This is a genomic window from Vibrio sp. 10N.286.52.C3 (genome assembly GCF_041468865.1).
Classification (GTDB): domain Bacteria; phylum Pseudomonadota; class Gammaproteobacteria; order Enterobacterales; family Vibrionaceae; genus Vibrio; species Vibrio crassostreae_C.
On record NZ_JBFRJM010000047.1, the window covers coordinates 1 to 57671 of the forward strand.

The following is a 57671-nucleotide window of genomic DNA, read 5'->3' on the forward strand; positions in this document are numbered from 1 at the left end:
AAAGTGCGATCCCGCCCTGCAGTGGCATTAGTCAAGGTTTATGCTCCGATATTTATCTTAAAGCAAGGAATAAAGAACATCTAAATTTGTTTGAAGACGTTTTCTTTTCACCTCTGTCAATTAAAAAGCTTTGTGATGTGATAAAAGTTTGTATCATAAAACAGATCAAAGGAACATTTAATGTTGGCTCTCATGGTGTAATGTCTAAGAAGGAATTTCTAATATGCTTTCTGCAAAATACGGGTATTGAAGGTTTTGAATACTCCTCCGTTTTATTATCAGATCTTAACTTAAAAGTATCACGACCATATAACATGTCAATGAAACTGGACAAGTTTGAAAAGGCGTACAAATTTAATTTACCAAACTTAAAAGAAGAAATAGAGGATGTAGCGAATGAGTTCAAATGATTGTTTTTCTCATGAATTTAAAATTGGAAATGTATCAATCGAGAAAGAAGGAAAACCATATTTCATTGCGGATGTTGGGGCAAACCATGATGGATCCTTAAGTAAAGCTTTAGAGTTAATTCAACTTGCAGCTGATGCTGGAGCTGATGCTGTTAAGTTTCAGCACTTCAACGCGAAAACAATCGTTAGTAAAACCGGCTTTGACAGTCTTGGAGATAAACAATCCCACCAATCAAATTGGAAGAAGTCGGTATTCGAAGTTTATCAAGATGCATCTATATCACTTGAGTGGACTGAAGCAATTGTTGAAAAGTGTAAAGAGGTAAATGTAGCGTTCTTTACTAGCCCGTATTCATTTGACTTGGTCGACTATGTTGATGAGTTTGTTCCTGCTTTTAAAGTAGGCTCAGGAGATATTACATGGCCACAGATTATAGATAAAATGGCATCTAAGAATAAGCCGTTACTTCTGGCATGTGGTGCGTCGACTCTAGATGAGGTAGAAAAAGCCGTTACCGTTGCACAAAAACATACAGATCAACTAGTGATTATGCAATGCAATACTAACTATACTGCTTCTTTAGATAATTTTAAGTACATAAACTTAAATGTTATTAAGACATTAAGAAGTATGTACCCTAATGCTATTCTAGGGTTGAGTGACCATACACCAGGACATGCTACTGTCTTAGGTGCAATAGCTCTTGGTGCAAATGTAATCGAAAAACATTTTACTGATGATAACCATAGAGATGGACCTGACCACAAATTTGCTATGAATCCTAAATCTTGGAGAGAAATGGTAGATCGTGCTAACGAGCTATATCTCTCTTTAGGAAGTGGTGTAAAAAAGGTCGAAAAGAATGAAGAAGAGACAGTTGTTGTACAAAGAAGATCAATTCGCACTACTAGAGAGATTAAGGTTGGTGAAGTTCTTACCGAAGAAATGCTAGAGTGTCTGCGTCCGTGTCCAATCGACGCCATTGAACCTTATCATTTAGAGGGGTTGCTAGGAAAACAGATCGTTGAAAATATAGATTCAGGTGAGTGTGTTAGATGGCATCAAGTAAAGTAGCCATCGTAATTCCAGCATTTAACGAAGAATTGACAATTGGAAAGGTTATTAGTGAGATTAATTTTACAATTCCAGAAGTCACTATTGTTGTTGTAAATGATTGTTCTAATGATAAAACAGCAATAAAAGCTAGAAATGCAGGAGCGATAGTGGTTGACCTTATGGTCAACCATGGTTATTCCCGAGCTATAGAACAGGGTTTTCACTTTTGTGTTAATAATATGAAAGTTGATTATGTAATCACCATGGATGCTGATGGACAACATCATCCAGAGTCTGTTCGAGATATCTTTACAACCATAAATGAACCAGGTATCGAACTAGTCATTGGGAAAAGGCAAGAATTCGCAAGAATATCAGAGAAATTATTTGGGACTTACTTTAATTACAAGTTCGGAATTACTGATCCTCTTTGTGGTTTAAAAGCCTACAATATAAGTCTCTTTAAAAAGTATGATAGGTTTGAAAGCTATGATTCAATTGGAACAGAGCTTATGTCATTGGGTCTCGCTAATCATGTACCATTCAGAGAGATTCCTGTAATCATACGCCAGCGAGGTGATGAGCCTCGATTTGGTGGTAAACTTTCAGCTAACAAAAGAATTTTTAAAAGCTTGATTAAATCGATATACCACAATTCTAACTGGTGACTATGAAATATAAATCTATAATATATGGAGTTGTTATAAAGCTGCTTGGAGTGAGAAATCACTTCAAGTTAGTAAAAAAAATAGACGACTTATTGCCTAAATCTGTTAAGAGCTACCAACTTAGTAAAGCACTTTCTAAATATGATTCATGGGATTGTGCTTTTTCTAGATTAAAACACAATAATCTTTCAGAACTTAATTCAGTTAAAATAAACATACTGTATATGAGTAATAATAAAGATTTATATTACAAGGAGAAATTTCTTGAGGAGAATATTCTAACATGTATTAAGAGTATAAATAAACTAGAAAAACAAATAGTTATTGATATGCTTAATTACATTCGAGAATGTTATGAAACTTCTGAGAGGCTAGAGCTTTACTCAAAAATTTTCAAAAAGGCCAACAAGAGAATAAAAAGAATAGTCAAAATATTTATTATGAAAAATGATTTTTATATTTTTGTGAAAATCAAGGGCTCTTTAGATATTATATCTATAAGTAACATTAAAGAATTTAAAATATACAAGTCCTTACCTAGTATTTCACCTGTAAATGATGTGAAATACTTTAAAAATGATTATATAAAATTATTAGGCAGGCCTGGTTCAGATTCTCATCGATATTTTAGACTAAAAAATAAAATATCTTATGATGATTATCTATTCCTATTATCACATGCTGAATCCATGAGTGAATTTCCCAAGATAGCTGAAGAAGGTTTACTCAGTAGCGGGTTGGAATACAATCAAAAACTGAATGTATTATGGGCTTTCTCGAAATTTAGTGACTTCAAATTGCTTTGTAATCGATCAAGCGAAACTTTAGATACAGTAAACAAAGTAAGATATTTAACGTTAGATGGCAATCATAAAGGTGTTATTAGAGAAATTGACAAACTGATAGTGGGAAATAATCGTTCGCTATTAAAAAGTGTAAGGTTGTTTTATTTCTGGAGTTATTGTTATGAGTCACCTGATAAAATACCTGAACTCATTTCGAGGCTTAAATATTTAAATGTCTGTCCTGCTGCGTTTGAAGTTTATTGGAGTATGTTTTCTGGAGAAAATTGTAATGTTGAAGAAGTGAGAAGCAATTTAAAGAACTCGTTAAGCTCATTCTTAAGGCTAAATGTCAGCAGTAAACTACCAACTCGAGACGAATTGAGATATAAGAAGGTATTAATCTTAGCTAAGTCTGGTGTTGCAGATGAGGTCCGGTGGTCAAGGCTTTATAGGCACGTAAATAGCAATAACATATCCATATCATGCGAACCTAGGTTGCAAGAAATATTTAGCTTGAGCTTCGATTCTATTCAGTTCATACCGCATAAACGACAATTCCGTGCGATAGGTATGAACATGTCTTCGTTTCATTTGTCGAATTTACCCGATACAGTAGAACGATTAAGAGCCGAGTATGACTATGTTATCAGTATCAGTGATCTTTGTACCATCTTAGAGCCGTGGGAGACAAAAACTCAAGTTAGCGACTGCTATATAATGCCCTCTGTCCCTAGAAAAAATCATAAAGATTTGTGTATTGGGATTTTATGGTCTTCTAGTTATAATCAAGTTCAAAGAAATTTAAAGTATTCATATACGCTAGAAGAAATATTGGAGTTACAAAAATTAATACCGGATGCTACATTTTACTCTTTACAAGCTCCTATTAGTGATGAAGAGAGAAAAATGTGCATACAGAAAGGTATTATCATTGTTGATAGCATCGATTTGTATAATGATTTCACTAACAGTGCGTTATTTTACAAAAGTTTAGATGCGGTTGTTGGTGTCTCAACATTAAATAATGAACTTGCGGCAGCTACGGGGACTAAGTTTTATCACTTGGCGAACTCTCCTGAAATATCCTATATGAGAACTGGAACTTTAGATTATAAGGCAACAAATGACAGATTTGGAAGTAATACAATAACTGTTGGCCCGCTGATCGGTTATAAAGGGCATAGTAAAAAAGAAATAACAAAAAGTTGTATTTTCAATATATCAAGAATGATAAATAAAACATATTAATGCTATGGCAGTGCCTATTTATGGTGAGAAACAACAAGAAGTTACTATTGTTACAGTTAAACTAAATTAGGTGTTCAACCAGTAAGGTAATCGGAGATACATGTGCAAATAGAGTTAAATAACCGGGGGTATATATATCAAATATTGATATTATTGATTGTAAGTGTTGCATTATCACCGATAATATTTAGAGGTGATTATTATATCGAGATATTTGATAACCTCGACTCTTCGATAGCTTGGTTAGCGTCCATGAATTATAATGGCGCATTTTTTGAACCTTCATCGTCATTGCCATTTTTGAATGGTATATCGAGAAACTATTTACCATCAGAATTTCAGATAAATAATTTGTTATTTGCCTTCTTTGAACCACTGTTAGCATATCAGATAGCGTGGATATTAAAGGTTATTGTTGGTTTTTATTCTTTTTTATACTTAATGAAGGTTATTGATATAAAAAAGAGCACTCCTATGATCGTTGTTGCGCTATTATTTTCAATATTGCCTGGTTATCCTAATTTATATTTAGCTCAAGCCAGTCTACCATTAATCTCTGGCCTATTCATAAGATATATTATTCGTGGTGATATTAAATACCTTATTTTTGTCGCAATTTATCCCATTCTTTCAGAACTGGCTAGATATGGGATCTTTATAGTCGCATATATACTAGTTTTTATATTGATTTGTTGTTTCTTAAAAAGAGAGTTTATATTAAGAGGTTTATGTGCTTGTATAGTTTTAATCTTCTCATTCTGTATCACAGAATACCATTATGTATATTCTTATATTCTTAGTGATGCAGAAAGTATACGCAGTACTATGGTTATTCCATCTGGGAGTGTTTTACAATCTTTTTATGAAGCTTTCTTTTTTGGGCAAATACATGCCCAGTCAATACATTTCGTAACGCTAACTACCATACCTGTCTACATCTATTTTCTGGCAACTAAAAAGTTAGAAATAAATAGCATTGTTCTTACAGTATTTGCTTTAATTATACTCAATTGTGTTATATATGCACTGTTTGATTATTTGGTTTTACGTGATTTTATTTACAGCAAAATATCTTTTCTGAAAGGTTGGAATTATAGCCGGTTTGTTTGGTTTAATCCTTTGCTTTGGAGTATCCTATTTTTGTTAATTTTTAATGAAATAAGGAATAAACTACCTAAACACGTAGCACCTTTTATAGTTATCATGAATGTTGCTGTGGTAATAATATATCCAACATACAATAATGATTTTTCTAGAACTATGAAGTGTAGTATTTTTGGCTGTAATGAATTAACTTATAACGAATTCATATCGGAAGATACTTTTAACAAAGTAAAGGAAAAGATTAGCTATAATCAAGAGAATAGTGTTGCCTTTGGCTTCCATCCAGCAGTTTTGGTATTTAATAAATTTAAGACTCTGGATATGTATCACAGCGCTTATGGCTTAGAAGAGAAATTGAACTTCAGAAAGTTAATAGCCCCTACGTTAGAATCTAATCAAAAATGGAAAAATTATTATGATAACTGGGGGGGCAGAGCATATATATTCCCTCTTAGTAATGTAAAATGTTATACACCTTTAGTAAAAGAGGTTAAAAAAAATTGGCCTTGTGAATTAAATATAGATATCAACCATGCTAGAGAAATGAAATTAAGATACATAATATCATCTTACTCACTTAATAATACCAATCTAAGTCTTTCAGGTAGTGTACAAGGAGATATTTATGATATATATGTATACACTATTAAATAGTAGTGTATTTAGGTTTTTGTGTGTCGGCCTATGTAACTTTGGTATAACGATGTTTCTATATTATCTTTTTTCTATGTTTCTAGACTACGTACTAGCATCTTGTATCGCCTTTATTATTTCAGTTGTAAATAGTTACTTTTTGAATAAAAATTTTGTTTTTCGTTCCAATGAAGATAGTTTTATACTATTTTTTCTATTTAATATGCCCGCCTTAATTTTGAACAATGCCACTATTTACTATTTAATTGATAGTGGTGTTAACTATATGATAGCTCAAGCTATCTCAGTGATTTTAATTGCAATTGTTAATTTTAATCTTTTTTCGTTTGTTTTTTGTGATAAAGATAATGGTAAATAGAGCTCTTATGATTGGCTTAATTAAGTTGATGAGACCTAAACAGTGGGTGAAAAATGCATTTGTTTTTGCCCCATTGTTGTTTTCTGGTGAGTTTGATACATTAAGCTCGATATACTTATCTACGATAGCATGCTTCATTTTTTGTCTTGCCTCTTCATCTGTATATGTACTCAATGACTACAAAGATATAGACGCAGATAGAAAACACCATGTTAAGCGTTACACTAGGCCGTTAGCATCGGGTGAAGTTAGTAAAACTCAGGCTATTGTACTATTGTTATCTATCTATGTGATGATTTCTTTAGTTTTTTGCTACTTCCCCAAGCTAATACTCGGCATTGTTGGTTATATTATACTTAACGTCGCATATACGTTTTATTTAAAAGAAAAGCCGGTAGTTGATATCTTTACTATTGCCACTGGTTTTGTATTACGAGTATATTCAGGAACGGTGATAATCGATGTGCCACTTTCATCTTGGATGTTTATCACTACACTTTCCCTTGCCTTATACTTAGCAGCAATAAAACGAAGACAAGAGTTGTTGAGTTCAGGAGCAAGTTCAAGAGGCGTTTTAAAATATTACACAGTAACTCTCGTGGATAAATATGCAGAAATGTCTGCTACATGCGCTATTTTATTCTATAGTCTTTTTGTTATTACAGTAAAAAGTGAGATGGTAATAACAATTCCATTTGTTTTATTTGGTTTATATCGTTATTGGTACATTGTAGAGGTTAGAGATTCGGGAGAATCTCCAACGGACGCATTATTTTCTGATAAGCCCCTTCAAGTCTGTATACTATTTTGGGTATTATCTTGTGGTTATTTTTTATAGGTAATTAATAATGGATATTAGCTATGTTATCACACCATTCTTTGCTTGGTTAATAGCCGGTTCAGCTAAATTTATAGTCAATAGTATATCGCTTCGACGCTTCGCTTTTGACTTGATCGGATATGGTGGTATGCCAAGTAACCATAGTTGCATTGTCAGTAGCGTAGTTGCAATTATTTTCATAAAGGAAGGTGTTGATGAGCCAGTTTTGGTCGTTGCAATAGCACTTGCCTTTATTGTTATGTTAGATGCTAATAGTCTTCGTCAACACATCGGACGCCAATCGAAAGCAATCAATATACTGAGTCGGACAAATTATGACATCCCTAAGTTAAAGGAACGAATGGGGCATACCCGTAAGGAAATATTTATTGGTGCTATACTTGGCATTTTAAGCGCGAGCATAATTAATCTGGTTTTTACTTTATTTTAATATTACGTGGTTTCTTCGAACGACATGGTGACAAATGATGAATGCTCTTAAAAGGATTCTACTTAACCATGATCTTTATAAATATAATCTTATAGATTGCATTAGAGGATCTAAGTTATCTTTTTCTTGTTTCAAAGCAAAGAGGATGTACTATTCAATTTTTCCAGATAATTTACTCAGGGACATAGATGCTTGCCTGTTGAAACTCGATTTTGAAGGCTTTAATCAACTAGTAGATAACAACATATTACTACTAGCATGGCTGGGGAAAGGGAATATAATTCTAAAGCGAACGTTATATCTCGATGTTAGTGATTTTGATTATCGATACTTTATATTAGCGGTATATAGTGATCCAAAAATTCTAAGTGTTGGCTTATTTACTCATGTTAGATCAAAGTTTCGAGATTTAGATATTGATAGACATCTTTTTTTCTTGATTGAAAATAAGATTCTTAGCCGTACAGGAGAATTATACATTAGACACTATTTAGGGATTGATACTGATTGTATTGTACTAAGTAAAGTTCGTGCAAGTAACCGTGTTCGTGTGTTATTTCTATCTGAAAAATACAAAGAAATATGTTATATTTACAACAATGAGAACAATAAATATAACAAATTTGCATTAAACGCTATTTTTACTTCGCTAATCATAACAGGCGATATGGAAAGTGCGAAAGATATAATTGAAGATCATAAGGAAATAATAAGTAATTCTAATTTGGTTAACTACTTCTATTCTCAAGCTTTGCCAGATGAAGGATTCTCGGCAATGAAAGAACGAGATATCGCTAATCTATTTTATAGAGAGTTCCCCGGGAAATATATTCAAAATCTGGATGATGTAAAGAGTGGAGAACGCTTGTTGGTATGTGCTTCATGGGGTGTTGGGGATGATATTAGGTTTTCAGTATTGATACCTCAAATCCTAAAAAAACATAAAAATGTTACGTTTTCATGCGAACCTCGTTTGTATGACCTTTTAGCAATTATATACCCTGATGCTGATTTTGTTCCTAGTTCGAGAACGAAAGTTATCTCACCTCAAAACTACCAAGCTTACAATAACCTACCAAATAATAAATTACATCACGCGATGGATAATAACCTTTATGAGTATTCGAAAAGGTTTGAAAAAATTTCTCTTATGACAGATCTGATTTCAATAAAAAGATTTCAGGACCGAGAAGCTTTGCCTTTAATTTCTGAAATTATAGTGGAATGTGTTAAAAATAAATCTATTATCGATGATTTTTTAAATTCCTGTAGAAGGCAGGGGTATCTTCTGGTGGGAATTTGTTGGAGAAGTATGTTAATCGGCCCTTCAAGAAACGACCACTATTTTGACCTGAAATCAATATTTAGTCTAGCTAAGGGTAGGAGAATTAAGTTTATATCTTTGCAATATGATTTATCAGATTCCGAACGAGAACTTGCCAAAATATATTCTGATACTATTGATTTTCTTGAGCCCCCAATAAATCAAATGGATGACTTTATCGAGGTTGTTTATTTGATGAATCAATTAGACTCTATTGTTAGTGCCGGAACTGTTTCTTTAGAGCTTGCTGGATTGTCCGGAACCCCAACATATCTTTTGTCTAACTCTATCAGTCAAAGGTACCGCTTTAAATCAAGTGAAGATATTTGGTTTGATAATATAACTATAATCGATGAGTTTTACCTCCATTCGAAATCTGATATTATAAAAGAAACCCTCAATTCTGTCGAACGCGCCATTTGAAGTGCCGTTTCCAAATGAAATTTGATATTATGTTAAGTAAACTATTTTACAAGTGTTTAAGAATTCTTAAGAAAGTATATTTGTATACACACAAAAAGCAGGCTGTACATCTGCTTTTAAATACCCAACATTCCAATTATGATATAGTTTTCTATATGTCAGGAGGATGTGATTCAAAATACCAGTATGACATGTGGGGGCCTATTATCCAGGAAATGAAGGCTCGCGGTTTAAAGGTGGTGACGGTATTTCGAAGTGAAGCTGCCTATCGTAGCTTTGCCGGGTATGGTGAATGTCGTATTTTTGTTCGGGGTATCGCTCAGTTGATTGATATTTATAATAAATTTAAAGTTGGCGCCATACTTTACCCGAATAATCGTGTCAAAAACTTCCAGTCGCTCTCATACAATGGTGCATGCCATATCTTTATCAATCATGGTGAATCAGAGAAGTCGTCAATGTATTCAAATCAAGCGAAAGCTTACGACTTGGTTTTCGTTGCCGGTAATGTTGCACTCGAGCGTTATAGAAATAACCTGTCTAGATTTGATGAGGAGAAGTTTATCAAGGTTGGGCGTCCTCAACTTGACTTTATAAAATATAGAGATCTGTCATTGCCTAAAGATAAGAGAGTTATCTTATATGCTCCTACATGGGAAGGAACCCATAGTGAGATGAATTACTCATCTATTGGAATTGAAGCCTTGGAAATGGTCAAAAAGATATTGCGGAGTGGTAAGTATTCTTTACTGTACAAGCCTCATCCTAGCTTAGGTTCTCAATCATCAACGCACAAAAAATATCATGATGAGATCGTTAGAGCTTTGAGTTCTCATTCTGATGGATTTTATATTGAAGAGGGTGATATAAATTCTTTTTATCAAAATGTGGAGTTTTCAATTTTTGATAACTCATCTGTGATCGTAGATTATCTAGTGCATGAGAAGCCATATTGCGTTGTAGACATGTTTTCTGTAGATAGGAGTGAGGGTATCCCCGAACTAGCAAAAAATGATGGAATTTTAGTGTCGGTTACTAATATGCCTGATTTGTATCAAGATTTAGATGCTAGAATTAATAATTATAATCGTGAAATATTGAAGAGTGTCAAAGTGAACTATTTAGGTGATTTACAAAAAGGCGATTCAACAAATATTTTCATCCATAATATAAAAAATGTATTATAAGATAATATGGGGCGAGAGATGAATAAAATTAACTTTAAAAAGAATCTAAACAAATCTTATCAAAAGGTACAGAAAAGCATTAGTAACCCTATTGTTGTGCACTTAAGTAAGGAAAAGTACTTAAGTACCTCCTTATATCATCCAAGGTGTATAAATTTTACGTACTTTATACGTCAAGAGGCTGATGTACTCATGTCTCATGGGGTTGCAGATAAAAACTACTTATCGATGAAAGACGTTGATGGGAGAATGATAAACAAGTTTGAGCATATATTTGTTCCTGGCCCTTGGTTGAAGAGAAAATTACTTACTCAAGATGGAGTGAAATTAACACCCGAACAAATCCATGTAGTTGGGTGGCCTCGTCTAGATGTCTTGTTAGCTCAAAGAAATTTATATTTAGAAACCCCAAAGGAGGCGGGTAAGAAAATCAATGTTCTATGGGCCCCTACGCATGATTATAGAAAGCGTGGTGAAGAAAATGAGTCAACCTCAACATATCCGAAGTTCGCAGAATATACTGATGGTATGTCTAATAAATATAACTATACGGTAGCCTTACATCCTCGTAACCGTAAGTCTAAAGAGGCGACCGAGAACCCATTAGCTGAAGCAGATTTTGTCATTTCTGATTTTGGCACTATGGTTTATGAAGCTTGGGCATTAGGTATTCCTGTTATATTTCCACGTTGGATACTTAAAGATCGAGTCATAAAGTATGTAAAAGGCTCAGCAGAGGCATATATTTTTGAGAATAATATAGGGCTACATGCGGATAGCATTGATGAGGTTCATAGATTTATCTCCGAAGGGAAACCAGTCGGCAGCGATGTCAAAGAATTCATGCAAGATTACTTACCCTCAGAAAACCTTGGTCAATCAGGTAAGTTAATTTCAGAAAAATTAGCTAGTATTAAAGTTAAACACTCAAAAATTAAAGTTGTTAATTTTTATCTTAAGCTAATTAAATCAAAATTAGGTATGTAATGTGGAGGGAATTAAGTCTAGTCTATGCGGGTGGTTAGAGGGTAAGTTTAAATCTCTAGATATTATTTGGCATTTTCTTACATTAAAACTGTTGAGATTGATTTTTGTTACAAAGTATTTAGGTGTAAATGTCAAGCCTAGAACTGTTATTTTCGAGAGTTTTAATGGTCGTTCTGTTTCTGACTCGCCACTAGCAATTTATAACACTCTGTGTGATAAATTTGATTGTTTAAACTTGTCATATGTTTGGGTGGTAGACTCCAATAATTATGGTAAATACGAACATCTAATAGCAAGAAAACGAACTAAAGTTGTTAAATTTAATACTAATGAATATTTTAAAGCTTATAGAGAGAGTCTAATATGGGTTAGTAATTGCCGTTTACCTAAGTCGATACACAAATCTAAATACCAAATTTTCGTTCAATGTTGGCATGGAACTCCGATTAAGAAGCTTGGCTGCGATATAAGTATAAGCGCAGATACATCGATAACCCCGCTGGCTAGAAGTTATATTTATCAACAGCAATCTAAAAGCATTAATTTGTTCTTATCTCCCTCTCATTATGCAACTAATAAATTTAAAAGTGCATTCTTTTTAGAACCAAATCAAGTGCTCGAGTACGGTTATCCTAGAAGCGATCGGCTTATTAATGGATTTGATTTGATGAAAGTGGGGAGTATAAAGCGATTACTAGGGATTCCAGAAGGGAAAAAAGTAATTCTATATGCACCAACATATCGAGACTCGATTTTTTCTGATAAGTACAATGAGAAGAGTAATATATGTCATTTGAATCAAAAACTAAATGAGATCTGTCGGTCTTCAGGTGATGCTGTTGTACTTTATCGAGGGCATTACTTCACCAACACCTCTGTTTTTAATGAGAATGTTATAGATGTATCTAACTATAACGATGTTAATGAAATACTAGGCATCTCAGATATACTAATCACCGACTACTCAAGCTTAATATTTGACTTCGCGTTATTAAAGCGACCTATAATTTGTTACCTTTACGATTTTGATAATTATATGGAAAAATCAAGAGGTGCTTACCTTGAAATTGATGAGACATTTCCTTGTTTCCGGATATACTCAGATATCGAACTTCATGACCTGCTTCAAGCTGTATTGTCTGGTTTTTCTATTGAAGAAGATGTTTATTTACAATTTAATCGAAAATATAACCCTCATGAGGATGGAAAATCATCTGAACGTGTGGTGTCTGAAATAATTAGATTGGTTAATTTATCATGATAAAGAAAGTAACTTACTTACTAGATCGCTTGCATTCAAAGTTTAAATCATTTTTGTTTTTTTTCCTTGAGTATACGAGATTATTTTCAGTGAAAATCATGACATTGTCGCTACTGCAATTTTCAAGTAAGTACTTGAAGTTGGCTATAATGTTTATTCCTATAAAGATATTTTTATTATTGGCTAGTGATTTTAATGTTCCCACTTTACTGGATGGAAGTGTAACAAAAAATCAATATATTACATTGTTAATAACTGCAACAGCCATTTTGTACGTATTTAACACGTCTATTCAAGTCTACTTTTCAAGACTTCAAAATGAACAGATTAAAAAACTTGAATCAGAAGAATTAGAGATAAATAATACGGATAGAAGAATCATTCAGAAAAACTTGAAGCCTACATATAGATACTTAGCTGATATCATGACTATATTAGTATCTCTGTTTGTTTTTACTCTTATTTCACCTTATTACGCTATAGTTTTCGTTTCAACAGTTTTACTATATGCGATTTTTGTTGAATATGTTGCTTTTACCGATAACAAATTTGATTTATTGGAGTCAATAAAGATTGATTCAACCCAAGTCATTGATGTTTCATCTTCATTGCTTTATTTGTTTTTATTGGTATCTCTTTTCTTAGTTTACTCTATTAACCCTATACCTACGCACAGTGCTATTTTACTTCTTTTTGGCTCTCGATTGGTAAATGCCTCTATTAGAAATTGGCTGTTAAATAGTCAAAAATTATTCGAAAGTCATAAGAAATATAAAGGTTGGGAATCGTAAAGTGAATATTAGTTTCTCTGATTTTGAGAATTTTAAAGCTCCAGTATCTATGTGGTGTGTTAAACATATCTATCAAAATATGTCATACCCTGTTTTTCTTCTAGCCTATAAATTTAAGCTATCACCAAATACAGTAACTGTATTGTCTTTGCTATTTTTTATTATTGGAGGTTTCTTTTTTGTAGATGGTGGGTATCTCTATACTTTGTTTTTCTGGGTTATGAGTTATGTTCTAGATTGCACGGACGGCTCTCTGGCTAGGGCTACAAAGAAAACTAGTGTGTTTGGAGCTTTTTTGGATGTTTCGGTAGATAGGCTGTGTTCGATCGTGTATTTGTTGCTCATATACAGTAAGCTTAGCCTTGGTTATAGCTTTAGTGATATTCAACATTGGGTTGTAATTTTCGGCGCCGTTGGTATTGTCTACAACTCATTTATCTCAATGTTAAGGGTTCATTACTTTCCTTGGCTTAAAGGATATGCGAAAAGGGCGGGGCTAGGATTAAAATTCAAAATACTAAAAATAATCTACGAAACTCTGGATACAGGAAACGTTTATGTCCTAACATGTTTAGCTTTTTACTTTGGTGTATGGTTCGAGATTTTTTTGTTCTATTTTGTTTTGACAGGTTTGATTATCGCATACAATTTTTGGATCTTGTTTCATGATAAGCGACTAATAGATAGTGAATGTAAATATGAATGATAATCGAGGACAGTTCAGTGTGCTACTTTCTTTATACGATGGTGAAGATCCTCATTATTTAGATTTATGTCTTCGCAGTATATTCGAACAGACGTTAGCCCCAGAAGAAGTCATTATTGTTATTGATGGTCCTATACGTCAAGAGTTGAAATCCATTTTATCCTATTGGATCGATTTTATTCCAATATTTGAAGTTGCTATCGATAAGAATGTGGGCTTAGCGAAAGCGTTGAACATCGGGTTACGCGAATGTAAGTATGAGCTTGTCGTTAGAATGGATACTGATGATATTTGTAAGACAAATAGATTTGAAAAGCAAGTTCATTTCTTACAAAATAATACTGATATAGATATTTGTGGATCAGATTGTGATGTTATTTCACAGGCTGGCGATGTTTATGATGAACTGATAGTCCCCAAAGAGCATTCAAGTATTAAACGTCTTATTTGGTGTTGCCCAATAGTCCACCCTACAGTGATATTTCGAAAGAGTTCTATTATACGAGTTGGTGGTTATTCTGAAAGTATCCCAAGAAGACAAGACGACTACGAACTTTGGATTAGGGCTGCTTCAAGAGGCCTTACTTTCGCTAATTTGCCTGAAAAGTTAATTTATTATCGTCTTGATAAAAATTTAAAGACAAAAAATACGTTTAGCGTAGCATGGAATCGAGCAAAGATAGGTTTTGCTGCCGTCAGACAAAATGATCCTAGATTATTTTCTTATATTGCCCTATGTTTCCCTATGTTGCGAGCAATTATCCCCAATAGCCTGTTTTCTGCTTTGCTGCCTTGGATACACAAAGTCGATCCAAGGCGCAGGTCTTAATCAATTGGTCAGGTTGCAATACCGTGCTAGAACGATACGAATAGAGTCTGTATCAAAGTCGTGGCAATAGTTGTCAATTTCACTTAGTAAGGCTGTCATATCAGCCCAGTTAAGTTTGTCTTCTATTGCTGTCATTATTTTGGGGTGGCTTGTTCCTTCGACATTGTCACCAATCAGAAGTTCTTCATATAGCTTCTCTCCGGGTCTTAAACCTGTAAATTTGATTTCAATATCGCCTTCATCCGCGTTTGATCCAAGGCTTTCCTTCATACCCATAAGGTGCACCATGCGTTTTGCAAGATCTAAGATTTTAACTGGTTCACCCATGTCTAGTACGAAAACTTGACCGTTATTGCTCATAGCTCCGGCTTGGATGACAAGTTGTGCGGCTTCTGGGATTAACATGAAGTAGCGGATGATATCAGGGTGCGTCACAGTAACAGGGCCGCCAGCTTTGATTTGCTTCTTAAAAAGTGGCACTACCGACCCGGAAGAGCCTAACACATTGCCAAACCTGACCATGGTAAAGACAGTATCTGTCCCTTTATCTGCAAGCGCTTGAAGAACGAGTTCAGCCATCCGTTTACTTGCACCCATTACATTCGTTGGTCTTACGGCTTTGTCAGTTGAAATTAGCGTGAAGTTTTTCACACCGCACTTTATAGCGGCTTGTGCGCAGGATAGTGTCCCAAAAACATTATTACGAATCCCTTCAACAACATTATCCTCGACTAGGGGGACATGCTTGTATGCGGCAGCATGATACAGGGTCTCAATTTCATATGTATTAATGAGTTTTTCAAGACGGTTCTGTCTTTGGACTGAACCTAGAGCGGCAATGATCTGAGTTTGGCTCTTTAAGTTTTTCTTTGTAGAAAGTAGTTCTTGTTCAATTTTGTATAGGTTGTACTCATTGAGTTCGAATAGAACTAATGTTTTAGGTTGCTGCGCCAAGATTTGACGACATAACTCTGAACCAATGGAACCACCGGCACCGGTTACCATGACACACTTGTTATGAATATTCTTTGCCAGCAATTCACTGTCAGGTGTGATAGGCGCTCTACCCAATAGATCAGCTACGTCGAGATCTTTGATCTCTGTCGCAGTCGCTTTACCTGCAGCTATGTCCTCTACCGATGGGACAGACTGAATCGCAATAGGCCAATCAGATAATTTTTCTACGAGTCTTAATCGTTTACCTTTATTAATATTATTAATTGCTAGTAATAGCTTTACTGGCTGATAAAGAGATTGAAGATGCTCAAATTCGCTTGGGTGATGGACTTTTAGCCCAAATAAGATATTGCCCCTTTTGCTCGGATCGTCGTCTAATAATATAACCGGGTTATATTCATCGCCGTGTATTAGAGCATATGCAAGTTCGCGACCTGTAGCCCCGGCACCGTAGATAAATACATTGGGTTTTTTGCGTTTGATCATCTGATCATAGGCAGAGCGGATCATTATCCTTGGTCCACCTAAGGTCAGTATTGCTAGCCCTGCATAGATAAACGGGACACTTCTAGGGATAAAGGTATGAAAAAAGAATCCGCTCATAACTAAGGTTAGAGATGAGATAAATACCGCAAGGAAGATGTTACCGACGGCAGGGAACATCATGTAGCGTAGTACAGCTCGGTACATGCCAAGTTTGGCAAAGGTGAATACCGTAACTGAAATGGTCAGGAGTAAAGTTACCCACTCGTCTAACCCTAGCTCAAATGTATATGTACCTAGCCTTAAAGCAATAGCAAGATAAATAGACATTGCTATTGCAAAGATGTCGTAACCAATACTAATTAAGCGTTTATTTTTCCGCTTGGTGTTGAGAATTGCTCGTATTGGCTTGATCATTGTTGTCCCTGAGATATTGATATTTGTTTAGCAATCGCTGCACAATGTTTTTATTCAAGATATTTTAATGCTGTTGAGTGCGGTAAGCTAGATGTTATTGATGGTTCTGTGGTGCTCAGGAGCATTGCTATTAATTTCGCTCATTATTTGTTCTATTGAGGCCGTTTTGTTATGAATATTTTAGTCACAGGTAGTACTGGTTTTGTCGGCTCTAGAGTTGTTGAGTTGGCCAAAAAGCGAGACTGGGCAGTCATTCCGGTTGTGCGTAAGCAAATAGAGCCACTCACTAATAGCTTGGTTATCCCTTCCATTGATGCTTCTACCGATTGGTCTGGTGCATTCGAAGGTGTGGATTGTGTTGTTCATTGTGCTGCTCGAGTGCATCAAATGAATGAGAGTGAGCAAGGTGCTTTAACTGCCTATCGAGATATCAACACCCTTGGCACTTTGAACCTAGCGAAGCAAGCCGCTGAAGCGGGCGTTAAAAGGTTTGTATTTGTCAGCTCTATTAAAGTTAACGGTGAATTCAGTGAGCCAAATTTACCCTTTGAACCGAATTTAAAGAATACTCCGCAAGACCCTTATGGTTTGAGCAAGTATGAAGCTGAAGTTGAGTTGGCTAAGCTTTCAAAAGAGACAGGGCTAGAAGTGGTTATCATTAGGCCTCCATTAGTTTATGGGCCTGGCGTCAAAGCAAATTTCTTATCTATGATGCGTTTGATTGATAAAGGCATTCCGTTACCGTTTGGTGCTATAAAGAACCAGAGAAGCTTGGTTTATTTGGATAATTTGTCCGATTTGATACTAACTTGTTGCGAGCACCCTTCAGCTCCGGGCTATACCTTCTTAGCTTCTGATGATCAGGATGTATCGACAACTCAATTGATGCAAACCATCGCTCATGCTATGGGGAAATCACCGCGATTAATTCCAATCCCAATGTCTTGGATACAAGCTGGATCGTCAGTTTTAAATAGACAGCACATAGCGCAAAGAATATGCGGCAACCTCCAAGTGGAGATAGGTTTGACGAAAGAGATATTGGGATGGAACCCCCCTGTAAGTTTTGAACAAGGGATCAAAAGAACCGTAGAAGCTTACTTGAAGTCGCATTGATGCGTTTTAGGTAGTTTATGGCTTTCTTGTCCATAAATTTTTCAGGTATCCTTTATTGATTAGTGGTGCTTATAGTGCCCCCACGTTTTCAATCCGAATTTGATAGGACACATATTTTGATTCGTTTGTTCGATTTTATTTTTGCTTTCTTTGGCTTGTTGTTCCTTTGGCCTGTATTTGTTGTTATTTGTCTCCTCGGCTATTTTGATACGGGTTCTCCTGTCTTTTTTCAGACCCGAGTTGGTCGCAACAAAAAGCCATTCACTTTAGTTAAATTCCGCACTATGCCAGTGGAAACAAAATCTGTTGCGACTCACTTAGTTGGGGCGAGCTCTGTAACTAAACTAGGTGGGTTCCTGCGTAAAACGAAACTGGATGAACTACCACAGTTATACAACGTCCTGAAAGGTGAAATGAGTTTGGTTGGTCCGCGACCATGCTTATTCAATCAGCAAGAGCTCATCAATGAAAGAGAGTCGAGAGGAGTGTTGTCGGTTAGGCCTGGCGTAACCGGACTAGCTCAAATCAATGATATCGACATGTCGACACCGGAAAAACTCGCGGAGTGGGATCAACGCATGATTCAGACGTTGAGTACTAAATTGTACTTTCAATACATTATTCAAACCGTACTAGGTAAAGGCTCGGGCGACAGGGTTTAGTTAGATATGGTTTACGCTCTCTTATGATCATAGGTACTGGCTTCTGCGTTATACAAACATAGCTTTGTTGACCTCCACAGTCTCTAAGGCCATTTTTATGTGACGCTATTTTCTAAATAACACTTTATAAGGTATTGCTTATGATTTATCCATTTACTTGATTGTGGTTATTATCTATCATGATCAATCAGTTGTTTAAGCTGAGCAACTGTTTGAGGGTGTGAAAATCATCTTCTACATATAAACGTTTATATTAATGGAAATCATTATGAAAAAGATGGCTCTAGCAGCTGCATTAGCAGTTAGCTTCTCAGGTGCTGCATTTGCAGCTGAAACTACAGCAGCAGCGGGTACTGGTTCAGGTACTGGTACAGCAGCTGGCGCTGGTGCATCTGCAGCTGCAGCTGGCACAGCAACAACAGTTGCAGTAGCGACAGCAGCAGTAGCGGCAGCAGCAGCTGTAGCGGTTGCTTCTAACGAAAGCGGTGCAACAACGACAACAACGACTCGATAATTTTTGAGTAGGCGTTTAAAACCATTTTATGTGAAAGCATAAAGTGGTTTTTTTATATCTAATTGATTAATTTTCCATATTGGACATCAGCAACCAGATTGCTAGGAAGCAGAACTCGTCATGCTTAAACCTCTAATCATATCTCTTGGTCTTTTTCTTGCTGGTTGTTCTCAGCAGTTTCAAGACGTTAACTCTACTTTTGATGAAGCCTTTTTTGGAAGCTCCGATGTTGAGCTATCCAAGGAATACATTCAAACGTTACCTTATTCCAGCATTTATGCAGAAGTGAATGACCAAGGTAAGATCTTCATGGTCTTAGCGTACGTCGGTGAAAACCCGCAAACGGGCGCAGAGCAGTTAAAGTGGATGTCTTCTGACAAAGCGATGATCGTCACTGAAAATGGACGTGTCGTACAAACGCTATTGCTTCCTTACGAAAACCTATCTGGTTTGGCATTCCAACCGTTGAATGCATTCTCTTCTGCAAACAGCTCGTCGCCAGACTCTGCTTATGCGTTTGATGTGTCAGCTAACCCCGGTGCCCAAAAGTGGCAAGCGGTTTACGACTGGCAACCCAACTATCGATTTGGCTACAAAGCAAACATCACCCGAACGTATGTGGGAAATGACACGGTTGAAACTCCGTTAGCGTCTATCGATACCAAGAAATTCCAAGAAAAAATTCAATTCCCAATATTAGAACAAGACATCACCAACGAATATTGGGTCGACAGCGAAGGCAAAGTGGTAAAAACCATACAGTATTTAGGCCCTGATATGACAAGGCTTGAGTTAACCGTCCTTAAGCATTATCAAAGCAATTAACGAACAGGGTAATGAACTAAAATGATGAATTATATGAGTCATACATCAAAAATGACGGGACGTCGGTTGCCATTGGTGAGAACTTTATTAACGATGAGAGCTCTGTTAATGATCAGCGCTTTGTTTGCTTTGAGCTCCGCTTCTTCGGCTTCTGATCTTGTTACGCCTGAACGCTCTTCGTCGATTAAAACAACAATCGAGCTTCCTCTTCAAGGTGTGACGCTTGAGTATCAAACTAACGTTCGACTGCTTCGTGTATTAGACGACGCAAACGCGAATGCGAGCTCTAACGCTAACGGTACTATTGGTTACTTCCCCCTTTCGGCTCAACTGTTTGATATAACCAATACTGAAGCGACTGCAGTTACTGGATTTAAAGAAGCTAACCAAGCTATCGAAGCCAAAAAGCGCAATGTACTGAACCAGCTTGAAGCTTTCGCAGTAGAAGAGCCAGAAGCAAACTTAGTGCGCCAACAGTTAGCCTCTTTCCAATATCTCAATCGAGTTTTTATTGAGCTAGACCGTAATGCCGTTATCTCTCAATCAGATAAGAACCCACTGCTTGTTTCAAGTTCTCATACTAACAAGCCGTCAGACAGTCAAACTCAAGCCTTTTCTCTGTACTTACCACAACGACCAACGTCAATTCAGTTGATGGGTGCAATGAAAGAGTCGGTAACAATGAATCTGATTGAGCATGGTACGTTGAATGATTACCTCGATGCATTGCCGAATGGCTTTATTAGTGAATCTGCAGATAAAAGCGTGGCGTATGTTGTCCAGCCAGATGGCGAGGTACAAACCATTCAATACGCATACTGGAACGAACAGCCGGTTTACTTAGCACCAGGTGCCATCGTATTTATGGCGTTCTACTCTTTGCCATCGGAATACTCAACGTTGAACCAAGATATTGTCGATTTGCTACGTCATAAGGTTGGCCTGTAATGCTGAAACAGAAATCATTCCCTCTATCGGCAGTGTGCACATCGGTTGCTTGTGCTTTATTAATGACCAATAGCATGTCGATTCGAGCAGAGACAGTCATTGATTCCTCTTCGATTCGAGCAGAAAAATCACCATTCGACGACACAGAATACAGAACGTCGCAAATGAACTTTGGTGGTGTTGGCTTAATGCAAATGCCTACCGCGCGCATGGCTCCTGAGGGGGAGTTTAATCTTAGTGCATCATTCAATAACGAGTATCACTTTTATAACGTTAGCTTACAAATAATGCCTTGGTTAGAAACCACCATTCGATACACGCAAATGCAAGGTGTTCTTATGAGTTCCCCAGGTGTCGATGGCGACTGTTCCACAAATAATTTCAGTGGGTGTAATGAATACACGGATAAAGGTATCGACTTTAAAGTTCGTTTAATTGATGAAGGGTATTATTTACCACAGCTATCTGTGTCCATAAGGGACTTTGGTGGTACAGGAAAGTTTGATGGGGAAGCTTTGATGACTAGTAAGCGCTTTGGCCCTGTTGATTTTACCTTGGGTATGGCTTGGGGGTATATGGGCACTAGTGGTAACTTAACCAACCCATTGTGTAAAGCCAGTGACAAATATTGTAACCGTTCATCAGGTGCTAAAGGTAATGGTGGAATGTTGGAATTTGAGCGTTTGTTTAAAGGCGATGCAGCGATTTATGGTGGTTTTGAATATCAAACCCCTTATAAGCCGTTAACCGTGAAGCTTGAATACGATGGCAATGATTACTCTCAAGATTTTCCTGCACGTAACGGTGTCGACATGACACAACACACGCCATGGAACGTGGGTGCTGTGTATCGTTTCACCGATTGGGGTTCGGCTAAAATGAGCTACGAGCGAGGTGATACGCTAACCCTTGGCTTCGATCTCTCTACCAACTTTAATGAAATGTATTCCGTGTGGCGAGATACCGAAACAGCAGAGTTGCGCCCGAGTGGTATCGAGACGGTTGATGACATCGATATGGCGGCTCTTGCAAGCCAACTTGAAACGATCGCTGGTTATGAACAAGCGCAAATCTTGGTCGACGATAACAGCATTGTGGTAAAGGGCACTCAGGTTAAATATCGAGACAGAGATATCGCTGTTGAACGCGGTGCGACCGTGATCGCGAATGCGGTACCGAGTTACATTGATACTTACAAAATAATCGAAAACGATAAATCGTTGGAACTCACCGAGACAACGGTTAATGCACAAGCGTTCAAAGCGGCAGCGAACAATAATTATCTTAACGCTCAAACCCGTGATGCTTCACACACTCACGAGTTAGAACGTAAGAAATCCGTTATCTATCATGATGGGCGTGAGCGATTCGATGTATCGATTTCACCAAACCTCGCTCAATCGTTCGGTTCGGTCGAAAATTTCTACTTATACAGCTTGGGGTTATACACCAACGCATCGTTTTGGGCGTTAAACAATGTTGAACTGTCGGGCTCTCTGTACGTTAACTTAGTCGATAACTACGACAAGTTTAATTACGAAATCCCATCAGACGGCACTGACCAAACGCCAAGAGTAAGAACCTTGTTCCGTTCTTACGTTGACGATCCGGTTCGCTTAGATCGCTTACAACTGACTTGGTTTGAAGATTACGGCAGCGGTGTCTACACCCAAGCTTACGGTGGCTACCTTGAAAGCATGTTTGCGGGTGTGGGTGGTGAAATCCTGTATCGACCATTCAACCAAAACTGGGCCATTGGTGCAGACATGACTGCAATAAGCCAGCGCGATCCTGAAAGTTGGTTCGGCACGTTTGATCAAGAGATCCAAGTTAACCCAGATGACAGCAGCCGAACGTACAAAGTGATCGACAAAGGCACGACGGGCTTTATTACTGGTTACTACACCCCACAATGGGATTTCTTGAGCGATACCTTGCTTAAAGTGGGTGTGGGTAAATTTCTTGCGGGTGATATCGGGACTCGTGTCGACTTCTCTAAGCAGTTCAAGAGCGGCGTGATTGCTGGTGCGTTTGTTAGCTTAACCGACATGACAACCGAAGAATACGGTGAAGGCAGCTACACCAAAGGCTTCTATGTATCGATTCCGTTCGATCTTGTTACTGTGAAACCAAGCTCAAGCCGCGCAGGTTTTACCTGGTTACCGATCACGCGTGACGGCGGCCAAGTGTTGAATAAGCAATACAACTTGTTCGATCAAACCGATGCTCGCTCACCTTGGTTCCAAAGGCCGAGTAGCGTTAAGTAGATCGAAAGCAGATGCGGGTGACGAGTAAGCGGGATACGAAGAGCGGGGAAAGAGCAGTCTCGAATAATCGAATAACGAATAGCTTAAGATATCGTGATATTCATTGGGTCTAGCTTTTGGTTCTCCCCCTTGAACGCCGTTCGTTTTTGATCGGTGATGTTCATCAAAGGGGGAGTTCGAGGGGGATATTAATCTATGTGTTACCAACCCCTCCCAGCCTCCCCTTATGTTGGTATTTTCTGCCAAGCAACAGTTGTGATAAAGGGGAGGAGCCAAAAGCATCCCGACACGGCTTTAGGCTCTTCGTTTACTCGTATCTCGCTACTCTCATCTGCTCTTTAGCTCTTCGCCACTCGTTCACTCGCATCCCGTATCTGCTCTTTAACCATTCAACTAGGTTGATAATAAACACAAATTGTGGATAATGCATACGCAATAAAATAACCGGGTGAAAGTCCGATCTTTGGCTCGGTTTATGACAAAAAACCTCTATCTCAATTCCAGATAGATAGAGGCAGATTAACTACGCAGTGTGATGTCGCGGAATATCAAAGGGCGGTAGCGTTCCTATCTTTGATATTAAGTGGGAGCGATATCACAGTAATAGCCCTCCTTAACTCTATTAAATACTGCGTAGCTGATAAAATTGTTTGTTCTAACTTCTTTGGGTGTCCTTTGGGATATCACGACACATTCCGTTTCTATGACTTGGTTAACATGAAGATTAATAAAAATCGTCTCCTTTTAGCGCTCCTTCCTGTATTGCTTGCAGGGTGTACTACTCCAGGAACTCACCTTTCTACTGGCAACAAGAATGTGATTCAGCCTTCAGAGGAACAGCAAGAATCTGATATCTCTGATGTGGTTAACCTTTACCCACTGACAGCTCAATCAGTATCGACTTACCAAACGGGTACATTGTCGGTGTCACAAGCCAACCCTGAACTCGACGTAGACATCGCAAAGTATGAATACAAAGTCGGCGTGGGCGATATCTTAAATATCACGATCTGGGATCACCCTGAACTGACCATTCCTGCGGGCTCTTACCGTAGCAGCACAGAAGCGGGTAACTGGGTTCATGCAGACGGCACCATCTTCTACCCATACATTGGTACAGTAGAAGTTGCAGGAAAAACGGTTCGTGAAATTCGTTCTGATATAGCGGAACGTTTGGCGAAATACATCGAAAGCCCTCAAGTTGATGTAAACGTAGCGGCTTTCCGATCTAAGAAAACCTACATTACCGGTGAAGTATCTAAACCTGGCCAGCAGCCAATCACTAATATCCCTTTAACGTTACTGGATGCCGTGAACCGTTCTGGCGGTTTGTCTGAAGATGCAGATTGGCGCAATGTTTCATTAACCCGTAATGGCGTGGAAGAGAACCTTTCACTTTACGGTTTGATGCAACGTGGTGACTTAACGCAAAACCGCTTACTGCAAGCGGGGGATATTGTTCACGTACCGCGTAATGACAACCAGAAAGTGTTCGTGATGGGTGAAGTGAACGATCCTCAACTACTTAAGATTGATCGCGTTGGGATGAGCCTAACCGAAGCACTCAGCAACGTAGGTGGTATTAACCAGCTGACGGCAGATGCAACGGGTGTGTTTGTGATCCGAACTTCTGATGATAAATCAGAACGCATGGCAGACATCTACCAACTCAATATGGAAGATGCATCAGCTTTAGTGATTGGCACCGAGTTTGATTTAAAGCCTTATGATATTGTTTACGTAACGGCAGCACCCATCAGCCGTTGGAACCGTGTAATTGGACAGCTTGTGCCTACCATTTCTGGCTTTAACGAGCTGACCGAAGGTATGTTGCGCGTTCGTAATTGGTAATAAGCCCTGGTTTGTAATAAACCCTAATTAATCATCAGGTTGCACTTAACGTGTAACCTGATTTTTACATCTAAAAGTAAACCCAGCTTATAAGCCCAATACAATTAGAGACCATTATGTTTAATAAAATTTTAGTCGTATGCGTGGGCAACATTTGTCGTTCCCCGACTGGAGAGCGAGTTTTACAAAACTTGCTGCCCAACAAAGAAGTGGCCTCTGCCGGTATCGCTGCTGAGAAAAGCCGTTTAATTGGTAAGCCTGCAGACGACACTGCCATTGTAATAGCCGCTGAAAATGGGGTTGATGTTGAAAATCATCAGTCTCAACAAGTCACGCCACAGCTTTGTGCTCAGTATGACTTGATCTTGGTGATGGAGAAGGGCCATTTAGAAGCGCTTACTCAAATATCGCCGGAGGCTCGCGGAAAAACGATGCTGTTTGGTCAGTGGATTGGCCAGAAAGACATTCCTGACCCTTATCGTCAAAGTCGTGAGGCGTTTGAACACGCTTATAAGCTGATTGACGAAGCGGCGCAAGCTTGGGCAAAAAAACTGTAGGTTTAAATGCAATAGATTTTAGATGCAGTAGGTTTTAAATAGACAGCTTTTTAAATGTCATGCTCTAAATGTAGGCATGGTAAAGCCACCAACGGAATAATATAAAAGAGAAGTACGCGGAGCGTATATAGTCTCTTAAATAGCAATAATTTAGGAAGTAGCAAACAAATGACAACACAACCCTCTCAGCAATCGCATACAGATAACTCTGATGAGATAGATTTAGGAAAACTGCTTGGCATTCTGCTGGACGCTAAATGGCTAATCATGCTGACCACATTCGCTTTTGCTGTGTTTGGTATTGCGTTTGCTTTGCTTTCGACGCCGATATACAAAGCGGATGCCCTGATCCAAATTGAAGAGAAAAGCTCTGGTGGCATCTCTTCTATGGTTGGTGATATGGGTGAATTGTTCTCTCAAGAATCTTCAGCTACAACCGAAGTCGAGATCATCAAATCTCGTATGATCTTGGGTGAAACGGTGGATAAGTTTAACTTAACGACTGTGACCTCACCTAACTATGCGCCAATCGTCGGCAAAGGCTTTGCACGCTTAACTGGCGACATCAACCACATTGCGGTTAGCCGTTTCAACATGCCAAGCTATGCGAGCGACTACGGGCACACGATCCAGATCCTAGATGCCGAGCAGGGCACTTACCAATTAGTTCGCGACGATGAGCGCGTTATCCTAAAAGGCAAAGTGGGTGAGCTAGCAACAGCAGACGACTACAGCTTGTTTGTGGCAGGTTTTGAATCACATAACGATTTTGAATTCTCTATTAGTCAACGTAGCCGACTAGAAGCGATCGAATGGCTGAAGGAATCTTTGTCTCTGTCTGAACAAGGTAAGCAAACCGGCATTTTGAAGCTGAGCTTTGAAGGCGAAAACAAACAACAGATTTCTGAAATACTGAACCACATTAGCCAGATCTACTTTTTACAAAACGTGAAACGTAATTCAGCGGAAGCAGAGAAGAGCCTACAGTTCTTAGAGAGTCACCTTCCTGGTATTAAATCTGAGTTAACTGGCTATGAAGACACACTCAACAATTATCGCCAAAAGAACGAATCGATCGACTTGGGCTTAGAAGCACAATCAACCTTGAAGGTAATGGTCGAGCTTGAAGCGCAATTGAATGAACTGACGTTTAAAGAAAGTGATATCAGTCAGCGTTTCACTAAAGATCACCCGGCATATAAGTCACTGATTGATAAGCGTAAAACGTTGTTGGGCGAGCGAGAGCGCCTGAACAAGCAAGTGCAAAAGCTGCCGAAAACACAACGTGAAGTACTGCGTATGACACGTGATGTTGAAGTAAACCAACAGATCTACATCCAGTTACTAAACAAGGTTCAAGAGCTGAGCATTATTAAAGCCGGTACGGTCGGTAACGTTCGTATCTTAGATGACGCGCAAGCGTATGCTCGCGCCGTTAAACCTAAGAAGCCGCTGATTGTTGTGTTAGCAACGCTATTGGGTGGCATGCTAAGTGTCGCGTTTGTGTTAGTAAAAGCAGCGTTCCACCGAGGTGTTGAAAGCCCAGACCAAATTGAACAAATTGGCCTGCCTGTTTATGCAGCGGTACCAAAATCTGATTTGCAGGTAGAGCTCACTAACCGTTTTAAATCGAAGAAGAAGCAAACTAAAGGGACTCAAGCGCTGCTTGCTGAATCTAACCCGGCGGATCTTTCGATTGAAGCGCTGCGTGGCCTTCGTACCAGCTTGCACTTCGCAATGCTAGAAGCGAAAAATAACATCTTGATGATCTCTGGCCCTGCGCCAAGCATTGGTAAATCATTCATCTCGACTAACTTTGCCGCAGTAGCCGCAAAAACAGGCCAGAAAGTATTGTTGATTGATGCCGATATGCGTAAAGGTTACCTACAACAAAGCTTTGGTGTGAACTGGGATAACGGCCTTTCTGATGTATTGAGCAGCAAGCAAGAGTTCGCTCAATCAGTGAAGTCGACACCAGTAGAAAACCTAGAAATCATTACCCGCGGGCAAGTACCACCCAACCCATCTGAACTGCTTATGCACCCGCGCTTTGCAGAACTCATGGAATGGGCATCAAAAGAATATGACTTGGTGATTGTCGATACCCCACCTGTACTGGCGGTAACCGATCCAAGCATTGTCGGCGCCTTCGCTGGCACCACATTAATGGTCGCGCGTTACGGTCAAAACACCATTAAAGAGATCGATGTAGCTCGCAACCGCTTCGAACAATCGGGCATCGAAGTGAAAGGCGTTATCTTCAACGCCATCGAGAAGAAAGCATCAAGCTCATACGGCTACGGTTACTATAATTACGCATATTCGAGCGACAAGAAATAAAGTTAAAGAGCAGTAACGAGATGCGAGTAACCGGGTAAACGAAGAGCTAAAGACAGTAACGGGATGCGAGTGGCGAGATACGAAAAGCGCCACTCGAATCCGTTCTTCATCTCTTCGTTACTCGTTTACCCGCTCCGCTGCTCGAATCTGCTCTTTTAGCTCTTCGAATCCCGTCTACCCGCTACTCGAATCTGCTTTTCTACTTCTTCACCACGCCACCCGTTAAATACAATCCAATCGCCGCTAACACAGGATAACCAAACGCTTCATTGGTCATTTCCCCTAATGGCTTCCAATCGTAACCGTGCATGCAGCCAAGAATCACCATCACATGCAGTGCCACATAAGGAATGGTGAACAACAACACAATGTAGCGCTGTACCAACTTAAAAGGTTCATACGCTTTAAGCAGTGCCAGCTTGTGCTTCGCTTTTTCTTCATCAGTAAAAAACATCGCATCTCCTGTGTTGGTGAGTGCATCTAACCCCTTGCTAATCGAAGACTGGCTCCCGAATATTCTTCCGAACAATGTCATACTGCTCCTTGGTTTATTGATTGGCTTTGACCGCATGTATAGCCTTTGACTGTATAACCTTACGGTTCGACAACCTTGGCGAGACCTCTGCTCCGCCATTTATCCGTTGAATTAGATTCCCTATCACGTTCGTCCCTCACTGTAGGGAATGACGACTACTTTTATTAAGTGAATAATCTCACGACTCCGTCATTCCGCCATTCTGTTGCTTTAGAGGCGAGGAACGAAGTATCTGGAATCTGCTTTTAGTCTCTCCGCATCTCGCTTACTCGCATCCCGCAACTGCTCTTCAAATTATTCGAAGACTTAGCTTTTGGTCCTCCCTCTTGAACACCGGACTATTGTGAGTGGTGATGTTAATAAAAGGGGGAGTTAGAGGGGGTTGCTAGCTAATGCCTAACCAACCCCTCCCAGCCTCCCCTTGTATAGGATATTTTTTGCCAAGTAACAGTCGTGATAAAGGGGAGGAGCTAAAAGCACAACAACCATCTTCTTCTCCTCGCTCTTAATCTCTTCGCTACTCGTTTACCCGTCACTCGCATCCCGCAACTGCTCTTCAAATTATTCGAAGACTTAGCTTTTGGTCCTCCCCCTTGAACACCGGACTATTGTGAGTGGTGATGTTAATAAAAGGGGGAGTTAGAGGGGGTTGCTAGCTAATGCCTAACCAACCCCTCCCAGCCTCACCTTTCGAATCCCGCATCTGCTCTTAAGCTTTTATCTTCAAAACAGGACACGCCTTATTCACGCCCCAATCTTTATGCCCCTTAACATTCTCATCTGAAATCAAAAACTGCTCTTGCAGTGCAGCCATCAAACCAAACAGTGCCTTGCGCTGCGCAAGTGTGAAGTTATCTTCTGGTTGCAGCTCGGCATTACAACCGCCAACCAAACAAACCCCAATATTGCCCTTGTTGTGTCCTTTCACATGCGCGCCAGTTTGCGACAGCGGCCTGCCCAATTGGACATCCCCATTGCGACGAATAACAAAGTGATACCCCACATCGCGCCAGCCTCTCTTTTTATGCCATTGGCGAATCTCGGCTACGCCTACATCTTGCTGTGGCGGCGTGGCGCTGCAATGCACAGTAATAAAGGAATATGGCGGGCAATGAGGTAAGCGGAGTAAAACCGAAACCAGGCTGAATGAATAGGATGCTGAAGGTAAACAAGGCTCTAACGAAGGGATAAGCTCCATCTTGCTAGCCTGCTCTTCCGAATCAATTCGTTCTTTGGTGTCAGCCCGCTCTGGCAAAACAGACGCTTCTAACGGCTGATTTGGAACTCGATCAGTTGCTGGTGGAGTGTTTGACAAAATAAATCCTCGTGTTGTTGTAAATAGGCGATTAAAGACGTTGATAGCGATTCATTTAAATCAGGGTGCAATGCGATGTGTTGTCGCAGACTGGTGGCTACGGTTTTTTCATAGCCGGGGTGGTGGCTGACATAACGTAAATACATCACGTAATAACCCAGAGGCTGCTTACGCCGCGATCGGCTGATCATCCAGCAAATATCGTCATAGCTGGGGGCGTCACCGCATTCATCCTCATTAAAATAACAACCTTCCAAATGGCTTTCTTTATAACCGTTAACTTCATAGCTCAGTACTTGGCCAAACCCATCACTATCACTAAAAAATAACGGCTGACGTGATTGAGTGAGGGAGTTAGCACGGCACTCGATGCTCGCCATACCGGGTTGATACGCTGAAATAAAAAGAGAAACTATCGCCTTCATTAAGCACCTTATTGCTGCATGGGGAGGGCAATGTACTTCAACATTCTTGATTGGGGTTGGCGGGAATAACACGAAAACAGAGGAATACAGAAAAATGAGAGGTGCTTCGAAAAGCCATTGCTTAATAAGGTTGATGTTGCATATCTATCCGAGGCGATTAACCAAACATTTTTTCTTACAACTTATCTCATGGGCCTTTCGCCCCTAAAGCGCCAAAAAGTGTTGTTAATGCTCTGTATATCAATGGATTTCTATACGAATGACTAATTAACAAGGAGCGTTAACCATGTGTGTTTCTCTAATTCTTTCTTTCATCCCATTAAAAACTGGCTCGCCAATAAGCAAGTTAGTGCTATTGAAATTAGCCGATAACGCAGACGCGCGCGGCGTGTGTTTCCCATCCTTAAATTACTTAGCGCAATATTGCGAAGTGTCGGTAAGAACCGTGAAACGACACGTTAACGAGCTCGAAAGACAAGGGTTTTTGAAGCGGATAAAGCGCTTTGATGATTCAGGACGCCAGCGCAGCAACATATATCAGCTGCGCCTTCCCAGCGACAGCCACATTCAGCAGACCGATCTAGCCCAAGCGAATCAAGAGAACACGAATGTAGAACAAATAGGTTTACCGTCAGCTTCGTCGGAATACCCCCAGAAGACAGAACATGCGCAGAAAACCGACCATTCAGACACTCCCCTGGGTGACTCAAGATCCACCACGGAGAGTGATCACCTGGCACACATAATCTTTCATAAAGAACATAAAACAGAGTTGAGCTTGAAAAACGGCAGCTTGGATGACACCGATGTACTTGATCCCCCAAGCGGTTCTGAACAACATGAGATCTCGACACCTAAAACCAACGTCACAAACCCCATAAGCCAACAGAATGAAGCCGTGATTCACCTGCTCACCAAAGAGGGCAGCGCGCCGATTTATCATGAGTTCTACAAAATCTTAGAGCGAACCTACCCAAAGTTAGATGTGCTGCAAGAACTGCATGCCATGCAAGCCTGGCTGTACATCAACCCAGATAAGCGCAAACCCTTTGAGCACATTGGCCACTTTGTGAATGGCTGGCTAAGAAGAAGCGCCCAAGCCAAAGCGAAGCGAGACTCATCGCCAGTCTTTAAGCAGGCTAGAGCGGCTAAGCAAACAAAAGCGGCTAAACCAGCAAGGGCTTCTGCTTCTACATCGACCAAGGAAGCTAAAACCCAACCGGCAGCCAAGCCCATGGTTCACAAACAACCCACGCCCGTCTCTCAGGCCCTAGCGGACTACCAAGCCAAAAGCACCACCAATCCGTTCGAAGCACGTATCAAGGCCCTCGTTCAATCCAAATCGCACGGCGCGGATTCTAAGCAGTGACCATTCGATTATTTACAGACGAAGCGCTTGTTCACACAGCCAAAGCTATTAAAAAAATAGCTTAGAAAACCAAGATCTTAGGAAACCAAAAGGCTAGGGCAGACCAAGCGCGAATACAGACAAAAAACGTCAAGAAACAAAAGTAGAATTAGGGAGAGGGCAAATGGACGATATCAGCCTAAAAAAACTGACAACGGAAGAAAAAGTCACCATTTTAGAAAAAGAGATAGCGCGAGTGGAAGGGCGTATTGGCGAGTTCTTGAAACTGCTTGTTACCCATTACCCACAAGGGCTAACACGTACTGAGATTAAAGCGTTATTGGCGGTAAACAACAACCCAAGCTTCGTCTCGCTGTACAGAAACGGCAATATTTTCATTGATATAGAAAAGCGCTACTGCGACGTAGCACAAGAAAACCGATACCACATAGGGACTCAGTACCTACAAGACGTACAATGCTCCCGCTGGGTCAATGCTTTGTGAAGCCTTGTCAGAATTAGGTAAATTGCAAACTGGTCAATATGCACTTGATTTGCTAGACTACGCAGCAAATTAAAACCGTATGAAAAACGCATAAAGCGAACAAATTGTCACTATTGCCTTTAGGAGCCAAACCTAAGGGCGGTAGCGTACCCAAATTCAGCTCGCTGGCAAGTAATAGCAATTCAAAAGCGCTACAAGCTACAGAAAGGCTACTTTTGGTGGCCTATTGGGGCGGTTTTAAGAAAGTAAGCAAAATCTAGGTTTTATAAGGTATTGTCGAAAATAGACTGTCTCAAAATGAATAAAAAGTGTCTCAGTGGCTTAATATTGACTGAGACATTTTCGTGAGATTAAACCTCAAAAATTCTATACACATTCACGTTCGTGAGTTGTTCTAAGCTATATACTATAAGAGAAAACTATGAAGATCCTCGTCACTGGTGGTGCTGGCTTTATCGGCTCTGCAGTCATTCGTCATATCATCAAGAATACATCTGACAGCGTGGTCAACGTTGATAAGCTCACTTACGCAGGTAATTTAGAATCTCTTATCGAAGTGGATTCAAGTGAACGTTACGTATTTGAACAAGTCGATATTTGCAACCGAGCTGAGCTTGATCGTGTGTTTGTCGATCACCAACCGGATGCGGTGATGCATCTTGCGGCTGAATCGCATGTTGACCGCTCAATCACTGGCCCAGCGGCGTTCATTGAAACCAATATTGTTGGTACTTATACCCTACTAGAGGCAGCTCGCGAGTATTGGAATACACTGGAAGAAGGTGCAAAAGCAGAGTTTCGTTTTCACCACATCTCTACTGATGAGGTGTATGGCGACCTTCCTCATCCTGATGACGTGGAAGTAGGGACAGAGCCTTCAGCCAATAAAAAGTTGCCAATGTTTTTAGAGACAACCTCGTATGAGCCATCAAGCCCATACTCTGCGTCAAAAGCATCGAGCGATCACCTAGTACGTGCATGGTTACGTACTTACGGCCTGCCAACTATGGTGACTAACTGCTCAAACAACTACGGCCCTTACCACTTCCCTGAAAAGCTGATCCCGCTGGTCATCCTCAACGCGCTTGAAGGTAAAGATTTACCTATTTACGGTAAAGGCGACCAAATCCGTGACTGGCTGTTTGTCGAAGACCACGCCCGCGCGCTCTACAAAGTGGTGACGGAAGGTAAAGTAGGCGAGACCTACAACATCGGTGGCCACAACGAGAAGAAAAACCTCGAAGTGGTGAACACTATTTGCGACATCCTAGATACGTTAGTACCGAAAGAGTCAGCGTATGCTGAGCAAATTACGTATGTTCAAGACCGCCCTGGTCACGACCGTCGATATGCTATTGATTCGTCCAAAATGCAACGTGAGCTGAATTGGACGCCAGAAGAGACGTTTGAAACAGGTCTTCGTAAAACCGTGCAATGGTACCTAGATAATTCTTCATGGTGTAAAAATGTGCAAGATGGTAGTTATCAACGTGAGCGTTTGGGCGTAGAAACAACAGAATCAAAGGTGAAGAAATAATGAAAGGCATAGTTCTAGCCGGTGGTTCAGGAACTCGTTTATACCCATTGACGCGCGGGGTATCAAAGCAGCTATTACCAGTTTATGATAAACCAATGATCTATTATCCGCTTTCTGTGCTTATGTTGGCGGGTATTCGTGAAATACTAATTATCACGACACCAGAAGACCAAGAGGGCTTTAAACGCTTGTTGGGCGATGGGACGGACTTTGGTATTGAATTGCAATACGCGATTCAGCCCAATCCGGATGGCCTAGCGCAAGCGTTTATTATCGGTGAAGAATTTATTGGTGATGACAGCGTGTGTTTAGTGTTGGGTGACAATATTTTTTATGGACAAGGCTTTACCCCTATTTTGCAAAGTGCAGCTGAAAGAGCTTTTGGAGCGACAGTTTTTGGTTATCAAGTCAAAGACCCAGAGCGTTTTGGTGTGGTTGAGTTCGATGAAGATATGAAGGCCGTTTCAATTGAAGAAAAGCCGGAAGTACCGAAGTCTAACTACGCGGTAACAGGCTTGTATTTCTACGATAATCGCGTGGTGGAAATGGCTAAGCAAGTGAAGCCATCACATCGCGGTGAGCTAGAAATTACCACACTCAATGAAATATACCTCGCTGATGGTTCACTGAACGTTGAATTATTAGGTCGTGGTTTTGCGTGGCTAGATACAGGAACACATGAAAGCCTTCATGAAGCCTCGTCTTTTGTACAAACGATAGAAAATGTTCAAGGCCTAAAAGTGGCTTGTCTTGAAGAGATAGCTTGGCACCAAGGTTGGCTTTCTAGGGAGCAGCTCTTGAAAGCTGGTCATACACTATCGAAAAATGAGTATGGTCAGTACCTACTTGCTTTACTCGAAGAATAAGATTGAAAGAGTTTGGTTATGAGTTTTATACACTGGATTGATTTCCCAAAAATTGGCGATGATAGAGGCAACTTAGTTGTATTGGAGGAAAATGAAAATATTCCCTTTTCTATCAAGCGTATTTATTACCTTTTTGATTTGCAATCAGATATACCTCGTGGATTTCATGCCCACAAAGAGCTTGTTCAAGTTGCTGTTTGTGTGAAAGGTCATTGTGATATTTTGATGAACGATGGTAAAAACAAAGAAACAGTCACGTTAAGTTCTCCTGATAAAGGTCTTCTCATTGATGTAATGCAGTGGCATGAAATGCGTAACTTCTCTGAAGACTGTGTGTTGTTAGTTCTTGCAAGTGATATTTATGATGAAGCTGATTACATAAGAGATTACTCTGAGTTTGTAAGGAAAGTTAATGCTAAGTTCTAAAAATATTACTCTACGTTTGGTAGAAGAAAGTGATGCCGAATTTATTGTGTCGTTGAGAGTTGATGACAAATATAATAAGTATCTATCAACTGTTTCGGCTGACATTGATAATCAAAAGTTATGGATTAAGAACTACAAGACTAAAGAAATCAATAGAGAAGAATTCTATTTTATTATCGAACGTAATGATGGGACTCGTTGTGGAACAGTTAGGCTTTACGATTTTATCAATGATTCATTCTGTTGGGGAAGTTGGATTCTTAATGAAGACAAAGGAAGATATTCTGCCTTAGAGTCTGCTTTGCTAGTTTATGAATTTGGCTTTGATCATTTGGGTTTTAAAAAAAGTCACTTTGAAGTTGTAAAAGGTAACTTAAAAGTTATCGACTTTCATCTTAAGTTTGGTGCAATAGAAGTTGCACAAGATGATATTAATCATTATTACGAAATAGATAAGCAATCTATTGAAAAAGTAAAAAATAGATTTTCTAGGATTATAAATAAATGATTTCATTTTTAGATTTGAAAAATATTAATCAACAATATCAACAAGAGTTAAAAGAGGCATGCGCACGTGTTATCGATTCTGGCTGGTACATTATGGGCGCCGAACTTACAGCATTTGAACAAGAATTTGCGGCGTATTGTGGAACTCAACATTGTATAGGTGTTGCTAATGGGCTTGATGCTCTGACATTGACGTTGAGAGCGTGGAAAGAGCTCGGAAGATTACAATCTGGTGATGAGGTGATTGTACCCGCGAATACCTATATAGCTTCTGTTTTAGCGATCACCGAAAACGATTTGGTACCAGTTTTGGTTGAGCCTGATGAACATACCTTCAATCTTAGTCCTTCTAACATTCAAGATGCATTAACAGTAAAAACAAAAGCGATCCTACCCGTACATTTGTATGGTCAGATTTCTCCAATGGATGAGATTATAGACCTTGCCAAAGAGAATAAGTTACTTGTTTTAGAAGACTGTGCTCAATCTCATGGTGCTGAGCTTAAAGGTAAAAAATGTGGCTCGTGGGGTGACGCTGCTGGCTTTAGTTTCTATCCAGGGAAGAACTTAGGCGCATTAGGTGACGCGGGAGCTATTACAACGAATGATGCTGAGCTAGCTAAAATTTTGAGAGCATTGCGCAACTATGGTTCGCACAAAAAATATGAAAATAAATATCAAGGTGTAAACTCTCGTTTGGATGAAATTCAGGCAGCAATGTTAAGGATTAAGCTTCGTCACCTTGACTCTGAGACTATTCGTCGTCAGAAAATTGCAGATTTGTATCTTGGTCGTATTGATCACCCTGAAGTTATTTTGCCTAAACTAATTACAAAAGAAGGGCATGTGTGGCATTTATTCGTTATACGTAGCAAAAAAAGAGAAGAGCTTCAACATTGGCTTTTAGAGCATGGTGTGCAAACTTTGATTCATTATCCCGTACCACCACATAAGCAGCCTGCATATAGTGCATTGAATAAAGTTTCAAAACCTACCACTGAATCTATTCATGACCAAGTAATTTCATTACCATTGGATCCAACAATGAAGGATGCAGACGTGATTAAAGTTATAGAGCTAATTAATGGCTTTAAGTAATGAGTAAACTTTTGAAAGTTGCAGGAATGACTGGTTTACTAACCTTATTACGAATGCTAATGGGGTTTGTTATAGCAAAAGTGGTAGCTATTTATACTGGTCCAACAGGTATGGCGATGTTAGGCCAGGTGCAAAGTATGGTAACCAGTTTGAATGGCATCATCAATGCTCCTGTAAGTAGTGGAGTTGTTCGTTTTACTGTTGAAAATAAAGACAAAGGCTTTCAAGCTTGTGCTCCCTGGTGGAGAGCTGCATTTCAATGGGTGCTTTTAGTATCTGCCATTGTGATACCTTTGGGGTTGTTGTTTTCGAGTGAAATTGCAACTTGGTTATTTCAAGACTCTGCTTTATCGTGGATAGTAATAACAACGGTTTGTGTACTGCCACTGTCTTCAATGGGTACACTATGTAATTCTATTATTAACGGACAACAATTATACCGGCGATTTGTTGGGCTTGGTATGGTTTCGACTATCATTTCAAGTTGCGTAATGCTTGTAATGATTGCGCTTTACAATATTGAAGGGGCTTTATTAGCTGCGGCAATTCAATCTGCGTTGATTGGAGTTGTTATGTTGATTGCTAACTTGAAACAACCTTGGTTGAAGTTACGTTATTGGTGGGGAACTACAGATCGTGAAGCAAGAAAAGCTACTGGTGGTTACCTATTGATGGCAATTACGAGCGCTTTGACTGTTCCTGTTTCATTGATTCTCGTACGTAGCTTGTTGATTGATAAAGTAGGATGGGATGTAACAGGTCAATGGCAAGCCGTGTGGAAAATATCTGAAGTATATCTAGGAGTTGTTACCATGGCTTTAGGGACTTATTACTTGCCTCGTTTATCATCCCTAACAGGAGCAGATGCCATTGTTAGAGAAATACATAAAACAGCTCGTGTGATCATCCCAATTGTTGTCTGTATAGCTCTTGGTGTCTATATTTTTCGTGATATAGCTATTGAGTTACTATTTACTGATGATTTTAGAGGTGCTCGAGATCTATTTTCTATACAGTTAATGGGTGATGTTACAAAGATCATCTGCTGGTTGTATGCTTACCCTATGATTTCTAGGGGGGCTACGAAATGGTTCATATCTACAGAAGTAATATTTTCTATAACATTTTTTTTATTAAGCTACTTTCTTATAGAGAAGTATAGTGTTTATGGCGTTACATATGCATATTTTATTAATTATATATTGTACTTTTTGTTCCTCATTATAAATGTTAAACGCTATTCTAAATAATGTTAACTTTTGGCGGAAACTTGTTAAAAATAAAGTGGTGGATATGGTTTGTTTGGTTGGTTTATAATAATTTTATTATTTTCATTCCTTTCATTGTTATTTAAGAATGAAAAGTCAAGATTTATTTGGTTTATTTTAGCTTGTATTGGAGGGTTTAGGTTTAATATAGGTACTGATTTTCATCAATATGTAATAATTTATAATCAGATTATTATGTCCCCATATTTATATCCAATAGAACCTGGTTATAAAATTTTGGTTGTAGCTTCTGATACCATTGGTGGAAACCCACAGTTAGTTTTTCTTTTTACATCAATCTTGACGATGTATTTTTTATATAAAGGTTTTTGTTATTATTTGCTAGATTTGAAGTTGAAGTCTTATAGTTATATTGTTATTTGCTGTCTGTTTTTTGTTTTATACTTTTATGTTTTAACTTCGGTTCGTCAAGCTCTAGCATTATCTATTTTTTTCTACTCTAGTAAATATATAATACAAAAAAAGTTTTATAAGTTTAGTCTAGCTTTACTATTGTCTTCAATGTTTCATACTTCTGTTATCTTTTTTCTTCCTTTATACTTTTTTGCTAATAAAAAATATTCTAATATTAAAGTATTATTCTTCCTAATTTTTTGTGTGATTTTAGTGTTTGTCGACACTTTGCCAATATTTGGAAGTGTTACAAGTGCCTTGAACTTAAAATATGCAAGATACTTTATGAGCGATTTTTATACAACAGGAGAAGGTAATCAAGGAAGTGTTGAGTTAACTTTAATTTCAATTACTCTATTGTCATTTATTTATTTCATTATAAAAAAAGAAACTTCATCATATATATTTATTGCAAATATGATACTTGTATTCATATTCCTTAGAGTTTTAGCTCTTGATATGGATGTGGTGAACAGGTTGTCTAATTATATCAAACCTTTCATGATTGTTTTCATAGTGATTTCAGTGAGAAGTCTGGTTGTCCAATTCCCTAATGCTAAAAATTTGATTGTATTCATATCATTTTTGTTTTTCTTAATCATTAACAGCGCCTATTTATATTTTTCAAATGAAAGCTTTGCTCATTTGACATTTAATCTTAAGATTTTTGGGGAAGGTAATAGTTTATTTAATGTTATAGGAAACTATGACTTATTTTGGATGAAATAGTGGTGGGTAAATGAAGAAGATATTATTTGTTGTTGGAGCTTTTCAGGTCGGTGGTATTCAATCTTATTTTTGTAAACTTTTTAAACGTTTGTCTCAAGATTATGAGGTTAGTGTTTTGCTTTTAAGTGATAAAAATGATGAAACGATGCTAAATATGTTAAAATATAATTCTACTGTTTATTATTGGCGTGATTTTGTAAATAATGAAATTATGTTTACTAAATACTCAGCCTTTAATCACTCGTTAGGTTTAAGTGAAAATAAGATTAGAGATAAATTTTCAGATATTGACTATTTACATGCTGTTGACTCTGAAACATTAATTCCCGCATATCAAGTCAGCAGCCTTGTTTGTGCAACTTTGACTCTAGGTTGCTACCATCCGCGGGAATTTACGTGGAAAGCTAGCTTCTTTGATTATTTCAGAGCTGTACAACTTGATTTAATTTATAGAATGCCGTCAAGAAATATATTTTATTGTACTCAAGATATTGCAAGAGAGTCAATGTCGGCTACACAAGGTGAAATGGATAGTAAAATAGTGATCCCGTTGTGTGTAGACGATGAAACAGGCATATATTCAAATTACTCTAGTAATAGAATTGTGTCAGTTGGACGACTAGTTGGGTTTAAATCCTATAATGAAAATATCATAAAAATATTAGATAAATTGAATGATTCTTTGGTTGGACGCCCTCCTTTTGAATACCACATTTATGGGAGTGGTCCCAACGAAAAGCATTTGAAATACCTCGCATCTAAGATCAGGTCTAAAGTTATTTTCAATGGGGAAGTAAAATATGATAATATGAAATCTGTTATAAAAGATTCATTTATATATATAGGTACCGGATCAACATTAATGGAGTCGGCTATCTTAGGTGTACCTACTATTATTGGTATTGATAGTATAAAGACACCTGATACTTATGGGTTTTATCATGAAGTTGAAGGTACTAATAATGGAGAGGTAGATCCTAGTTTGAACGTGAAACCAATATTAGATGTTATTCTGGGTATTATAAAAAACAAAAGCGATTATGACCTAGCGGCAATACATGGTAAGGAAAGGGCTTGTCACTTTTCTGTTTCTTCGGTGTCGAAAATATGGCATGACTCCCTTTTACATTCAGAGAGTATTAATATTGGAGAATATCATTATAGTGGTAGGCGCTATTTTGTGAGTAGCTTTCTTTGGAATGCTTCCAATATGACTAGGCTTCTTAAAGATAGAAAAGAGCGTTATTGAGGATGAAAGTTCTTTTCTCTGAACACGAAGAATACTATAGAGATCTGGGTTTAGATAACTGTCAAGAATTAGAATATTTTTTCGACGGTATGAGGTTATATAATTCCTCAGATAGCATTCTTAACGACTTCGATATTTTTGTGTGCGGATTCTACACAATGCCTCATAATACAGTATTAACGATAAGATTTAAGAGGTTAAATAAACCAACAGTCATGATCTCGGATGGAATTTTTGATTTTTCTAATGCAACAAAGAATATAATGCATTCAAAATATAAATGTACTCAATTTCACCCGATTATCCAAGATCATTTTATATGTATAGGTGAAAGAGAAAAAAAATATTTTTCTAGTATCAATTCATCAAAAGTAGTTAACTATATGCCTCTTCGAATCATTAATAAAAGTACTCCTCTGGTATTGCCTGAAAAAAAACGTATTTTAGTAACCACTGCAAATACCGCCTACTTCAACGCATTTGAATTTGAGTGCTTGGTTTCATTAATTATTGATATTGTTCGTGTTCTTAAGCTGAAGGGAGTTGATTTTGACTTTAGGATATTCGATGGTGAATTAATTGATGAGATAAATTCTAAGTTGGAATTTACTGTTGAAAATATTACTAGCGGAAGATTCGAAGATATAATTTCTCTTTATTCTTCTGTTATAACAACGCCTAGTAGTATTGTTATTTCATCTATGTTTCACCAACGGTCTGTTGGTATCTTAGGTTATCGTTCAGAACCGCAACTGTTAAATTCAGGTTGGTTTTTTTCTAACGCTAATATATTTGAATATGACTTTGACTCTTTTGTTAATTTAGACAAAAAAAGAATGCTATTTCAAAAAGGGTTACTTTCTACTTACTTAGAAGAGAACGATCTGTCATCCATTTTGAGAGATATATCAACTGATAAACATACAAATTGTATTCAATTTAACAATGTTGATAATAACTTGCTTAATATGTTGAACTCAATGTTTAATATAAACTTTGAATGGTACTGTAGGAAAATATATAATAAATTTAAAAGAAATAAATTACTTTCTATTTTATCTAAAAAGGTCAAGTAATGCCGAAAATTCTACACATCCAAGTTCAACCTAAGTTAGCAGGAGCACAGCAAATTTCTTTTGATATTCTTTCAAATCTGCCTGAGGATTATGATAAGCATATTCTCTTTGGTGAGGTTGAAAATAACGAGGAAGTTGTGAGTAAATTCTCCGAAGTAGGTGTTACAGTTCACTTTGTTGAAGATTTAAAACGTGATATTGGTATTTGGGATATAAGTGCACTTTTATCTATATTTAAGTTAATAAGGTCAAACAGGTTCGATATCGTACATACTAATTCATCTAAACCTGCAATTATTGGGAGAATTGCTGCATTTTTTGCTGGGGTAGATAAGATAATTCATACAGTCCATGGAATATCATTTCATGATAACTCTAGTTTTATAAAGAAAAATATATTCAGAATTATAGATGTAAACTCCGCGTTTTTTGGTACAAAAACTGTTCTTGTGAACAAATTTTATTCAAAGTATTACCGTAGTGATTTTTTTAATACATCTACCATATATAATGGTGTTGATTTTAAGAAACTTACTGTAGCCGATAAAAGCAAAGATGGTATAACGACGATAGGCTTTTTAGGTAGAATGTCAAAGCAAAAAGATCCCATGACATTTGTAAACACGGCATGCCACATTATCAAATCAAGAGATATACGTAATGTTAGGTTTATAATGGCTGGTGATGGAGATTTAAGAAATGAATGCATGGCTTTGGTCAAGGCGTTAGGCATTCAAGATTTTTTTGAATTTCCTGGATGGATAGATGACAAGTCTGAGTTTTTTAATGGAATCGATATCTTATTTCAGCCTAGTTTATGGGAAGCTTTTGGTTTAAATCTCGTTGAAGCTGGCTATTTTTCCATCCCTTGTGTTGCATCAAATGTCGAAGGTATTCCTGAAGTAGTATTGGATAATCATACTGGTATTTTGTCTAACCCTAAAAATATAACGAATTTTTCGATATCTTTAGAGCTTTTGATTTTTAATCAAGAGAAGAGGTTTGAATTAGGAGTTAATGCAAGAAATCATGTTAAAGACAATTTTTCAGTTGGTGAAATGATTTCTAAATATATATCTCTTTATGAAGAGTCGTAGTTTAATATAGAATGGAGGTGTTATGTTTTTGATCGCAGGTCCTTGTGTCATTGAATCAGAAAATTTAGTTTTAGATACGTTTGCACACTTACAAGAAATAACAAATAAACTTGGCATTGAATATATTGCCAAGTCTTCTTTTACTAAAGCTAACCGTTCATCGGCTTCTGCTTTTACTGGTCCGGGTCTCGAGGAAGGATTAAAGATCCTTCAAAAAGCGAAAGATCAGCTAGGAGTGAAAATTATAACTGATGTTCATGACGATACTCCTTTGGATGAAGTAGCATCAGTTGTTGATGTTTTACAGACCCCTGCCTTCCTTGTTCGTCAAACAGGCTTTATTCAACGAGTTGCTTCAATGGGAAAACCTGTAAATATTAAAAAAGGTCAATGGATGCACCCATCTGACATGGCTCCGGTAGTAGAAAAATGTCGTGCAGTCGGTAACGATGACATATGGCTATGTGATCGTGGTACTAGCTTTGGTTTTGGTCAACTCGTTAACTATATGCCAGGTTTAACGATCATGAAAGAAACTGGGTGTAAGGTCGTAATGGACGCAACGCACAGTGTTCAAATGCCTGGTACTTTGAATGGTTCAACTGGTGGGAACCGCTATCACGTCCCAGCAATTGCAAGGGCTGCAGTGGCTGTAGGTATTGATGGCTTGTTTATGGAAACTCACCCAGATCCAGATAACGCATTATGTGATGGTCCAAATATGTTACCACTGAAACATATGGAAGAATTATTAGAGACTTTGCTGGAGATTGATGAAGTCGTTCATCGTCGTGCTTTTATTGAATCTAAATTGGTCTAATTATGTTGGATAAACAGGTCTGTAATAATATTAAAATGGTTTTGCTTGATGTTGATGGTGTAATGACTGATGGCTCAATTTATATTAATCAAGACGGTGAGTTCTTCAAATCATTTAATGTTAAAGACGGTTTAGCTATCGAATTATTACGCAGCCATAGCATTCTTGTTGGTGTTATTTCAGGTAAAGCGAGTTCAGCTTTAGATACTCGATGCCAACAACTGGGGTTTGATGAAATAATTACTGGTTGTAAAAATAAACTTCCCGCTTTAATGAACATCTGCTCTAAATATGAAATCACATCAGATCAAATTGCTTTCCTAGGTGATGATGTGCTGGATATACCGATCTTTGAGAAGGTAGGTTTAGCTGTGGCGCCAATTGATGCTCATAGTTTAGCTATCGATAGTGCTGATTGGGTTTCATCTCTTGAAGGGGGCAAGGGGATGGTAAGAGAGTTTGTTGATCTGTTGTTGGTGACACAACTTGATAAACCACTAAAAGAGGTATACGGACCTTTACTTGATAAAATCCGCTTAGATGACGTAGCAACAATGGAGCAATAAATAATGAGTGTGAAAGTTGTAATTCCAGCACGATACGGCTCATCTAGACTGCCTGGTAAACCTTTATTAACTTTACTTGATAAACCTGTTATTTGGCATGTAATAGAGCGTTGTAAAGAGGCGGGCATCGAGCAAGCTGATATTTTTGTCGCCACTGACGATCAAAGAATCAGTGATGTGTTAAAAGATGAGGGCATCCAAGTGGTTTTAACGTCCTCGTCGCATCAATCCGGTACGGATCGTATCAATGAGGTTGTTGAGCTCAAAGAGTGGAGCGGTGATACCGTTGTCGTAAACGTGCAAGGCGATGAGCCAATGATCCCTCCAGGGCTCATACAACAACTTGTCTCATTTACGTTGTCAAACCCCTATTACCATCTTACGACTGCAGTTGTTCCTTTGCTTTCCCAAGATGACTTCGTTAACCCAAATGTAGTTAAAGCTGTTATTGGTCATAATGGTCGAGCGCTTTATTTTACTCGTTCCGCGTCGCCAATGAATCGTGATAACCCTTCTGATTTGTCATTTGCAAAAAGACATATCGGGATTTACGCCTACCGAGTTTCTGCTTTGAAAGAATTTTGTTCATACGTAGAAGATGAACTTGAGAGTTATGAAAAATTGGAACAGTTACGTGCTCTAAGCCATGGAATGAGTATCGGGGCAATGACATTTGATGGTGTCGTCCCTCATGGTATAGATACTAGTGACGATTACGAAACTATCAAAAAAATAATGGAAGAGAAGACGTTTTAAATGGCTAGTTCAATTGATATTGCAAGAGAGGTAATTCAAACCGAAATAGAAGGGTTGGATTACATGGCAAGAAGATTAGGTTCTGAATTTGAAGAGGCTATCAATGCCATTATCAACACAAAAGGTAGAACAATCATTTGTGGGATGGGAAAATCCGGAATTATCGGGAAGAAAATAGCAGCATCTTTTGCGAGTACAGGTACACCAAGTTTCTTTATGCATCCCGGTGAGGCATTTCATGGTGATCTTGGAATGGTGAAGCCTGAAGACGTGTTCATTGCTATATCGAATTCAGGTGAAACTGATGAAGTGCTAAAGCTATTACCTTTCTTGCGTGATAATGATAACTTCGTTATTGCGATCACAGGTAAAGAAAACTCTACTCTTGCTTCAAATTCGCACTGTCATTTAGATATTGCTGTACCTAAAGAAGCTTGCCCTCTGCAGTTAGCACCAACATCTTCAACTACTGCAACTCTCGTTATGGGTGATGCTTTAACTGTTGCTCTAATGGATGTACGCGGCTTTAAACCTGAAAATTTTGCTCGCTTTCATCCTGGGGGGAGTTTAGGTCGTCGGTTACTGTCGAAAGTACGAGATGAAATGTTTTCTGACAACCTTCCTAGTGTTCCTTCGGATGCTGACTTTACTTCTATTATTCATAAAATATCATCAAGCCATTTAGGGTTAACATTAGTCAATTTAAATAATGAAACCTTAGCTATTATCACTGATGGCGACTTGAGGAGAGCTATGGAGTCAAAAGGTAGAGATGCCTTCGATTTGGTAGCAAAAGATATAGCTTCAATTAACCCGGCTTCAATATCCCCTGAACTTAATATACAAGAAGCTTATGAAGTGATGGAAAATAAGGGCATCACGTCTTTGTTGGTTAAAGAAAGCAACGAAGTGGTTGGTATTTTGAAGAAGTGAGTTCGCTTAAAGTTAGTACATTGTTATGGTAAATGAATCTATACGTATTCGAATAGTTTATTTTTAGACAGCAATGGTTAGTTTTGAGATTACTACTTTGGAAAAAAAGCCTCCACTATCGGAGGCTTATATATTTGATTTACTGCTAAACAACTTATCTACCCATTCCAAAAACAACGGTCTTAACGGTTAAGAAGAGAATCTTCAATTCCATACGCCAGTTCTGGTGTTTGATGTAGTAAATATCAAATTTATGCTTCCAAACCGCGTCTTCAACAGAGGCGCCGTACGGATATTTTACTTGAGCTAAACCTGTTACTCCGGGTTTTACTGCATGGCGAAAACGGTAGTATGGAATCTCTTTTTCTAGATCCTCAATAAACACCTCACGTTCAGGACGTGGGCCTACCATCGACATCTCACCTTTATATACGTTGATCAACTGTGGCAGTTCATCAATACGTGTCTTGCGAATAAAGTTACCGACTTTAGTTACTCGAGCATCATTCTTCGTTGCCCACTGAGCGCCATTCTTTTCTGCGTCGTTGCGCATTGAACGGAACTTGATCACTTCAAATTCTTGATTGTATTGGCCAGTTCGTCGTTGTTTAAAAAAGACTGGGCCTGGTGATTCAAGTTTGATTAATGCAGCAGTTAAAAGCCCGATAGGAATCGCAATCAAACCGATCATGAAAACGAACAGTAGGTCTATAAAGCGCTTTTCATTAACATTTCTTTTGTTTGACAGAATTGAAAAGGCTTTTTGGTGCAGAAAGTACCCGCTGTGGAGCAGTTCCGTTTCCGTATAACCAAGCGTTCTATCAAAGTAGCTAGCTAACGGCTCGACCCAAGCACCAAGCTCTGTTGCACCGATCAAAAAAGCACGGTGTTCTTCACTTAGTTCCATACTTCTAAAGTGACATAAAGTTTCACCTTTAAAGTCTCTTATTGAGTAATTGTTTATGTCGTGTTTAATGTCATGTCGAGCTAAAACAGAACGAAGGGTATCTAAACACGATTCGGGTGCGTATATGTGGAGTGTCGATTTACTTTCTGATGATAGGGTTTGTAGAGCCTGGTGATCTGACTCTGCCTCAACGGTTGTATCGGAAAGTTCTGATGGGTGAGCCTGTTTTAGAGCAACTGAGTTTTTCATTATAAGTTTGCTTTATAATTGTTTAAGGGATATTTAGCCGAAGTTGTATACACATCAATAGCGACTTTTCAATTGCGTGCATCTTACGTTAAAAGTGCTTTAATGTACATGCTGTTGATTATGATCTACTCATCAGCTTCAACCAGTGTCATATAAAGAGATTATTAAGCCTTAAACACAAAATGACGCTTTTTTTCACATTCGATCATCCTACCTGCGCCCTTTCTTGATCTTCCACTACAGTTTTGACTGTAAACTGTAGTAAAATTACGCTAATTTGTTTTTATACCGATTTATTTTGAATTGAACGAGGTCAGTCCTATGTCAGCTAAGAAGCCAATGGCTCTAGTGATCCTTGACGGTTACGGTTACCGTGAAGACAACCAAGACAACGCTATCGCGAACGCTAAGACACCAGTATTAGACGGTCTTATTGCTAACCAACCTAACACGCTAATCTCGGCTTCTGGCTTAGATGTAGGCCTACCTGATGGCCAAATGGGTAACTCTGAAGTGGGTCACACCAACATTGGTGCGGGTCGCGTGGTATACCAAGATCTTACTCGTATCACTAAGTCAATTTCAGATGGTGAGTTCGGCCAAACTGAAACGCTAGTGAACGCTATCGATAAAGCGGTGAAAGCTGAGAAAGCGGTTCACATCATGGGCCTTATGTCTCCAGGTGGCGTTCACTCTCATGAAGATCACATCTACGCAGCTGTTGAAATGGCAGCAGAACGTGGCGCAGAGAAAATCTACCTACACGCATTCCTAGACGGCCGTGATACGCCGCCACGTAGCGCAGAAAACACACTGGCACGTTTCCAAGCGTTGTTCGCTAAGCTAGGTAAAGGCCGTGTGGCTTCGCTTATTGGTCGTTACTACGCAATGGACCGTGATAACAACTGGGATCGCGTTCAAGAATCTTACGACCTGCTGACTCAAGCAAAAGCAGAATTCACGTTTGATACAGCGGTTGCTGGCCTAGAAGCGGCTTACGCTCGTGATGAAAACGATGAGTTTGTAAAAGCGACTGAAATCAAAGCAGAAGGCGAAGAGTCTGCCGCTATCGTAGATGGCGATGCAGTTATCTTCATGAACTACCGTGCCGACCGTGCTCGTGAAATTACACGTGCATTCGTTCCTGATTTCGACGGTTTTGCTCGTAACGTATTCCCAGCGATCGATTTCGTAATGCTGACTCAATACGCGGCAGACATTCCACTTCTATGTGCATTCCCACCGGCTTCTCTAGAGAACACTTACGGTGAATGGCTATCGAAGGAAGGTAAGACGCAGCTACGTATCTCTGAAACAGAGAAATACGCACACGTGACGTTCTTCTTCAATGGCGGTATCGAAGACGAGTTCGAAGGCGAAGAGCGTCAACTTGTTGCTTCTCCAAAAGTAGCAACGTACGACCTACAGCCAGAAATGAGCGCGCCAGAGCTAACTGAAAAGCTTGTTGCCGCAATCAAAGGCGGTAAATACGACGCTATCGTTTGTAACTTCCCTAACTGTGACATGGTTGGCCACACTGGCGTTTACGATGCAGCAGTTAAAGCCGTAGAGTCGCTAGACGAATGTCTTGGTAAAGTGGTTGAAGCAATCAAAGAAGCTGACGGCCAACTGCTTATCACCGCAGACCACGGTAACGCAGAAATGATGGTTAACCCAGAAACGGGTGGCATCCACACTGCACATACTAACTTGCCAGTGCCGCTTATCTACGTAGGTAACAAAGACGTTGAGTTCAAAGAGGGCGGTAAACTGTCTGACTTAGCACCAACGATGCTTTCTCTGTCTGGTATCGCAATCCCGGCTGAAATGTCAGGCGATGTGATCGTTAAATAGTCAGTAGTTAAATAGTTGTTTGGCTCAGCGGCTCACGTTGAGCTTTAACGATTTTGAAAGCCCGCACTTCAAAGTGCGGGCTTTTTTATAGATGTGAGATACGAGTAAGCGAGATGAGAAGAGCTTAAGAACGGATGCGTGATGTGAGATACGGGTAAACGAGTAGCGAAGAGCTTAAGGACAGGTATTGGGTAAGAAAAACATGCAGGGGAGAACATAAGGGCACGACCTTAAACAAAAGACGAAAAGAACAGTCTTGATGAATATCGAAAGAGTGACATTTCTTGAATGATTAGGTAGCTTAAGGCTCATACTATACTTGTCTTTTACCTTATATTTAGGCTGTTTATATGAACTCAAACCCAGACCGTTGGAAGCAACGACTGCAAAACTTAATGAAAGCGCAGCAAAGGCTTGAGAGAGCGTGCTCACAAGATAGCTACAATGAGTTAGAGCTCGCTGGGTTAGTACAAACTTTTGAATTTTCTTTCGAACTGACATGGAAGACCCTTAAAGACTTACTTGAGTTTGAAGGGTTTGATGTGGCTTCGCCGAGGAGCGTTTTTCGTACGGCCTTAGAAGCTAAGCACCTGTCTTCGGAGCAGTGTGAGATTATGCTTGAAGCACTCATAAAACGAAATTTATTGTCCCACACCTATGATGAGGAAAATGTCCTTGAAGCTCAGTCACTGATCTTAGAGTCATTTTCACCAGTGATAGGGCAAGTCACACTCTATTTAAAGCTTAAATGTGATCAAGAGGGTCAATGCGAACAAGAGGTTAAATGTGATCGATAGTTATTTGGTTAAACCAGACTCGGTCGGCCTTAAGCCTCATCAGTATCAGTTGATTGAGGATATTGTTTTGAGTCATGCCGCAGTCATTCATGCCTGGGTATTCGGTTCTAGAGCCCTTGGAACTTATAAAGATAACTCCGACATCGATATTGTTATCGAGGGGCATGGGATTTCGTTAAGTGTCGTCGCAGGCTTGCAAGATCGTTTAGAACAGTCGTCGCTTCCATTCAAGGTTGACTTGCTCGTTAAGCATAGAATTACATCAAGTGAGTTACTTGCCCATATTGACACTTATGGGATTAAACTAAAGTAACCGAACGTATTATTATCAGCGTAACGGTGATGTTGATTCTTGAACCGATTGTTTACGTTTTGCCAGTTTATCTCGAATCTGAGTACCTGAATTGACTCGGTCATGTTTTTTATCATCAATAGAAAACGATAATAGTTTCATTAGCGCTATAGTTCCATCTCTACGCTTTCGATCTTCATAAGATTCAATCGTATAAGCGGGCTTACCATTTTGAGTAATGGTCATAGGCTCAGATAAATCGGGTTAGCCGCGTGCTTTTTTAAGTAACTTATCGTTTCAGTGGACATTATCATCATCTCTTAATGTGGAGGTTTAAATGTAGACTATATTTAGTCTGATGACAGCGAAGCTTCCTGATGGCGAAATTTTATATTATTGATCTAGTGAGATAAGGTTTACTTCTTTTTATTTAAGATCGAACGCTCAAAATCTAACAACCACTCTTTGCGATTCATACCGCCGGTGTAGCCGGTTAATGTTCCATTCGCGCCGATGACTCTATGGCAAGGCACAACAATACTAAATGGGTTCTTGCCATTTGCACCACCCACAGCTCTTACTGCTTTTGGGTTATCCATTATTTTCGCTTGTTCACCGTAACTGATGGTTTCGCCATAAGGAATGGTTGTTAAAGCTTGCCAAGCTACTTTTTGAAAGTCAGTGCCTTTTATCGCTCTTAATGGCAAATCGAATTCTATTCGATGACCTGCGAAGTACTCATCTAACTGTTTCGCTGCCAGTTGGCAAAGGTCATCTGGATTGCTAATCATTAGCTCTTCGTGATTTACATGGTCAATTTCAATAAGCGACACACCATTGCTAACAATGATCATCTTGCCAATTGGTGCGTCATAGAACATTTTGTAAGTGGTGTCTTCCATGTCATCTTCCTTTTTTTAGTCTTTTTCTGCTCTCAAGCTCTTCGAATCTCGTAACTGCTCTTAAGCTCTTAAATCTTTTCGCATCCCAGTTACTCGCATCTCGTATCTGCTCTTATATCTTTTCGCATCCCGTATCTGCTCTTATATCTTTTCGTATCCCGCATCTGCTTTACCCCTTACACGAAGCGCAAACAAGTACCCTGAAATACCGCCGACAATGTTCCCCAAGGCTAAGCCTATAAACAGCCCTTCGACACCATCAATTTGGCTGCCTATCCAAGCGAATGGCAAGGTAAAGACAAACAAACGCATGAAGCTCCATTGAAAGGCTTTGAGTGGTTGATGCATGGCATTCATCCCACTGATCAGCATCATCACAATGCCTTGGAATCCATAGCTAAAGGGCACGACTAACAGGTAATGCCACAATATGCCTCGGACGGATTCTTCTTGAGAGAACAGGGCAGCCAAAGGAATGCTCAACGGCACCATCATTAAGAAAATCAAACCTTGGAACATCACAGCAAAACGCATACTCAGAAACAGTGCCTTAAAACTGCGTTGTGGGTTGTTTGCGCCAAAGTTCTGCGCCATGAAAGGCGTAAGCGCCGAAGTAAGAGACATCAACACAATGATAAGAATGGACTCGATACGTTGCGCTGCGCCATACGCCGCCACGGCTTCAGTCCCTTGTTTGGCCAGCATCATCATGATGATAGCGCCGGCAAGTGGGTTCAGAGCGTTAGACAAAGCCGCTGGGGTGCCTATTTTTAAGATCTGTCGCCAGTCACTGACGATGTTTGTCAGCTTAGGCGGCGCAAGCAGTTTTTCTCGCACCATCAATACGTAGAGTGAGCCACACAAAGCACCAAACCAACTGAAACCACTGGCAATCGCAGCGCCTTGAATCCCCAGTTCAGGGAAAGGCCCATACCCGAAGATAAGTAGCGGATCTAAAACGCCATTGATAAGGCCAGCCAGTAGCATGATCTTGGCGGGTGTTTTCGTATCACCGGTCGCTCGAATCGCGCTGTTGCCTGCCATGGGGATGACCAAAAATGGGATCGCGAGATACCACACCGACATGTATTCCGATATCAGCGGCAACAACTCTTGCTTTGCTCCTAGCAGGGTAAACATAGGTTCTAAGGCGATAATACCTAATGTAGACGCGCAGCCGACCAGAAGCAGAGCCAGCAATAAGCCATGACAGGTAAAGCGTGCTGCATTTTGTGCGCTGCCTTGGCCAAGCAATCGACCGATACATGTCGATAAGCCAATACCAATCCCCATGGTGATGCAGTTGATGGCAAAGGTGACTGGAAAGGTAAAACTCACCGCGGCTAAGGCTTGGGTGCCAAGTAGTGAGATAAAGAAGGTATCAACCAGGTTAAACATCAAGATCGCCACCATACCGAATATGGTCGGTATGGTCATGGTACGCAATGTACTCTCAATTGGGGCAGTTAATAGCCCGTGCTTATCTTGCATGCAAAACGCCGATAGAAACCAAAAGCGTAGGATAAACAGATGCGGGATACGAGTAAACGAAAAGCAGGGAAAGATGAGGGGTGAGAATCTGCACTTTAGCTCACAATTTTTTCGTTCCCCCCTTGGGATCTTTCACATCGCCCCCAACATATTGTTTGACCCACGCTAATCGTGGCAACTATCAAAATTTAAATGGAAATTATCAGGAGATAAGACCGATGAATATCCGTCCTCTACATGACCGAGTTATCGTTGAGCGCCAAGAAGTTGAATCTAAATCTGCTGGTGGCATCGTTCTAACTGGTTCTGCCGCAGAAAAATCGACTCGCGGTATCATTCTAGCTGTCGGCAAAGGCCGCATTCTAGAAAACGGTTCAGTGCAACCGTTGGACGTAAAAGTTGGCGATACCGTTATCTTTGCTGAAGGTTACGGCACGAAAACTGAAAAAATCGACGGCAAAGAAGTTCTGATTATGTCTGAAAACGACATCATGGCGATCGTCGAGTAATCTATTTTTCATTTAACTCTCAGTAAAAGTTATCAGAGCCAGTATTGGATGATTCATATCGTCATTCCAGAAATGAGGAACGAATTATCTGGAATCTAAACAGAGTGCGATTTGAGTAGATTCTGAATCACGTTCGTCCCTCACTGTTCAGAATGACGCGATAACGCTGAGACGCCCCGAAACAAAGAATTTGAAAGGAAATTAAGATGGCTGCTAAAGACGTTAAATTTGGTAATGACGCACGTATTAAAATGCTAGAAGGTGTAAACGTTCTGGCTGACGCAGTAAAAGTAACGCTAGGTCCTAAAGGCCGTAACGTTGTTCTAGACAAATCATTTGGCGCACCAACGATCACTAAAGATGGTGTTTCAGTTGCACGTGAAATCGAACTTGAAGACAAGTTCCAAAACATGGGCGCGCAAATGGTTAAAGAAGTGGCTTCGCAAGCGAATGACGCGGCGGGCGACGGTACGACTACAGCAACAGTTCTTGCTCAAGCAATCATCACTGAAGGCTTAAAAGCCGTTGCTGCTGGCATGAATCCAATGGATCTTAAGCGCGGTATCGACAAAGCAGTTATCGCTGCAGTTGAAGAGCTAAAAGGCCTTTCTGTTCCATGCGCAGATACAAAAGCTATCGCGCAAGTAGGTACTATCTCTGCGAACTCTGATTCGACAGTAGGTAACATCATTGCTGAAGCGATGGAAAAAGTAGGTCGTGATGGCGTAATCACGGTTGAAGAAGGTCAGGCTCTACAAGACGAGCTAGACGTAGTTGAAGGTATGCAGTTCGACCGTGGTTACCTATCTCCTTACTTCATCAACAACCAAGAAGCGGGTTCTGTTGATCTAGAAAGCCCATTCATTCTTCTTATCGACAAGAAAGTTTCAAACATCCGTGAACTTCTTCCGACTCTAGAAGCAGTTGCTAAGGCATCTCGTCCACTTCTTATCATCGCTGAAGATGTAGAAGGCGAAGCGCTTGCAACTCTAGTTGTGAACAACATGCGTGGCATCGTTAAAGTGGCTGCTGTTAAAGCGCCTGGTTTCGGTGACCGTCGTAAGTCTATGCTACAAGATATCGCTATCCTAACGGGCGGTACGGTTATCTCTGAAGAGATCGGCCTAGACCTAGAGAAAGTAACGCTAGAAGACCTAGGTCAAGCTAAGCGTGTAACTATCACTAAAGAAAACTCAACCATCATCGATGGCGCGGGCGAAGAAACAATGATCCAAGGTCGTGTTTCTCAAATCCGTCAACAAATCGAAGATGCAACGTCTGACTACGACAAAGAGAAACTTCAAGAGCGCGTAGCTAAGCTAGCTGGCGGTGTTGCAGTAATCAAAGTAGGCGCTGCAACTGAAGTTGAGATGAAAGAGAAGAAAGACCGCGTTGAAGATGCACTTCACGCAACTCGCGCTGCCGTTGAAGAAGGTGTGGTTGCTGGTGGTGGTGTTGCACTTATCCGCGCTGCATCTAAAGTTGCTGGCCTTGAAGGCGACAACGAAGAGCAAAACGTCGGTATCCGTGTTGCACTACGTGCAATGGAAGCGCCTATCCGTCAAATCACTAAGAACGCAGGTGATGAAGAATCTGTTGTTGCTAACAACGTTCGTGCTGGCGAAGGTAACTACGGTTACAACGCGGCGACTGGCGAATACGGCGACATGATTGCAATGGGTATCCTAGATCCAACTAAGGTAACTCGCTCTGCACTTCAGTTCGCAGCGTCAGTTGCTGGTCTTATGATCACAACAGAAGCGATGATCACTGATAAGCCACAAGATTCTGGCCCTGCAATGCCTGATATGGGTGGCATGGGCGGTATGGGTGGCATGGGCGGCATGATGTAATCATCCCCCTTTCTCTATAGCAGAGAAAGTCACACATAAGCTTTAGAAAACGGAGACTTCGGTCTCCGTTTTTTTGCTCTTAAGTCTTATTTATTCGCATCCCGTATCTGTATCTCAGCTTCACCATCACTCTTTTTTCCAAAGCTCCTTGGTCAGCCTGCCTTGTGCGTAAACTGTTGTTCATCAATTTTTTGCAGCATCATGTCACGCTTAAATGGTTTTGGAAGATAATCGTTCATTCCACACTCGAAGCAACGTTTAATATCATCATCGAGCACGGATGCCGTTAAAGCGAGGATATGTGTTGCCTGAAGTTGCAGGTTTTCTTCATAGCGCCTGATTCGCTCTGTTGCCTCAAAGCCATCTACATTCGGCATCATGCAGTCCATCAAGATAAGGCCGATGTCTTGATGATGCCCTTTATATAAATCAATCGCTTCTTGTCCATCATTGGCAACCCAATATTCAATCCCTAACTTATCTAAATTGATACATACCACCTTCTGGTTTACGCGGTTATCTTCAACTACGAGGACTTTTTGACGTACAGTCGCTTCTATCGGCTCAGGTTGATGTTGAGGGGGTTGTGGCTGTGACCTTTCAAGCACGGAGTTCAACATGCTACTTAAGCGGGAACCGAGCATAGGAAGAGTCACATAGCCTGAGATAAAATGACACTCACTCATAGGATCACTAAGATTATCTTTCACTATGATGATTTTCACCTCTGGTGCTAAGCGATGCAGTGTTTTGGCTTGGTTAATATCTTCCATCAAAGCGATCTCTGGGAGGTCAGTTGCCGCTAAGTTTGTTTCGATTGATTTTAGTTGTGGTGAGTAACCAAGGCGGAACAAGTCATCGAGTAAAAGTTTCGATGGCGCATCTGAATAATAGACAACGGTTTGTTTACGATTTTTATGTTCAGAATGATCTGATGGCACTACGGTTAATTGGAAATGAAAGCAACTGCCCACGTCTTTCTCTGACTCAACGTTTATCGAGCCTCCCATCATTTCCACCATACGTGACGAAATACTAAGCCCTAATCCGGTCCCCGCAATATTGGAGGTGATGTTGGTATCTTCTTGGCAAAACGCTTTGAAAATGTGCTCTTGTTGGTCTGCTGCGATACCAATACCCGTATCTCGAACAGAAAACTCGACCACACACTCTGTTTCCAATGATGGAAGCCGTTTAGCGGTGAATACGATAGAGCCTTGTTCTGTAAATTTGATCGCATTTGAGGCTAAATTCATCAACACTTGGCGAATTTTATTCCCATCAACATGAATGTACTCTGGGAGCTCGCCATCAATTTCAACTTCCAACTTAATCTGCTTTTGATAAGCTTTAGAAGAAATCAGAGTCACGCTATCAAACAGCAGCTCTCTTAAGTCTGTCGTATGTGGATTAATTTCCAGTTTACCCGATTCAATTTTGGACAGATCGAGAACATCGTTGATCAACATAAGTAAGGTTTGAGAAGAGGTATAGATAGTCCCAAGGCAGTCTTTCTGTTCTGCGGATAGTTTGGTTTCTGCCAGTATTTCTGACATACCAATCACGCCATTAAGCGGTGTCCGTATCTCATGAGACATATTGGCAAGAAAGGCACTTTTTGCGCGGTTTGCTTGTCGTGCTTTCTCTTGTGAAACAATCAATTGAGTTTCAAGTTGACTGGCACGCCACACAACATAAAGCAGCACCAGTAACGTCACCCCTCCTAATGCGGCTGTCGATAAGTAGCTGTACGACTTTATCTGCGTCAGGCTCTCTGCGATCTGCTTGGGTGTTTCGGTGAAAAGTAAGTTGAGCTCATCTTCAACATGATAAATACTGCTGGTGAGTTCTCCTTTGAGGCCGCTATCAGAGCTGTACCCGACACTCTTTAACCCTCGCTGCAATCGCCAAAAGTGGCGTTTAAAATTATTAAACGAAGCTAATGCACTGATCGTTCGGGAATTCTGTTCTATTTCATCTTGGATTTTGAACAATGAATCGACAATCTTATCTAATGTTGTCTGATCAAAATCGGTAAAGAACTGATACATGAGATCTTGTGTTTCTAAAGTCAATTCTTCAAGCTGCACATTATTGGATTCATGTACGAAGCGCTCAAGTGTCAACGCTGCATTTTTTAGTTTCTCAATGAGCCCAATTTGGTCCCTCTTGCCATGTATGCTGACTAACTCAAGGGCTAATAATGTAAAGGCGGTGTGGTACTCGTCGAGATACTCGACAACTTTGGCATAATTAAAAGAAATATTGAGGTCGCTTCGTACGATTTTCCCATCGATCTCAGCCAGCTTTTCGATCAGCTGACTTCGCTTTATATTGAGTTGTTCTTGAATCTCTGGTTGCCTTGTGGAAACAAACTGCTGCTCTTGTCGTCTGACAGAGAGCATAACGCTATAAGCTTCAGAAAGACTGAGCTGGAGATTAATCATGTCCTGCTCTTTGTTCTTCAGAGCATGGCTAACATAGATATAGAGGCCTAAAAATAACACGATAGCCAAAAAACCACGCGAAATAATCGCTTTAATGGTCTGTTTATTCGTAGGTTCCTTAACCATGCTATTCCCACTGTTTCATATCGTTCTATTCCTATATTAGAATTTAGTTTATTTTCAGAATTTTACGAACATTAGTTTTTGAATACCTGAGGTCTGTTGAGCTTTTATCAATAAATTTTTTAGGATGACATCGCTTTAGATGCGGCAATAAGTGTGTGGGCTATAAGCTTGTGAAACATGTTGATTTTCTCGCCTAGATTTTTGTTTGGAATAATAAGCGTTAGAGCGGAGGTTTCGGTCTCTGTTTTTTTTGCTTTTCGCATCTCGTTCACTCGAATCCCGCATCTGCTCTTAACCATTGCTCTTTATGATTTAGCGGCTTATATTCAACAGTACAGTTATTACATTGATTTAACATGGCTAGCTGTTGAATAAAGGACAATAAATGCTTGATTAAAAATGGATTAATCAAGTGAACAATAAGTCAGTGGAGACTCCCCAATGAAAAAACTACTTTCAGTACTTGCTGTGTCTGCAGCAGTAATGGCACCGGCGGCATTTGCTTCTTCGCCTGTTATGTTTTCAACGATCAATGGCTTCAACGCACCTGACTCAGACGCTGTTGGCGGTGTGCGCTTGGCTTTACTTCACGGACAAGTGAACGACCTTAAAGGTCTTGATCTTGCTGTTGTTGGTATGTCTGAGACGCAAACGACCACAGGTGTGAACCTTGGTATTTTTGGTGCATCAAAAGTGAACCAAGAAATGACCGGTGCATCTCTAGGTTTCTTCAACTGGAACACGGGTAAAACAACGGGTGTTAACCTTGGTGCT

At 39.6% G+C, this 57671-nt stretch carries 54 protein-coding genes and 1 pseudogene (1 of these 55 running past the window's edge); 46 read left to right on the forward strand and 9 right to left on the reverse strand.

What is annotated here, in order from left to right:
- The 15 genes from AB4138_RS15765 to AB4138_RS15835 all read left to right on the forward strand — a co-directional run.
- Positions 1–410 (forward strand): sugar nucleotide-binding protein (locus AB4138_RS15765; protein WP_372306709.1); only part of this gene is annotated, 410 nt, incomplete at its 5' end.
- Positions 397–1485 carry an N-acetylneuraminate synthase family protein gene (locus tag AB4138_RS15770; protein WP_372306712.1) on the forward strand — a complete coding sequence of 363 codons (1089 nt, stop codon included), beginning with the start codon at positions 397–399 and terminating at the stop codon, positions 1483–1485. The genes AB4138_RS15765 and AB4138_RS15770, both read left to right, overlap by 14 nt.
- Positions 1467–2135, forward strand: coding sequence for a glycosyltransferase family 2 protein (locus AB4138_RS15775; protein ID WP_372306715.1), 669 nt, complete (start codon positions 1467–1469; stop codon positions 2133–2135). The genes AB4138_RS15770 and AB4138_RS15775 overlap by 19 nt, the downstream gene beginning before the upstream one ends.
- Positions 2136–2137: 2 nt before the next feature.
- Positions 2138–4168, forward strand: coding sequence for a hypothetical protein (locus AB4138_RS15780; RefSeq protein WP_372306718.1), 2031 nt, complete (start codon positions 2138–2140; stop codon positions 4166–4168).
- Between the two features lie 102 nt (positions 4169–4270).
- A complete protein-coding gene (locus AB4138_RS15785; RefSeq protein ID WP_372306721.1) occupies positions 4271–5926 on the forward strand; it encodes a DUF6044 family protein in 1656 nt (551 codons plus the stop codon).
- Positions 5907–6284 carry a GtrA family protein gene (locus AB4138_RS15790; RefSeq protein ID WP_372306814.1) on the forward strand — a complete coding sequence of 126 codons (378 nt, stop codon included), beginning with the start codon at positions 5907–5909 and terminating at the stop codon, positions 6282–6284. The genes AB4138_RS15785 and AB4138_RS15790 overlap by 20 nt, the downstream gene beginning before the upstream one ends.
- 7 nt (positions 6285–6291) lie before the next feature.
- Positions 6292–7122, forward strand: coding sequence for a decaprenyl-phosphate phosphoribosyltransferase (locus tag AB4138_RS15795; protein ID WP_372306724.1), 831 nt, complete (start codon positions 6292–6294; stop codon positions 7120–7122).
- Between the two features lie 10 nt (positions 7123–7132).
- Positions 7133–7555, forward strand: coding sequence for a divergent PAP2 family protein (locus tag AB4138_RS15800; protein ID WP_372306727.1), 423 nt, complete (start codon positions 7133–7135; stop codon positions 7553–7555).
- A 145-nt stretch (positions 7556–7700) separates the two neighbouring features.
- Entirely contained in the window at positions 7701–9302 is a 1602-nt protein-coding gene (locus tag AB4138_RS15805; RefSeq protein ID WP_372306730.1) for a hypothetical protein, read from the forward strand.
- A gap of 80 nt (positions 9303–9382) precedes the next feature.
- Positions 9383–10489: a CDP-glycerol glycerophosphotransferase family protein gene (locus AB4138_RS15810; RefSeq protein WP_372306733.1), complete on the forward strand. Its 1107-nt coding sequence runs from the start codon at positions 9383–9385 to the stop codon at positions 10487–10489.
- An 18-nt stretch (positions 10490–10507) separates the two neighbouring features.
- Positions 10508–11476 (forward strand): hypothetical protein, encoded by a 969-nt coding sequence (locus AB4138_RS15815; protein WP_372306736.1) that lies wholly within the window; start codon positions 10508–10510, stop codon positions 11474–11476.
- Position 11477: 1 nt separating this feature from the next.
- Positions 11478–12737 (forward strand): CDP-glycerol glycerophosphotransferase family protein, encoded by a 1260-nt coding sequence (locus AB4138_RS15820; RefSeq protein WP_372306739.1) that lies wholly within the window; start codon positions 11478–11480, stop codon positions 12735–12737.
- 149 nt (positions 12738–12886) lie between these two features.
- A complete protein-coding gene (locus AB4138_RS15825; RefSeq protein WP_372306742.1) occupies positions 12887–13528 on the forward strand; it encodes a hypothetical protein in 642 nt (213 codons plus the stop codon).
- Between the two features lie 79 nt (positions 13529–13607).
- Entirely contained in the window at positions 13608–14234 is a 627-nt protein-coding gene (locus AB4138_RS15830) for a CDP-alcohol phosphatidyltransferase family protein (RefSeq protein ID WP_372306818.1), read from the forward strand.
- Positions 14227–15063 (forward strand): glycosyltransferase, encoded by an 837-nt coding sequence (locus AB4138_RS15835; RefSeq protein ID WP_372306745.1) that lies wholly within the window; start codon positions 14227–14229, stop codon positions 15061–15063. Before AB4138_RS15830 ends, AB4138_RS15835 begins: the two co-directional genes overlap by 8 nt.
- Here the strand turns inward: AB4138_RS15835 and AB4138_RS15840 are convergent, their stop codons facing one another.
- On the reverse strand, positions 15064–16920 hold the full coding sequence (locus AB4138_RS15840) for a polysaccharide biosynthesis protein (RefSeq protein WP_372306748.1): 1857 nt from the start codon (positions 16918–16920) through the stop codon (positions 15064–15066). It lies immediately after the preceding gene.
- A gap of 171 nt (positions 16921–17091) precedes the next feature.
- Between AB4138_RS15840 and AB4138_RS15845 the strand changes: the two genes are divergently transcribed.
- The 9 genes from AB4138_RS15845 to AB4138_RS15885 all read left to right on the forward strand — a co-directional run bounded on the left by AB4138_RS15845 (position 17092) and on the right by AB4138_RS15885 (position 28000).
- Complete coding sequence (locus AB4138_RS15845) at positions 17092–18036, forward strand: UDP-glucose 4-epimerase family protein (protein ID WP_372306751.1); 945 nt, start codon at positions 17092–17094, stop codon at positions 18034–18036.
- Between the two features lie 113 nt (positions 18037–18149).
- Positions 18150–18698 carry a sugar transferase gene (locus AB4138_RS15850; protein WP_372306820.1) on the forward strand — a complete coding sequence of 183 codons (549 nt, stop codon included), beginning with the start codon at positions 18150–18152 and terminating at the stop codon, positions 18696–18698.
- Positions 18699–18966: 268 nt separating this feature from the next.
- Positions 18967–19212, forward strand: a complete 246-nt coding sequence (locus AB4138_RS15855) for a hypothetical protein (RefSeq protein ID WP_016784037.1) — start codon at positions 18967–18969, stop codon at positions 19210–19212.
- A gap of 120 nt (positions 19213–19332) precedes the next feature.
- Entirely contained in the window at positions 19333–20037 is a 705-nt protein-coding gene (locus AB4138_RS15860; RefSeq protein WP_372090266.1) for a YjbF family lipoprotein, read from the forward strand.
- A gap of 21 nt (positions 20038–20058) precedes the next feature.
- Positions 20059–20985, forward strand: coding sequence for a capsule biosynthesis GfcC family protein (locus tag AB4138_RS15865; protein ID WP_372306754.1), 927 nt, complete (start codon positions 20059–20061; stop codon positions 20983–20985).
- The gene (locus tag AB4138_RS15870) at positions 20985–23252 is read left to right on the forward strand and encodes a YjbH domain-containing protein (protein ID WP_372306757.1); all 2268 of its coding nucleotides are present in this window, start codon (positions 20985–20987) and stop codon (positions 23250–23252) included. The genes AB4138_RS15865 and AB4138_RS15870 overlap by 1 nt, the downstream gene beginning before the upstream one ends.
- A gap of 717 nt (positions 23253–23969) precedes the next feature.
- On the forward strand, positions 23970–25103 hold the full coding sequence (locus AB4138_RS15875; RefSeq protein ID WP_102320646.1) for a polysaccharide export protein: 1134 nt from the start codon (positions 23970–23972) through the stop codon (positions 25101–25103).
- Positions 25104–25219: 116 nt separating this feature from the next.
- Positions 25220–25660 carry a low molecular weight protein-tyrosine-phosphatase gene (locus AB4138_RS15880; protein ID WP_017063132.1) on the forward strand — a complete coding sequence of 147 codons (441 nt, stop codon included), beginning with the start codon at positions 25220–25222 and terminating at the stop codon, positions 25658–25660.
- Positions 25661–25828: 168 nt separating this feature from the next.
- Complete coding sequence (locus AB4138_RS15885; RefSeq protein ID WP_372306760.1) at positions 25829–28000, forward strand: polysaccharide biosynthesis tyrosine autokinase; 2172 nt, start codon at positions 25829–25831, stop codon at positions 27998–28000.
- A gap of 199 nt (positions 28001–28199) precedes the next feature.
- Here AB4138_RS15885 and AB4138_RS15890 read toward each other — a convergent pair whose 3' ends face one another.
- The 3 genes from AB4138_RS15890 to AB4138_RS15900 form a co-directional block, all read right to left on the reverse strand.
- A complete protein-coding gene (locus AB4138_RS15890; protein WP_004733275.1) occupies positions 28200–28535 on the reverse strand; it encodes a hypothetical protein in 336 nt (111 codons plus the stop codon).
- A 709-nt stretch (positions 28536–29244) separates the two neighbouring features.
- Positions 29245–29790, reverse strand: a complete 546-nt coding sequence (locus AB4138_RS15895) for an N-acetylmuramoyl-L-alanine amidase (RefSeq protein WP_372306823.1) — start codon at positions 29788–29790, stop codon at positions 29245–29247.
- A gap of 11 nt (positions 29791–29801) precedes the next feature.
- Positions 29802–30275, reverse strand: coding sequence for a hypothetical protein (locus AB4138_RS15900; RefSeq protein ID WP_372306762.1), 474 nt, complete (start codon positions 30273–30275; stop codon positions 29802–29804).
- 286 nt (positions 30276–30561) lie between these two features.
- Here AB4138_RS15900 and AB4138_RS15905 point away from each other — a divergent pair, with 286 nt between their 5' ends.
- The 16 genes from AB4138_RS15905 to AB4138_RS15980 all read left to right on the forward strand — a co-directional run bounded on the left by AB4138_RS15905 (position 30562) and on the right by AB4138_RS15980 (position 45470).
- Positions 30562–31644, forward strand: coding sequence for a helix-turn-helix domain-containing protein (locus AB4138_RS15905; RefSeq protein ID WP_372306765.1), 1083 nt, complete (start codon positions 30562–30564; stop codon positions 31642–31644).
- A 163-nt stretch (positions 31645–31807) separates the two neighbouring features.
- On the forward strand, positions 31808–32128 hold the full coding sequence (locus tag AB4138_RS15910; RefSeq protein WP_372306768.1) for a hypothetical protein: 321 nt from the start codon (positions 31808–31810) through the stop codon (positions 32126–32128).
- Positions 32129–32549: 421 nt separating this feature from the next.
- Positions 32550–33665, forward strand: coding sequence for a dTDP-glucose 4,6-dehydratase (rfbB, locus tag AB4138_RS15915; RefSeq protein WP_372306770.1), 1116 nt, complete (start codon positions 32550–32552; stop codon positions 33663–33665).
- Positions 33665–34531: a glucose-1-phosphate thymidylyltransferase RfbA gene (gene rfbA / locus AB4138_RS15920; RefSeq protein ID WP_372306773.1), complete on the forward strand. Its 867-nt coding sequence runs from the start codon at positions 33665–33667 to the stop codon at positions 34529–34531. Before rfbB ends, rfbA begins: the two co-directional genes overlap by 1 nt.
- Before the next feature lie 18 nt (positions 34532–34549).
- Complete coding sequence (locus AB4138_RS15925; protein ID WP_372306776.1) at positions 34550–34957, forward strand: FdtA/QdtA family cupin domain-containing protein; 408 nt, start codon at positions 34550–34552, stop codon at positions 34955–34957.
- Complete coding sequence (locus AB4138_RS15930) at positions 34944–35465, forward strand: GNAT family N-acetyltransferase (RefSeq protein ID WP_372306779.1); 522 nt, start codon at positions 34944–34946, stop codon at positions 35463–35465. The genes AB4138_RS15925 and AB4138_RS15930 overlap by 14 nt, the downstream gene beginning before the upstream one ends.
- Positions 35462–36562: a DegT/DnrJ/EryC1/StrS family aminotransferase gene (locus AB4138_RS15935; protein WP_372306780.1), complete on the forward strand. Its 1101-nt coding sequence runs from the start codon at positions 35462–35464 to the stop codon at positions 36560–36562. The genes AB4138_RS15930 and AB4138_RS15935 overlap by 4 nt, the downstream gene beginning before the upstream one ends.
- Complete coding sequence (locus AB4138_RS15940) at positions 36562–37812, forward strand: O-antigen translocase (RefSeq protein ID WP_372306782.1); 1251 nt, start codon at positions 36562–36564, stop codon at positions 37810–37812. Before AB4138_RS15935 ends, AB4138_RS15940 begins: the two co-directional genes overlap by 1 nt.
- 48 nt (positions 37813–37860) lie before the next feature.
- Positions 37861–38973, forward strand: coding sequence for an EpsG family protein (locus AB4138_RS15945; RefSeq protein WP_372306784.1), 1113 nt, complete (start codon positions 37861–37863; stop codon positions 38971–38973).
- A gap of 10 nt (positions 38974–38983) precedes the next feature.
- Positions 38984–40222, forward strand: coding sequence for a glycosyltransferase family 4 protein (locus AB4138_RS15950; RefSeq protein ID WP_372306786.1), 1239 nt, complete (start codon positions 38984–38986; stop codon positions 40220–40222).
- 158 nt (positions 40223–40380) lie between these two features.
- The gene (locus AB4138_RS15955) at positions 40381–41298 is read left to right on the forward strand and encodes a hypothetical protein (protein WP_372306789.1); all 918 of its coding nucleotides are present in this window, start codon (positions 40381–40383) and stop codon (positions 41296–41298) included.
- Positions 41298–42395 (forward strand): glycosyltransferase family 4 protein, encoded by a 1098-nt coding sequence (locus AB4138_RS15960; RefSeq protein ID WP_372306792.1) that lies wholly within the window; start codon positions 41298–41300, stop codon positions 42393–42395. Before AB4138_RS15955 ends, AB4138_RS15960 begins: the two co-directional genes overlap by 1 nt.
- 22 nt (positions 42396–42417) lie before the next feature.
- Positions 42418–43215, forward strand: a complete 798-nt coding sequence (gene kdsA, locus AB4138_RS15965; protein ID WP_372306795.1) for a 3-deoxy-8-phosphooctulonate synthase — start codon at positions 42418–42420, stop codon at positions 43213–43215.
- Between the two features lie 2 nt (positions 43216–43217).
- Entirely contained in the window at positions 43218–43781 is a 564-nt protein-coding gene (locus tag AB4138_RS15970; RefSeq protein WP_372306797.1) for a KdsC family phosphatase, read from the forward strand.
- A 3-nt stretch (positions 43782–43784) separates the two neighbouring features.
- Positions 43785–44537 (forward strand): 3-deoxy-manno-octulosonate cytidylyltransferase, encoded by a 753-nt coding sequence (gene kdsB / locus AB4138_RS15975; RefSeq protein ID WP_372306800.1) that lies wholly within the window; start codon positions 43785–43787, stop codon positions 44535–44537.
- Positions 44538–45470: an SIS domain-containing protein gene (locus tag AB4138_RS15980; RefSeq protein WP_136989513.1), complete on the forward strand. Its 933-nt coding sequence runs from the start codon at positions 44538–44540 to the stop codon at positions 45468–45470.
- A 154-nt stretch (positions 45471–45624) separates the two neighbouring features.
- Here the strand turns inward: AB4138_RS15980 and AB4138_RS15985 are convergent, their stop codons facing one another.
- Entirely contained in the window at positions 45625–46626 is a 1002-nt protein-coding gene (locus AB4138_RS15985) for a sugar transferase (protein WP_102385663.1), read from the reverse strand.
- A 321-nt stretch (positions 46627–46947) separates the two neighbouring features.
- Between AB4138_RS15985 and gpmM the strand changes: the two genes are divergently transcribed.
- From gpmM to AB4138_RS16000, 3 genes are all read left to right on the forward strand, one after another.
- Complete coding sequence (gene gpmM / locus AB4138_RS15990; RefSeq protein WP_372281783.1) at positions 46948–48480, forward strand: 2,3-bisphosphoglycerate-independent phosphoglycerate mutase; 1533 nt, start codon at positions 46948–46950, stop codon at positions 48478–48480.
- 350 nt (positions 48481–48830) lie between these two features.
- Positions 48831–49277, forward strand: coding sequence for an HI0074 family nucleotidyltransferase substrate-binding subunit (locus AB4138_RS15995; protein ID WP_017093683.1), 447 nt, complete (start codon positions 48831–48833; stop codon positions 49275–49277).
- A complete protein-coding gene (locus AB4138_RS16000) occupies positions 49267–49590 on the forward strand; it encodes a nucleotidyltransferase family protein (protein WP_017063157.1) in 324 nt (107 codons plus the stop codon). Before AB4138_RS15995 ends, AB4138_RS16000 begins: the two co-directional genes overlap by 11 nt.
- 15 nt (positions 49591–49605) lie before the next feature.
- Here AB4138_RS16000 and AB4138_RS16005 read toward each other — a convergent pair.
- The 3 genes and pseudogenes from AB4138_RS16005 to AB4138_RS16015 form a co-directional block, all read right to left on the reverse strand.
- A pseudogene (locus tag AB4138_RS16005) lies at positions 49606–49877 on the reverse strand (type II toxin-antitoxin system Phd/YefM family antitoxin).
- Positions 49878–49985: 108 nt separating this feature from the next.
- The gene (locus AB4138_RS16010; RefSeq protein WP_017063159.1) at positions 49986–50471 is read right to left on the reverse strand and encodes a methylated-DNA--[protein]-cysteine S-methyltransferase; all 486 of its coding nucleotides are present in this window, start codon (positions 50469–50471) and stop codon (positions 49986–49988) included.
- Positions 50472–50612: 141 nt separating this feature from the next.
- Entirely contained in the window at positions 50613–51962 is a 1350-nt protein-coding gene (locus AB4138_RS16015; protein WP_372306803.1) for an MATE family efflux transporter, read from the reverse strand.
- 218 nt (positions 51963–52180) lie between these two features.
- Here AB4138_RS16015 and AB4138_RS16020 point away from each other — a divergent pair, with 218 nt between their 5' ends.
- A complete protein-coding gene (locus AB4138_RS16020) occupies positions 52181–52471 on the forward strand; it encodes a co-chaperone GroES (RefSeq protein ID WP_010433998.1) in 291 nt (96 codons plus the stop codon).
- A gap of 206 nt (positions 52472–52677) precedes the next feature.
- Complete coding sequence (gene groL / locus AB4138_RS16025; protein ID WP_017061290.1) at positions 52678–54324, forward strand: chaperonin GroEL; 1647 nt, start codon at positions 52678–52680, stop codon at positions 54322–54324.
- A gap of 152 nt (positions 54325–54476) precedes the next feature.
- Here the strand turns inward: groL and AB4138_RS16030 are convergent, their stop codons facing one another.
- Complete coding sequence (locus AB4138_RS16030) at positions 54477–56897, reverse strand: ATP-binding protein (protein WP_372074578.1); 2421 nt, start codon at positions 56895–56897, stop codon at positions 54477–54479.
- Between the two features lie 441 nt (positions 56898–57338).
- Here AB4138_RS16030 and AB4138_RS16035 point away from each other — a divergent pair, with 441 nt between their 5' ends.
- A protein-coding gene (locus tag AB4138_RS16035) for a VC2662 family protein (protein ID WP_048607780.1) crosses the window boundary here: on the forward strand, positions 57339–57671 show its 5' portion. 225 nt of this gene lie beyond the right edge of the window; only the first 333 of its 558 coding nucleotides appear in the window; the start codon lies at positions 57339–57341; the stop codon falls past the right edge of the window.

Bases quoted from the DNA above. Each gene is read 5' to 3' on its own strand.
- AB4138_RS15770 (WP_372306712.1), top strand. From the start codon at position 397: ATGAGTTCAAATGATTGTTTTTCTCATGAATTTAAAATTGGAAATGTA.
- AB4138_RS15775 (WP_372306715.1), top strand. From the start codon at position 1,467: ATGGCATCAAGTAAAGTAGCCATCGTAATTCCAGCATTTAACGAAGAA.
- AB4138_RS15780 (WP_372306718.1), top strand. From the start codon at position 2,138: ATGAAATATAAATCTATAATATATGGAGTTGTTATAAAGCTGCTTGGA.
- AB4138_RS15790 (WP_372306814.1), top strand. From the start codon at position 5,907: ATGTATACACTATTAAATAGTAGTGTATTTAGGTTTTTGTGTGTCGGC.
- AB4138_RS15795 (WP_372306724.1), top strand. From the start codon at position 6,292: ATGATTGGCTTAATTAAGTTGATGAGACCTAAACAGTGGGTGAAAAAT.
- AB4138_RS15800 (WP_372306727.1), top strand. From the start codon at position 7,133: ATGGATATTAGCTATGTTATCACACCATTCTTTGCTTGGTTAATAGCC.
- AB4138_RS15805 (WP_372306730.1), top strand. From the start codon at position 7,701: ATGTACTATTCAATTTTTCCAGATAATTTACTCAGGGACATAGATGCT.
- AB4138_RS15815 (WP_372306736.1), top strand. From the start codon at position 10,508: ATGAATAAAATTAACTTTAAAAAGAATCTAAACAAATCTTATCAAAAG.
- AB4138_RS15825 (WP_372306742.1), top strand. From the start codon at position 12,887: ATGTTTATTCCTATAAAGATATTTTTATTATTGGCTAGTGATTTTAAT.
- AB4138_RS15830 (WP_372306818.1), top strand. From the start codon at position 13,608: ATGTCATACCCTGTTTTTCTTCTAGCCTATAAATTTAAGCTATCACCA.
- AB4138_RS15835 (WP_372306745.1), top strand. From the start codon at position 14,227: ATGAATGATAATCGAGGACAGTTCAGTGTGCTACTTTCTTTATACGAT.
- AB4138_RS15840 (WP_372306748.1), bottom strand. From the start codon at position 16,920: ATGATCAAGCCAATACGAGCAATTCTCAACACCAAGCGGAAAAATAAA.
- AB4138_RS15845 (WP_372306751.1), top strand. From the start codon at position 17,092: ATGAATATTTTAGTCACAGGTAGTACTGGTTTTGTCGGCTCTAGAGTT.
- AB4138_RS15855 (WP_016784037.1), top strand. From the start codon at position 18,967: ATGAAAAAGATGGCTCTAGCAGCTGCATTAGCAGTTAGCTTCTCAGGT.
- AB4138_RS15860 (WP_372090266.1), top strand. From the start codon at position 19,333: ATGCTTAAACCTCTAATCATATCTCTTGGTCTTTTTCTTGCTGGTTGT.
- AB4138_RS15865 (WP_372306754.1), top strand. From the start codon at position 20,059: ATGATGAATTATATGAGTCATACATCAAAAATGACGGGACGTCGGTTG.
- AB4138_RS15870 (WP_372306757.1), top strand. From the start codon at position 20,985: ATGCTGAAACAGAAATCATTCCCTCTATCGGCAGTGTGCACATCGGTT.
- AB4138_RS15875 (WP_102320646.1), top strand. From the start codon at position 23,970: ATGAAGATTAATAAAAATCGTCTCCTTTTAGCGCTCCTTCCTGTATTG.
- AB4138_RS15880 (WP_017063132.1), top strand. From the start codon at position 25,220: ATGTTTAATAAAATTTTAGTCGTATGCGTGGGCAACATTTGTCGTTCC.
- AB4138_RS15885 (WP_372306760.1), top strand. From the start codon at position 25,829: ATGACAACACAACCCTCTCAGCAATCGCATACAGATAACTCTGATGAG.
- AB4138_RS15890 (WP_004733275.1), bottom strand. From the start codon at position 28,535: ATGACATTGTTCGGAAGAATATTCGGGAGCCAGTCTTCGATTAGCAAG.
- AB4138_RS15900 (WP_372306762.1), bottom strand. From the start codon at position 30,275: ATGAAGGCGATAGTTTCTCTTTTTATTTCAGCGTATCAACCCGGTATG.
- AB4138_RS15905 (WP_372306765.1), top strand. From the start codon at position 30,562: ATGTGTGTTTCTCTAATTCTTTCTTTCATCCCATTAAAAACTGGCTCG.
- AB4138_RS15910 (WP_372306768.1), top strand. From the start codon at position 31,808: ATGGACGATATCAGCCTAAAAAAACTGACAACGGAAGAAAAAGTCACC.
- rfbB (WP_372306770.1), top strand. From the start codon at position 32,550: ATGAAGATCCTCGTCACTGGTGGTGCTGGCTTTATCGGCTCTGCAGTC.
- rfbA (WP_372306773.1), top strand. From the start codon at position 33,665: ATGAAAGGCATAGTTCTAGCCGGTGGTTCAGGAACTCGTTTATACCCA.
- AB4138_RS15925 (WP_372306776.1), top strand. From the start codon at position 34,550: ATGAGTTTTATACACTGGATTGATTTCCCAAAAATTGGCGATGATAGA.
- AB4138_RS15930 (WP_372306779.1), top strand. From the start codon at position 34,944: ATGCTAAGTTCTAAAAATATTACTCTACGTTTGGTAGAAGAAAGTGAT.
- AB4138_RS15935 (WP_372306780.1), top strand. From the start codon at position 35,462: ATGATTTCATTTTTAGATTTGAAAAATATTAATCAACAATATCAACAA.
- AB4138_RS15940 (WP_372306782.1), top strand. From the start codon at position 36,562: ATGAGTAAACTTTTGAAAGTTGCAGGAATGACTGGTTTACTAACCTTA.
- AB4138_RS15950 (WP_372306786.1), top strand. From the start codon at position 38,984: ATGAAGAAGATATTATTTGTTGTTGGAGCTTTTCAGGTCGGTGGTATT.
- AB4138_RS15955 (WP_372306789.1), top strand. From the start codon at position 40,381: ATGCCTCATAATACAGTATTAACGATAAGATTTAAGAGGTTAAATAAA.
- AB4138_RS15960 (WP_372306792.1), top strand. From the start codon at position 41,298: ATGCCGAAAATTCTACACATCCAAGTTCAACCTAAGTTAGCAGGAGCA.
- kdsA (WP_372306795.1), top strand. From the start codon at position 42,418: ATGTTTTTGATCGCAGGTCCTTGTGTCATTGAATCAGAAAATTTAGTT.
- AB4138_RS15970 (WP_372306797.1), top strand. From the start codon at position 43,218: ATGTTGGATAAACAGGTCTGTAATAATATTAAAATGGTTTTGCTTGAT.
- kdsB (WP_372306800.1), top strand. From the start codon at position 43,785: ATGAGTGTGAAAGTTGTAATTCCAGCACGATACGGCTCATCTAGACTG.
- AB4138_RS15980 (WP_136989513.1), top strand. From the start codon at position 44,538: ATGGCTAGTTCAATTGATATTGCAAGAGAGGTAATTCAAACCGAAATA.
- AB4138_RS15985 (WP_102385663.1), bottom strand. From the start codon at position 46,626: ATGAAAAACTCAGTTGCTCTAAAACAGGCTCACCCATCAGAACTTTCC.
- gpmM (WP_372281783.1), top strand. From the start codon at position 46,948: ATGTCAGCTAAGAAGCCAATGGCTCTAGTGATCCTTGACGGTTACGGT.
- AB4138_RS15995 (WP_017093683.1), top strand. From the start codon at position 48,831: ATGAACTCAAACCCAGACCGTTGGAAGCAACGACTGCAAAACTTAATG.
- AB4138_RS16010 (WP_017063159.1), bottom strand. From the start codon at position 50,471: ATGGAAGACACCACTTACAAAATGTTCTATGACGCACCAATTGGCAAG.
- AB4138_RS16015 (WP_372306803.1), bottom strand. From the start codon at position 51,962: ATGCAAGATAAGCACGGGCTATTAACTGCCCCAATTGAGAGTACATTG.
- AB4138_RS16020 (WP_010433998.1), top strand. From the start codon at position 52,181: ATGAATATCCGTCCTCTACATGACCGAGTTATCGTTGAGCGCCAAGAA.
- groL (WP_017061290.1), top strand. From the start codon at position 52,678: ATGGCTGCTAAAGACGTTAAATTTGGTAATGACGCACGTATTAAAATG.
- AB4138_RS16030 (WP_372074578.1), bottom strand. From the start codon at position 56,897: ATGGTTAAGGAACCTACGAATAAACAGACCATTAAAGCGATTATTTCG.